We start from the raw sequence: 57,671 nt of genomic DNA, 5'->3' as shown, positions 1-57,671 counted from the left end.
GTAGTATTTATTTTATGCTACTTATTATCTGTATTAGGTCATCCAATTTATGGTTTAGCTGTTATTTTACTTGTATTAATTTATGCTCTAGCATCATAAATTTCTTTTTTACTTTTTTTATTTAATTTTCATTGTTCCATATATATGTAAGATATATTTTTTTAATTTAATTTATAATATTATTTTTTAGTTTATTATTTTAAAAATAATCATGATTTATATTTATAAAACTAATTTTTTTATTAATTTTGAAAAAAAAGTATTTTTAGATAAAATTAGTTTAATTCTTAAATATGATTTGATTTTTATTATAAATAAAAAAAGTTTTTTACTATTTAAAATTTAGTTTTTTTTAGAGTTTTGATTTTTCTAAGTATTTTAAAATTTAGTTTTTTTTAATTGTTTAGAATTAAAAATTTGTTTTAAAAATTTGTTTTAAAAATTTTTATAAATAAGAACTTTAAAGTTCTTCTTCACTTCGGCGTTTAGCATCTAATAATATACGTGTTACTTCTTTAGATCTAGCACCTTTGTCTAATTTCCAATTCTCAGAAGCATTATTGTCTAACCAATTTGCTAAGTCTTTTGGAAGAGAAATATTCATCCGTGATTTTTCAGATAGTTTCCAAATCCTATCTACTTCTTCTTTATTTGCCATTATATGATTATTTTTATTAAGATGTATATATTATTTACTAATGATTACTGTACCTATTTATATATTTTTATAAATATGATTTTCATTACAAATATATTACAAAATGTTTGTAATTATAATCAAATGTAATACATTATAAAATTATATATTTATATGTGTATATGTGTATGTACACACATACTACTTAATTATACAATTTTTTTATTACTAATCATATTAATTTAACTTAGTTATATTTATTTTAATATTAAATAAAGGTTATTAAAAGAATAATACTATTATTTAATTAATTTGTATAATATAAATAATATTATTTTATTTAATTATTAAATATAATCTATATTTATATTATTAAACTATTTTTAATTATTAAATTTAATTTTTATAAGTTAATAATTTGTTTTTTAATTTATTATTAATTTTTAATTATTTTTTATTTTATATTATTAATTTTAATATTAATACTCATTTTAAGTATATGTGTACACACATACACACATAACAAAGTATTTAAATAGATTATAATATATAATAATATAATTAGTATAATGTGTTGAAGTTTATATAGTAATGTTGAAATATTATTATAAATATTTTTAGTAGTTAACGAATATTTATAATTATATTTATTTTATTTCAAAATTTAATATTTGAAATTCTTCTACATATTTGATGATTAAAATTAATTTATGGTTTTTGAAAATGAGATCTAGAAGAAGGAGACGCCCAGAAAGATTAGTACTTGGGTTTATTATTTTGATTGTTGCTTTTGGTCTTGGGTCAACAATGGGTATTTCTATGGGATTTAATGATAACTCTACAAACATTGTGCAAAATAATACAACTCATGTTCCTATTGATGTAACACACAATATTAGTGCTTATGAAAATAATAGTAATAACGATAATAATGATAATCAGGTAAATGCATCAAATAATAGTGAAGGTGTAGTACAGTATACTGGTTCTAATTCTTCATCTTCAGATTATTCTAGTAATTATCAAACTACTGATGTAGATTCATCACAATATTATTAATTATTAGAACTATTTATTATATTGCAGTTGGTGTAATTATTACACCATAATTTTTTTATACTAGAATATACAAATAATTATTTAGTTTACTATTTTTCTATGCTCCGTTGGTGTAGTCCGGCCAATCATTCTGGCCTTTCGAGCCGGAGACTCGGGTTCGAATCCCGAACGGAGCACTAAATATTTTTTTATTTTTATTTAATTATTTATTTTGTTTTATTTTTTTAAATTTATTATTAGTTTAATATTAATTAAATTTTATTTTTCATTATTCTTTAAATTTTTATTCATATTTGTTAATTTTTAGTTTAATTCATTAAAAGTTTTTTTTAAATAAGTTTAATTAATTTCTAATAATTTATAATTCTTTATTTTAATTTTTAACTAAATTTTAATAATTTTAATTATTATTATTTATTGATATTTCTTATTTATAATTTAAAATCAATAAAACTCCTTAGAAGGATTTTATTTATCTTTTTATTTATAAAAACTTGATTTTTTTCTTAATTTATTCTTTATTTCTTTTTATTATTTTTTAAAGCATGTAAAAATTTTTATAATTTATTTTAATTACTTTATATATTTTAAATTTATTAAAATATTTATTTTTATTTATATAACTTAATTTTATTTGATTAAAATAGATTTTATTAATTATTCATCTTTTTTTCACTTTTTGCATAAAATTTAATAAGTTTTAATTTTTACTTAAAACTTATAACTAGCTTATTTTTACAAAAAATTTTATATATAATGTTGTTTAATGTTTAATTTGATAATAAAATTTTTATTAGTAAAAATAAGTTGTTATAACTTATAACTATAATTTTTATAATATAATTATTAGGTTTCATGAATTAATTTAAGTATATTAAAAATTTTTTTTATTTTTATGGGGATTATATTTAAAAATTTTATTTTTAGATATTTTAAGTTTATTAAATTTTTTAATATATGATTTTTATAGGGAGGAGTATTATTGAAGATTAAACATACATTTATATTTGTATTATTACTTTTAATAGTATCAGTAATTTTATGTTCTGTTTTTGCTTACAATGCTATTATTGAAAGTAATCAAAATACTAATACTTCTGTTCAATACTCAACTACTAATAGTGCTCCTCAAGGTAAATTAGTTCCTGTTATTACTGTTACAATGAAACCAAGTGTTGATACCGGATTACCTTACAAAAATTATACTAGATCTTGGGTTAATTATTGCCCTTTCTGTCATAAATATGGAACTTTAACTGATACTCCTAAAGACACTTCTAGAACTAATACTGTACCTGAAGGTGAAATTACCTGTGATCAATCTAAAGGAGGTTGTGATGCAGATTTTGATGGAGTTACTGGTAAAGATAAACTTTGGAGGAATGTTTATTTAATTCCTGTAGAAAATAGTCAAATATTTGGTACTGGAAATGCTAAATATACTTTATTAGATAGTTATGACATTGATTCTAAATCTATTATTAGAACAAATCAATTACTTCAATTTAATCCTAATAATGGTAATATTGTAGGTACTTCATATTATAAAAATTCTACAAATTAGTTATTAAGATTTTTTATCTTATTTTATATGGTTTTTTGTGGATTTTTTGGTTTAATTATTTAATCTTACTGGAATTTGTTTTTTCTGGGTATTTTTTAGTTTATCATAATAGCAATTTGTTTTATAGACATTTAAGTATTTTATTTTGTGGTTAAGTATTTATATTGTATTTAAAAATTTAGTTGATGTTACAAAATAAATCATATTCAAGAGTTAAGTATGTATTGAAAATTTCTTTTTAGTTTAATTGATTCTTATGTAATATGTATTTTTTATAATTTTATTGAGTTTTGTTTCTTAATTGTATTATATAATGTGTTTTACTATTTTTTATTGAATTATGTTTCTTGTATTAATAGAATGTGTTTTACTATTTGTATTTCTTAATTGTATTAATGATGTGTTTTAATATTTATCTAAATTTAGTTAATATGAACTTATAGTTTTTTTTTTTAAAAAAGTTTTTAATTGATTTATATTTACTTATATATAGAATTTAATTTACCTTTAAAATATTATTCAAATTTTACTTTAAAATTTATCTGTTTATTATAATAGATTATAATTTAATGCTATTTTTATAATTTATATTTTTAAAATAAATTACTTAATTTAATATTTTATATTAATTCGATTTTGTCATATATATGTAAATGGTATTTTTTTTAGTAAATACATGTTTTTTTAAAAAAAAGATTTTAAAATTTTATAATTTTTATCTAAATATAGTAAATAATTAAAAAGAATAAAATATAATATTAAATTGGTAAATATTACTTTTAATTTAGATATTAAAATATTTTTAATTGATGATGATTATGTTTAAAAAACCAGATTATGTTAATCTTATTGATGGTGGAATATGTGCTGTAAATGATGTAAAAGCTGCAGGAACTAAAAAAGGAAAATATGGAGTATCTATTATTGTATCTCCAAATAGTAATGCATCTGCAGTATTTACTACAAATAAAGTTGTAGCAGCTCCTATTATTCATACTAAAGAAGTTATTAAAGATGGTAAATTATCTGCTGTAATTGTAAATAGTGGTAATGCAAATTGTTTTACTGGAGAACAAGGAATTAAAGATTGTGATGAAATTGTATCTAAAGCAAGTAAATTACTAAATATTCCAAGTTCTGAAATTGCATCATCTTCTACTGGAGTTATTGGTAGAAAAATGCCTATGGATATTATTGAACCATTAATTGAAGAGGTATCTGAAAATTTAGATCATTCTTCAGAAGCTTCTTTTGAAGCTGCAAAAGGAATTATGACTACTGACACAGTACCTAAAGAATTTGCTGTTGAAGTTGATATTGAAGGTAAACCTGTTAAAATTGGCGGTATTTGTAAAGGTACTGGTATGATTGCACCTAATATGGGTACTATGTTATGTTTTTTAGTTACTGATGCAATAATTGCTCCAGAATCTATTAAACTTGCATTAAAAAATGCAGTTGATTTAAGTTTTAATATGATTGTAGTTGATGGTGATGAAAGTACTAATGATACAGCTATTTTAATGGCTAATGGACAATCTGGTGTAAATGTTGCTGATGGTGGAAAAATTAATGAAAAATTCCAAAATGCTTTAAATTATTTATGTGTTAATCTTGCTCAGAAAATGGTTCGTGATGGGGAAGGTGCAAGTAAATTTTTAGAAGTTAATGTTCATGGTGCAACATCTCCTGAAGATGCTAAATTAGCTGCAAAATCTGTTGCAAGTTCAATGTTATTTAAAGCTGCAGTATTTGGTGAAGATCCTAATTGGGGAAGAATAGTTTCTGCAGTAGGTTATTCTGGTTGTGATATGAATCCAGATATAATTTCTATTGCAATTGGAAATGAAAGTTTATTTAATAATCCAGATTCAAGTAAATCAACTTATCTTGTTAAAAATGGGGAGATATTAGCATTTGATGGAACTAAATATCTTGATATGGCTGAAAAATTTATGGCAAATGAAGATATTATTGTTGACATAAATCTTAATTTATCTGATGGTGAAGCAACTGCATGGGGTTGTGATTTAACCTATGATTATGTTAAAATTAATGGAGAATATACTACTTAAATAATTTTCTATTAATTTATGTTTTAAAATTTATATTTTGTTTTTTTTTTAGAGTTTTTTATATTTGTTTTTTCTTTTTTTTCTTTTTTTAGGGTATTTTCATGATTGTATAATTTACTCTTTTTAGTGTATATTTAAACAGCTTTATCAAAGTTTAAGTTATTAAATTATTAAATTATGTTTAAATTTTAGTTTTTCTTAAGATTTTTCTATCTTAAAATCAACTTTCTTAGATTTGATTTTAAATTATTAACTATTGTTTAATTTTTATAAGAAATAATATTTAACATATTTTTCAAGTAAAATGGGTTTTTATAGTCAAAATTAAATTTTTTATTAATATATATGTATATATATTTAAAAAAATTTACATATCTTTATATATAAATTATATTTAACAATTTTATATTATAATACTTCAATTAATTTGTATTTGTATTGGATTTTTATAATATGGGATTGTGGAGGTAATAATATTAAAAAAATTAATAGGAATTTAATACTATTAATTTTATGTTTAATATTAGTGATGATTTCTATAAGTACAGTTAGTGCAATAGATAATAATTCTTCAAATAGTAATTCTAGTACTACTATTAATTTGTATAATTCTGTAAATGATTCAACTTCAAATAATCAAAATTATTTAGAAAGTTCTAAATCTAAATCTTTTTCAGATTTACAAAATTTAATAGATTCTAATAAAAATGGTACTATTGATTTAGATTCTGATTATTCATTTTCAGATGGCGATAATAAATATGGAATATCTATTATTAATAAAACAATTACTATTAATGGTAATAATCATATAATCAATGCAAAAAATAATAATATCATTTTTAATTTATCTTCATCAACACTTAAATTAAATAATATTAATTTTGTAGGTGGTTATTCTACTGAAGATACTCGTACTACTGGGCTTATAGATTCTACTAAGTCAAATATAACTTGTATCAATTCAAGATTTTCAAATATTGAAGGTAGAGTATTTAGTGTAAAATATTCTAATTTAACAATTAAGAAATCTAAATTTACAAATATTCATCCTGATGATAAATATGATGCTTATTTTAATGGTTTAATAAGTTCATCATTTCATTCAAATGTCTCTGTTAGTGATTCTAACTTTGATAATATTTATGGTGGGGGATTTTCTGGATCATTTATAAGTTTCATAGATAATTCATTTAAAATTAATAATTGTAATTTTACAAAATGTAGTTCATCAGGTAGTGGTGGAGTTTTATATTTTGCTTTAGATAATGCAAATGTCTCAAATTGTAACTTTATTAATTGTAGTTCTAGTAGTTCTGGTGGATCTATTTTTTCAAATAAAGCTAATGTGATTATTAATAATTCTAAATTTGATAATAATTATATAAGCTCTGATAAAAAATATTTCGCTGGAAAAGGTGGTGCTTGTCATTTTCAAGATTCTAATGTAACTATTATAAACTCTAAGTTTAATAATAATTCTGCTAATGTTGGAGGATCAATACTTTTTCAAAAGTATCAATATAAAATTTGTAATATAAATATTATAAATTCAAGTTTTATTAATGATAAAGCAATTTATGGTGGATCTTTAGCTTCACTTGATGATTGTTATGCAAATATAATTAATTCTAAATTTATAAATGAACATTCTATATTTGGTGGAGCTATATCTTATGCTACTGGTAATTTGACTATAAATAATAGTGAATTTAATAAATGTAGTGCTTCTAAATTTGGTGGTGCAATAGTTAGTAATTCAAATATGACAATAGCAAATTCCAAATTTAAAAATAATAATGCACTTTTAGGTAAAGATATTGCAGAATTTAATTCATCTTCTTTAAATGTTAAAAATCCAACTTTTAATAATTATTACTTTGAAAATTTAGTACATAATATTAAAAATACTTATGTAAATACTTCTATGAATGATAGTTCTATATCTTTCTGTTCAGAGTATGTTATATATCCACCTGTTAATGGATCTGAATATTTTGTATATGATACTGATATTCTTTATAATAAAGTAAATGATAAATCAGTTAATGAATATCTCAAGATTTTAATATATCAATTCTATTATAAATCTAATTATAATAGTACTGAACTTCAATATGCAATTTGGACATTTACTGATACTAAATTTTGGGATTTAAATAATCTTAACCTTACTGATAATGTTAAATATATGGTTTCTAAAACTATTGATTTGTATAATAGTGGATTTAGAGTTCCAGATTATGGTGCTACTGATATACTTGATAATGGTTCTGTAAGAATTTATCAATTTAATGCTTTATTTAATCAAGGTATACAAAATTTATTAAATTTTAAAGTATTTTATAATGATACAATATTACCAAATATCACAGTACATAAAGAAACTTTAAATAAAACTGTTATTTTAGGTAATCAAACAAGTTTTAATATTATTGTAAAAAATACTGGAAATTTAATGTTAAATGATGTGATTGTATTTGAAGATAAATATGATGGTTTAATTTATAATAATTGGGAATCTGTAAAAGGTGTATGGAAATTTATTAATGGAAATAAACCTTCATGGGTATTAAAAAATTTAGGTGTTAATCAAACTGCAATTATTAAAGTTACATTCAATACAACAAAAGTTGGAAACTTTACTAATATTGTAGTTGTTAAATCTAATGAAACTAATAATAAAACAACTAATAACACTACTAATGTAATTCCTCCAGAAAATAACACTCCTAAAAATAATACTCCAAATAATCCACACACACCTGACAATACAAGTTCTTTTAATGATGCAACTGTTAAAAAATTAGTTACTACTCCTATTACAGGAAATCCTATTACAATAGTTTTATTAGCATTATCTTCATTGGCTTTAATTCCTATTAAACGTAAAAAATAGTATTAATAGTATTTATAAGATTTAATTAAAAATTTTTATTTTTTTTATTTTTTTATATAAATAGAAATGTTATTTCTAGTTTTTTTAAATCGTTTAAACTTAATATATGTTTATACAAGTTTAAATCCACACTCTGAGCAAAAATTATCATCTTTATTATGTATTTTTGATCCACAGTTTGGACAGAAGTTTCTATTTGCTATAATTGGTTTTTGATTATTATTAGTATTATTATTGCTTATTCCAAGAATTTCATTTTTTTTATTTAAATATTCAGTTTCAGTGATTATTCCTTTTTCTTTAAGTTCATAGTATTCTTCTAATTCTTTTGCTTTATCTGTATTTGTAGGAGCATAATTTCCATAAGCATGTTTGTTTATATACTCTCTAAAATCTTTTATTAACATTCCTTTCATTTCTGCATAATCTATGGACTGTCTTAAAGGATGGTTTTGATTTAAAAATTTGAAATAAACATTTTCTAGGGATTGAATTATTTCTTGCGCTTTAAAATCATTTAATAATATTGCTTCAAACTTATCAGACTTTAAATAATTATCAGAATCCATTTCACTAATTTGATTCCAATTATAAGTATTTTTAGGTAATTTACCTTCTTCTAAGTTTATAATTTGAATAGTTATATTATTATCATTTGCATTAATATTTACATTCCTTGATAATTCATCATGTGCAGGTATTATTTTATTTACTGTTTCTTGTTTAACACCATTAGTTCCTGCAAGTCCAAAAACACCAAATAATCCTGTTGCAACTATTTTTGTTCCAGTTCCATGCTTATTTTTTATAACAGTAGTAGGTACTGTTTGTTCTGGTATATGTTTGTAAACATTAAACACAATTTTTCTCTTATTTAAAATATTAAAAAACATTTCCTTTGCATCAGTATAAACCATTTGTTTAAATTGATCTTCAGGCATATTCTTAAGATTATTAAGTTTTATAGCAAGTTCAATGTATTTTTCTGTTATAGATAAATCTAGGGGTGTTTGATATATAAGATGTTCCATTATCAAATTAAATGTAATATTTCGTTTTTCATCAACACGTTTAATATTATACTCCTGTTCTAGTAATTTTTTAAAATCTGAGAAATAGCCTTGAGGATTTAAATTTTTATTAATAAATTTCTCTGTATTTTTATATTCTTTTTTTAGTATTTCTTCAGAGTATATTAAATTAGGTAATTCTCTTCCACATGTATTACATCTTATATTCTTAGCATCACTATATGTTTTACAATGAGGACATATTTTACAATTCATAATTTTCCCCCTTATTTAAAATATTTATAATACTATTTAATATTATATTTCTTATAGAATTTTAAATTTTATATTATTTTAATTTTAAAACTAATTTTAATTTTTTTTAAATCTTTTAATGCTTTTTAATTTAATAAGTAATTATTATTTGATGGAAACTATTATATACTATATTAGAGAAATAATTTAATGTTAAATAAAATATTCTATTTTTGAATATCTATTATTTTTTTAAATCATGTTAATTAAATTAAAGATTAACTTTAATTGATTATCGGGGTATAAATTAATCTTTTGATTTTTTATACTGTTTTTTTATTAATAAATTATAATTTAGGTGAAAAACATGGCAAAAGTTAGAGGAACCAATAAAAGAACCAGACCTAAATCTGGTTATAAAAAACCTGGAAGTAAACATGGTAGAGGAGCTAAACAAACCTGGAAAAAACGATAGTTTAGTTTTTATCTAATTTTTACTTTTTTTATTTCATTTTAATAATATAATTTTTAATTGTTCTAAGTTTATTTTTTGTTTATTTTATTTGTTTTTGCTGTTTTTTTATTGTTTTTGAGTTTGTTTTTTGTTTATTTTATTTGTTTTTGCTGTTTTTTTTATTGTTTTTGAGTTTGTTTTTTGTTTATTTTATTTGTTTTTGCTGTTTTTTTTATTGTTTTTGAGTTTGTTTTGCTGTTTTTTTTATTGTTTAAATTTATTTTATCTAGTTTATTGTTTTTGTTTTTTTAATTATTTAATCCAAAAATTTATTATTTTATATTATAAATATATTTTAATAATTTTTAGATTTTTAAAGATGATTTATATGAAAGATTTAAAATCAATTTGTAAAATTGCAGTTGTACAAGCAACACCAATAATGTTTGATAAAGATAAATGTCTTGAAAAAGTCATTTCTATTATTGAAGAATGTGCAAGTAATGGTGCAGAATTTGTAGTATTTCCAGAACTATTTATTCCAGGTTATCCTTATGGTATGAATTTTGGTTTTACTATTGGAAATAGGGATAATGAATCTCGTAAAGATTGGAAAAATTATTATGATAATTCAATTATTTTTGATGGTATTGAAATGAATAAAATAGTTTACACTGCTGTTAAAAATCATGTTTATGTGAGTATTGGTTATTCTGAAAGAGATTCAAAAACTTCTACATTGTATAATTCTAATATGATGATTTCACCAGAAGGAGAAACTTTTAATCATCGTAAATTAAAACCGACTGGTTCAGAACGTCTTATTTGGGGTGATGCAAATAAAGAATATTTCCCTGTAATGGATACACCATGGGGACCAGTAGGTAATTTAATTTGTTGGGAAAGTTATATGCCTCTTGCACGTTTTGCATTATATGAAAAAGGTATTTCAATATATATTTCTCCAAATACTAATGATAATCAAGAATGGCAAAATACAATAAGACATATTGCTATTGAAGGACATTGTTACTTTATAAATTGTAATATGGTATTTAAAAAATCAGATTATCCAGAGTCAACAGATGATGAAATATTATCTAAATTAGATGATACTGTATGTAAAGGTGGAACTTGTATAATAGATCCTTATGGTCATGAAGTTTCAGAAACATTATGGGATAAAGAAGGTATTATCTATGCTGATCTTTATATGAATAAAATTATTGAAAGTAGAATGGAATTTGATGTTTGTGGTCATTATTCAAGACAAGATGTTTTTGATTTTAAATTTAATGATGATTGATTTCTAATTTATAAATATTCTTAAATATTAAATTCTAAGCAAGTTATAAAATTTATAATAATAATTTTATTATTTTAAATTTACTATTTTTTTTTAAAAAAACCATTAAAAAGATTAATTATTTATTATTAAATAAATAAATATTTTAATAATAGTAATTTTATGATTACTTTTATAATTATTTTAGATTTGTTGAAACCCTTAAGATTTTAATTATATCATTATTTAATAATTTTTTTAAATTTAATGTTTAAAGATTTTCAACAATTTTTTTTATAAATTTATGGAGATTGAGAGTTATGGGAAAAACATACGTTTTTGGACATAAAAGTCCAGATACTGATTCAATTACATCAAGTTTAGTAATGGCTAATTTTGAAAAAGAATTAGGAAATAATGATGTTGTTGCTTGTAGACTTGGTAATTTAAATAAAGAAACTGAATATGTATTAAATTATTTTAATATTGATGCACCAGAACTTATTGAAAAAGTTGAAGATAATGCAGATGTTATACTAGTTGATCATAATAGTCCAAAAGAATCTGTTGATAATTTAGAAAATGCAAATATTAAAAAAGTTGTAGATCATCATAAACTTGCATTAGAAACTTCTTATCCTTTATTTTATAGGGCAGAACCTGTTGGTTGTACTGAAACAATCTTATTAAAACTTTATGAAGAAAACATCATTGAAGTTACTAAAGATATTGCAGCATTGATGTTATCTGCTATTATATCAGATACTTTACTTCTTAAATCACCAACTACTACTGATGATGATAAAGAAGCAGTTAAAAAACTTGCTAAAATTGCAGATGTTGATTATGAGACTTATGGTTTAGATATGTTAAAAGCAGGTACTGATTTATCTGATTTTTCAATTGAAGAAATATTAAGTTTAGATGCTAAACAACTTGATTTTAAAGATGTTAAATCTATTGTAAATCAAGTTAACACTGCTGATATTAGTGAAGTTATGAAAATGCAAGATGAATTAGAAGAAGGAATTAAAAAAATCATTGAAGATGAAGATTTAGATTTATTTATGCTTTTAATCACTGATATTATAAATAGTAATTCTCAAGTAATTGCTCTTGGTAAAGATGCAAGTCTTGTAGAAAAAGCTTATGGTGTTAAATTAGAAAATAATACTGCTTTACTTAAAGGAGTAGTATCTCGTAAAAAACAAGTTGTACCAATTATGACTGAAAATGCATAAATTTATTTTTTGAATTTATTTCATTTTTATTAAATATTTTTTTAATTTTTATATTTTTTATTATTTTTAGCTATTTTAATTCTTTTTTTAATTATTATGATTATTTTACTTATTTTTTAGTCAACTTTTAATTTTAATTTTAGATGTAAATTTTATTTATTTTAGAAATATATTATTAATTATGGAATTAATTGACATTATGTTAAAAAGAAGAAGTATAAGAAAATATACTGATGAAAATATTTCTGATGATAAAATTGAAAAAATCATTGAAGCAGGTCTTCTTGCTCCAACAAGTAGAAATAGAAAACCTTGTGAATTTGTTGTAATTAAAAATAAAGAAGTACTTGAAGAATTATCTCATACTAAAGCTTCTGGTTCAAAGATGTTAGCAAATGCTAATGTTGCAATTGCCGTTTTTGCTGATAGTACTAAAGCAGATACTTGGATTGAGGATGCTTCAATTGCACTTACTTATATGGATTTAATGGCAGTTAGTCTTGGAATTGGTACTTGTTGGACTCAAATGCATTTAAGATTCTCTAAAGATGATATAAGTAGTGAAAAAATTGCACGTAATATTCTTTCAATGGATGATAATTATAGGATTGTAGGTATTCTTTCTTTAGGAATTCCTAATGAGGTTAAAAAACCACATAATCTCAATAATCTTAGTAAAGATAAAGTTAAATATATTTTATAAATTCTATTTTTTTTAATTTTAAATTTATTTTTTGATACTTTATGATAAAATAAGTTTTTTTACTCTTTATTATTTTAATTGGTAATAAATGTCAATCATGTTTGTTTTAGATAGTTTATGATAAAATAAGTTTTTTTACTCTTTATTATTTTAATTAGTAATAGATATTAAATCAAAGTTATTTAGATATTTTATAATAAAAATATACTTTTTTTTAATTATTTTACTATTTTAATAAATAATAAATATTAAATTAAATAAATTCTATAATAATTGTAATTTTATAGGAGGATTTTTAAACTTGATATTTGCAGCTATTTTAGCAGGTGGAAATGGTACAAGAATGGGTAATACTGAAAAACCTAAACAATTTTTACAATTAGGTTCTAAACCTATTATAATCCATACTATTGAGAAATTTTATATTAATAATGTTTTTGAAAAAGTTATTGTTTTAACTCCAAAAGAATGGATTAATCACACTAATAATCTTATTAAAAAATATATTCCTGATGCTGATAATATTGTTGTTATAGAAGGTGGAACTTTAAGAAATGATACTATTATGTCTGCTATAAATTATATTGAAGAAAATTATGATTTATCTGATGATGATATTATTTTAACTCATGATTCTGTAAGGCCATTTGTAACATATAGGATTATTGAAGAAAATATTAAAGCTGCAAAAGAATATGGTGCATGTGATACTGTAATTCCTGCAACAGATACTATTGTTGAAAGTAGGAATAATGGTTTTGTATCAAATATTCCAAGAAGAGATATCTTATATCAAGGTCAAACTCCACAATCTTTTAAGATTTTAAAACTTAAAGAACTATATAATAAATTAACAGATTCTGAAAAAGAAATATTAACTGATGCTTGTAAAATATTCTTACTTAAAAATGAGAAAATCTCATTAGTAAAAGGCGATTTAACAAATATGAAAATTACTTATGCTTATGATTTAAGAATTGCTAATGCTATTTTAAAAGAATCTTAATTATTATATGTTTTTTAGGTGTTATATGGTATATTTAATTGGTATTTAGTTATTGTTGGTTTTTAAGTTAGTATTTGGTGTATTTAAGTAGTAATTTATTTATAAATAATATATTGTATTTAAATAATAATTTCTTGTTTAAGGTGTTTTTATGATTAATACTGTGTGTAGATTAGTATCTCCTAGATTATTTGAGGAAGTATATGTAGATGTAGATACACAAGATAAGGTTATTGTTAGACCTAAGTATCTATCTATTTGTCATGCTGATCAAAGATATTATCAGGGAAAACGTTCTTCACAAACTTTATCTAAAAAATTACCTATGGCTCTTATTCATGAATCAATAGGTGAAGTTGTAAAAGACTTTACAAACACTTTTAAACCTGGTGATATGGTTGTAATGATACCAAATACTCCTTATGAACATGATGATTTAATTGCTGAAAATTATTTAGAATCATCAAAATTCCGTTCTAGTGATTTAGATGGATTTATGGAAGATTATGTTATAATTGATAGTAATCGTCTTATTAAACTTCCAGAAGATATTAATCTTCATGTTGCTTCTTTTACAGAATTTGTTTCAGTAAGTGTTCATGCTATAAAAAGATTTAATTTAATTGGAAATTCAAGAAGAGACATTATAGGTGTTTGGGGTGATGGTAATCTTGGTTATATCACTGCTTTAATCTTAAAGTTTATAATGCCTAAATCAAAAATTTATGTTTTTGGTGTTCATAGGGATAAATTAAATTTATTTTCTTTTGTTGATGGTGCTTATTTAGTTGATGATATTCCATATGATTTAAAAGTTAATCATGCTATTGAATGTGTTGGTGGCTTAGGTTCACAGGATGCTATTAATCAAATTATTGATTTAATAGAACCTGAAGGTACAATCTGTCTTTTAGGAGTTAGTGAATATAAGGTCCCTATTAATACAAGGGATATTTTATCAAAAGGTTTACATATATTTGGTGTTAGTAGAAGTGGTCGTGAAGACTTTTTAGATGTGTTTAAATTATATAAAAAATACCCAAAAATATTAACTTATCTTGAAAATCTTGTTGGTGATGTAATTACTGTTAATTCTTTAAATGATGTTGATGAAGCATTTAATAAAGATATTAATTTACGTTTTGGTAAAACCATAATGTTTTGGAATAAATAGTTTAATATTTTTTATTTTTATTTTTTATCTAATTTTGTCTATTTTTTTAAATATATTTTTATATATTGAATTTTAAAATTATAAATATATGAATTTATTATTATAGAATTCTTAAAGAGAATTCTTTATTATTTTACTTTTTATTTTTAGTGATACTATGGAAAATGTTGATATTTTAGTGGAAGCATTACCTTATATTAAAAAATTCCACAATAAAAAAATTCTAATTAAATATGGTGGCCATGCAATGGTTGATGATGAATCTATGGCTTCCACAGCAAGAGATACAGTTTTATTAAAATATGTAGGTATGGACCCTATAGTAGTTCATGGAGGAGGACCTGAAATTTCTAGATCTATGGATAGATTAGGTAAAGAACCTAAATTTATTAAAGGTCTTCGTGTTACAGATGAAGAAACTATGGAAATTATTAAAATGGTTCTTGTTGGTAAAATTAGTACTAATATTGTTTCTCAAATTAATCTTCATGGTGGAAAAGGTATCGGTATTTCTGGAAAAGATTCAGAACTTATTCATGCTAAAAAAAGACCTATTCAATTTTTCACCGATGTAAATACTGGTGAAACTGAAAAAATTGATTTAGGATTAGTTGGTGAAGTTACTTGTGTAAATCATAGTCTTTTAGAAATGTTTACTAAGAATGGTTATATTCCAGTAATTGCACCTATTGGAATTTCTGATAATGGTTCTACATTAAATCTTAATGCAGATACTGCAGCAGGAGAGATAGCTCAAAGTGTTGGTGCAGAAAAACTTATTATTTTAACAGATGTTCCAGGTGTTTTACGTGATCCTAATGATGAAAATAGTTTAATTCATAGAATTCATGTAGATGAAGTTCCTGATTTAATTGATGAAGGTATTATTTCTGGAGGTATGATTCCTAAAATTGAAACATGTGTAGATGCAGTTAATAATGGAGTTAAATCTGCTCATATTCTTGATGGTAGAATACCTCATTCTATACTTCTTGAGATATTTACTGATGGTGGTATTGGAACTATGATTTATAAATAGATTTAGATTAATTCTAATTTATTTTTAATTAAAACTTAATTTTATCTTAATTTAATGTTTTCAAAAGGATTTTAAATAACTGTTTGTTGAAATTCTTGACATTTTTTATAAATAAACTTTCTTAAAATTGATTTTCAAATATTAATTAAGTTTAAATTTTTATAAAAAATAGTTTTCAACGGACTCTAAATAACTTTAAAATTTTATAAAATATGTCTAAAATCAAATTTATAGTGAGAAAATGATTAATATAACTACAATTCCAGGAGATGGAATAGGTAAAGAAGTAATGAATGCTGCATTATATGTATTAGATTACTTTGAATTAAACTTTGATTATACAGAAATGCCTGCTGGAAGAGAATGTTTTGAAGATAATGGATCAACAATTCCAGAGGATACAATAAAACAATCTAAAAAATCAGATGCAACTTTATTTGGAGCAATTACATCTACTCCAGGACAAAAAAGTCCAATTGTAACTTTAAGAAAAGAATTAAATGTATATGGAAATTTAAGACCAATTAAATCTTTTGAAGGAGTAAATTGTCTTTATGATGATGTTGACTTTTTAATAGTACGTGAAAATACTGAAGGTTTATATTCACAAGATGAAACTGTTATTGAAGAAGATGAGAGGGTAATTGCAAATAAAATAATTACAAAAAAAGCATCAGAAAGAATCTGTGAACTTGCATTTGAAGAAGCAATAAAAGATAATAGAAAAAGTGTTGTAGCTTCACATAAAGCAAATGTTCTTAAAAAAACAGATGGCTTATTTAGAGATACTTTCTATGAAGTAGCTAAAAAATATCCAAATATAGAAACTAATGATTATTATGTAGATGCAACTTCAATGTTTATTGTTCAAAATCCACAAATGTTTGATGTTATTGTTGCAGGAAATCTTTATGGAGATATTTTATCTGATGAAGCTGCTGGACTTGTAGGTGGACTTGGACTTGCACCAAGTGGAAATATTGGTGATGATAATGGATTATTTGAACCAGTACATGGTTCAGCACCTGATATTGCAGGGAAAAACATATCAAATCCAATAGCAATGTTACTTTCTACAAGTATGATGTTAAAATATCTTAAATATGATTATGAAGCTAAACTTCTTGAAAAAGCATGTCGTGAAGTTTTAAGAAAAAGAAATATTAGAACTCCTGATTTAGGTGGAAATAATAAAACATATGAAATGGCTGATGCTATTGTATGTAATTTAAGAGAATTAGAAAAATAATTAAAATATTTATCCTAAATTAAATAGATTAATATTATTAATTAAATTTCGAGTTTTTTAAGGTTTGAATTATTTAATGGATTTAAATTTTTGAGTTTTTTGAGGTTTGAATTATTTGGTGGATTTGAGTTTTAGATTATTTAATAGATTTAAGTTTATATTATAATTAAATTTAATTTTTAAATTAAAATAATAATTAATAAAAGATATATGGAAATAATAGATGGGAGGAGTTTAAATACTTAACATAACTACATTTTTAGATGCAAATAGTAAACGTCTATCAAAAGATGTATTTTATTGTCCTGAACGTAATACTAAATATTCATCTGGAGAAATATTATCAATCATATCTGAAATTGGAAGAATATTAAAATCTAATGGTATTAATAAAGGAGATAGAATTTTAATATACTTAAAAAATTGTCCAGAATATTTATTTACAATATTAGCAGGATGGAGAATAGGTGCAGTTGTAATACCAACTAATAGGATTTTTACTAAACATGAATTAAAATATATGGTTGATAATGCAGATGCAAAACTTATAGTTACTGATGATGATGCTAAAGAAGTAATTGACCATTTAGGAATTGATTCTTATATACCTAAACCAGAAGAAATTGAATCATACAGAGAAAAAGAAGTTTTACCTGCTGAAACAACAGATTGGGATGATTTATGTCAACTTCAATATACTTCAGGTACAACAGGTAAACCTAAAGGATCTATGCTTACTCATGGTAATTGGTTTAGTGCAATACATAATGAAGCAGATGTTCTTTCATTAAAACAAAGTGATGTTGCATTGATAATATATCCTATGGCTCATGTAGGTCTTTCATGGGCAATTTCTGCTCTTAGTTGTGGAGCATTATATATAATGATGGAACAGTATAATATTGATGATTATAGGAAGTTATGTGATGAAGAAAGAGTAACAGTACTTGCTGGAATGCCTCCTGTAATTCATACATTAACAACTCACCCTGAATATGCTAAACAATTTAATTCAGTACGTGAAATTATATCTGGTGGAGGACCATTACATAAAAAAATATGGAAACAATTCCAACATATTTATGGAATACCTGTTATTAATGCATATGGATTAAGTGAAACTATTGTAATTGGAACTGGTACAGTAATTAGACCAGAAGATTATTATAGTGCAGATAGATTTGAAAGTGTAGGACATCCTGTTTGTTTTTCAGAAGTTAAAATTGTAGATCCTGATAATGCAGATAAAGAAATGGAAAAATATGAACAAGGAGAAATTGCTTTACGTGGACCTGCAGTTGCAAGTGGTTATTGGAAAATGCCAGAAGCTACAAAAAATGCATTTCGTGATGATGGATGGTTTTTAACTGGGGATATTGGTTATATAGATCAAGATAACAGACTATTTATTACAGATCGTAAAAAAGATATGATTGTAATGAGTGGATGGAAAATATATCCTACTGAAGTTGAAGAAATATTAATTAAACATCCAGCAGTTGAGGATATTGCTGTTTTCTCAATAGATGATTGTCATAGAGGAGAACTTCCAGTTGCAGCAGTAATATGGAAAAAAGATGTTTATGATGATGATAAAGAAGAGGAATTAAAAGCAGATCTTGATAAATATGCACGTAGTGAACTTGCAAGATATAAAGTTCCACGTAAATATTTCACAACAAGTACTCTTCCAAGGGTAAATGGATGGAAATTACTTAGAAGAGAATTAAAAGAGGAATATAATATTTATGCAAATACTGATTAAATTATATTCTTTTTAATTTATTTTTTAAATTATATTTCTTTTTTAGTAAATTATATTATTTCAATACCTTAATAATATTTTAATACTTTTTTTATATTTTTTTTCAATACCTTTTTTTAGTAAATTATATTTATTTAATATTATTTTTTAGTAATGATTATTTATTTTAATACCTTTTTTAGTAATCATAACTTTTTTTTAAATATATGGTTTATATAACTATTTTTTTATTGAATTAAGTTTTCAAAAATATTATATAGAAATTACATAAGAATGTATATTAATAATAAAACTTTGTTGAAATCCTATTTATAAGTTTTATTTAAGTAAATTAAATAAAGCACCGTTTTTCTATAAAGTAATTAATTATATTTTTCTAGAATTAAAGAATGTTCTTATTAAATAAACAGAGGGAAGTTTTATTATGAGTGCTTTTGATAGAGTAAAATCAGGTATTCCTAAATTAGATGAAACATTAGATAATATTCGTCTAGGTGATAATGTAGTATGGCAAGTTTCTAATTTAGATGAATTTAAATATTTCGCTGAACCATTTGTAAAACAAGGTTTAGAAGATAATAGAAACATGATTTATATTAATTTTGGTCAGCATGAACCACTTATTAATTTAAGTGAGGATGAGCTAGAAAAATTAGAAGAAGAAAGGGAAAATGAATTTAATGAATTTTCAATGATTGAACATAATGGTATTAAAGTATATAGAGTAAATCCAAATGATCTTTTTGAATCTTTTACTTTAGAAGTTCATAATATTATTACAAAAGAAGGTAAAAATGCATTTTATGTATTTGACTGTTTATCTGACCTTCAATCTGTATGGTCTACTGATTTAATGATGGGAAATTTTTTTAAAGTAACTTGTCCTTATTTATTTTCATTAGATACTATTGCATATTTCCCTATTATTAGAGGAAAACATTCTTTTGAAGCAATTGCTAAAATTCGTGAAACTACACAACTATTTTTAGATATTTATTCTGATAAAACTAATGTTTATATACACCCATTAAAAGTATGGAATAGATATTCACAGAAAATGTTTTTAGGACATAAGTATGAACCTAAAACTAAAAATTTAAAAGCATTAACTGATGGTATGGAAGTAAGTAACTTTTATAAAATTGTTAATAAAGCATCTGCATATCATAATAAACAAAATACAGATAGTTGGGAACGTTTTTTTCAATTAGCATTATTACAATATGAAAATGGTGAAGATATAACTGATAAATGTGATGAAATGTGTAATATGCTAATGACTAAAGAAAAAGATATGGCAGAAAAAGTTAAAAAGTATTTTAGTGCAAAAGATTACTTTACAATTTATGATCGCCTTATTGGTAGTGGTATGATTGGTGGTAAAAGTTGTGGTATGTTACTTGCTCGTAAAATCATTGAAAAAGATAGACCAGATATTTATTCACAATTTGAACCTGATGATTCCTTTTTTATAGGTTCAGACATGTTTTATACTTATATTGTTTCTAATAATTTGTGGGATATTCGTGTTGAACAAAGGACAAAAGATGGATATTATAAATCTGGTAAAAAATTAGAAAAAGGACTAAGGGAAGGAACTTTTCCAGAAGAAATTAAAGAAGAATTTAGAAGAATACTTGAATATTTTGGTCAAAGCCCAATTATTGTAAGATCAAGTAGTCTTTTAGAAGATGGTTTTGGTAATGCATTTGCAGGAAAATATGAATCTATATTCTGTGTAAATAGAGGTACTCTTGAAGAACGTTTAGAAGCATTTGAAGATGCAGTTAAAAGGGTTTATGCAAGTACAATGAATATATCTGCACTTGATTATAGACGTATCAATGGTTTAGATAATAAAGATGAACAAATGGCTTTACTTGTTCAAAGGGTTTCAGGTTCATATTATGGAGATTATTTTTTCCCAACTGCTGCAGGTGTAGGATTTTCATATAGTCTTTATACACCACTTCCTGATATGAATCATGATACTGGAATGTTAAGACTTGTAATGGGTCTTGGTACAAAAGCAGTAGATAGAACTTTAAGAGATTATCCTAGAATTGTTAATTTAGATAAACCAAATGCAATTATTGAACCTGATGTAATTGAAAGACATAAACACTCACAACATTATCTTGATTTACTTGATTTAAAAAATGTTAAAATTGCAGAAACACCTGTTTTAGAAGGTTTAAAAATTATACCTCCTTATGCAAAAAGAGTTTTAATAGAACATGATAACGATGCAGAACGTAAATTTAGAGAAAGAGGTCAAGATAGGGAAGTGGTTTTTGTAAATTGTAAAGGTTTAACTCAAAATGATAAATTTACAAAAACAATGAAAGAATTACTTGAAACTTTGGATTCTGCATATAATTATCATGTAGATATTGAGTATACAATTAATGTAGGTGAAAATAATTCTTATGTAATTAATTTATTACAATGTAGACCACTTCAAGTATCAACATCAAATGAGAATATTGAAATCCCAGAAGGAAAAGATGAAGTATATTTCCATATTATTAATTCATCAATGGGTAGATCAAGAAAAGATATAATAGATACTTTAGTTTATGTAAATCCAAAATTATACTATGAATATCCATATGCTAAAAAAAGTTCAATTGCAACAATAATTGGAAAAATTAACACTTATTGTAAGAATAATAATAAAAATGCAATGTTAATAGTTCCTGGAAGGCTTGGTACTTCTTCACCAGAACTTGGAATTCCAGTTACATTTGCAGATATAAGTTATTTTTCAGCAATTCTTGAAGAATCATATAGTGAAGTTGGATATATTCCAGAGCTTTCCTTTGGTAGTCACATGTTCCAAGACCTTGTAGAATCAGATATATATTATGGATCATTATTTGAGGATGAAACAAGAATTGAATATAATAAAGATTTATTTGAAGGATATACAAATAAATTACCAGAAATAGATTCAGAACTTAGTGATGAAATTTATGATATGGTTCAAGTAATTGAATTTTATCAAGGAAAAATACTTCAATTTTATCATGATATGGAAAATGATGAAAGTATTTGTATTTTAGATGAAGATACACGTAATACTGAAGTAATTAATAATAAATAATTACTTCATTATAATTTTATTATAAGTTTATTGAGTTTAGAAAATAAGTTTTTAATTTATAAAAAATTAAAATTATGGGTTTAATCTTTTAATTGCTTGAACTGGACAATTTTCAAAGCATAAACCACAGTGTAGGCAATGTTCTTTTCTAATATATGAATGTTCTTTTTTGATAATTGCTTGTTGTGGACAATTTTTGATACATAAACCACAATTTATACATTCTTCGCTTATGTAAAATCCTTTTTCAGTAATTTCACCTTTTCCAATAGTAAAATGTTCTCTTAAAATTGGTTTTTGTGTTAAATCAAAGAATTCAATTTCTCCATCAGTAATTTTAAATGGTTCTAAAATATAATGTGCATTTCCTGGATAAACATTATTCATATATGAATTTTCTTCAAACATAAGGTCAATCCATTTTTTCTGGTTTTCTAATTTTTTAGTAGTTCCTGTAATTCTTACTGATTTATTATCTTTAAAATTAAGATAACTAATTTGTGGATGATTCATTATTTCTCTATAAACATCTTTTCCACGTGCTGTTAAAAAATAAACTGTTTCTTCATCAATATGCATTATATCAATGACTCTACTTTGAGGATTTCCTTCAGAATCAACAGTGCTTAATACACCATCTATAACATTTCTCATTTGTTTTAAACATTCTTTTTTACTAGACATGATTTTCCCTTTTATATATTGTTTATATAAATTAAATATGGTATTCTATGTATTATTTTTTTTAAAACTTTTTATTTTGATTTTTAAATTAAAATAAATTTTATCTTTAAATTTTGTGATATTTGAAAGATATTAACTTATGCTATTTTAAAAACAATTTTTCCTTGTGCTTTATTTGTTTCCATTAATTTATGTGCTTTTTTTATATCTTCTAAAGAAGTATAAACTTTTGAAATTTTTGTTTTAATATGGTTATCTATTATCATATTAAAAATATTATCAATTATTTCTTGATTTGGATAATTACTAAAGAAGGAAGTAAGACATTTTCCATTAGGGATATATTTAATTGGATCAAATTGATTTATATATTCAATACCTCCTAGGATTCCTGTAACACAGCAGATTCCATGTTTTTTTAATACTTTCATAGAATCTTCCATAGTCTCTGGTCCAATTAGTTCTAATATTTTATCTACTCCATTAGGACATATTTTATCTATTTCTTTTTTAAGGTTTTCATCATCAATAATTCCGTAATCTGCACCATTTTCAAGTAAATTTTTTATATTTTCTTTTTTTCTACTTGTTGCTATTACAGTACTTCTTTTTGCTTTTGCTAATTTACAAGCTGCAAGACCTACTGTACTTGTTCCTCCACGAATAAGTATTGTTTCATTTTCTTTTAAATTTAATGATTCAAATAATGATCCATATGCTGTAAAATAGGTTTCTGGAATTGAAGCAATTTCTTCAATACTTAAATTGTTTTTAATTTTTTCATTTACTTTAAAAACATTTTTTTCAGGTAATAATGTATATTCTTCATAGCTACCATTAAATGATCTTCCCATTCCACCCATTAAACCTATAACTAAATCTCCTTTATTGAATTTACTATTGTTTTCATCAATAATTTCTCCAACACATTCAATTCCTGGGACTATTGGTAAATTAATATAATCTTCATCTGCTTCATATTCACGTAATATAATTTCAGATCTATTAATTCCAAATGATTTTACTTTAACTAAAACCCAATTAGGTTTAATTTTAGGAATTTCTATTTCACTAACTTTTAAATCTTCAGCTTTACATGTTTCATTAATCACAACTGCTTTCATGTTATCATCTTTAAATCTTTTTCCAACATTGAGGATCAGGAGAATAAAAATCATTGGTATATCCATAACTTACAGATGGGCAACCTCTACAAAATTTAAGTAGTTCACATTTAGAACATTTTTCAAATTTTTCATATTGTCTATAATAATTCATTTTATCTCCAAAGAAGATTTTAGTCATAGAATCTTTTAATGCATTACCTATATAACTATCCATTCTACGACAAGCATATACATCACCATTTGGAAGTATTGTCATATGTGAGTTTCCACAATTACAACCATCGTATATTACATCATCGTCTAAATCCTTAGGAATTTTAAATAATCCTTTCTCATAAAGATAAAGTGTCCATAAATGGTCTTTTAAATTAAAATTAGTATGTTTGTCTTTATATTCTTCGAATTTATTCCAACATTTATCTAATAATTGGTGATATTCTTCTGGACTTATTTGTGAAATCTTTTCATAGCTTGTTGGACAATATCTTGCAAAAGAGAATAAATCTACATCATATTTTACTACAGTATCAATAATTTTAGGAATTTCATCAATATTTGTTTTAGATACTGTAGTCATAATATTTGCATGAATTCTATTATCTTTAAGACATTTTATTTTTTCCATTGTTGTATCAAATGAACCTTCTTTTCTAAAATAATCATGAGTTTCTTTTAATCCATCAATTGAAAGTTGATAGAATTCACATCCATAAGAATGTAATTTTTTACAAGTTTCATTATTTAAATGGAATGGATTTCCAAGTATTCCAAATCTTATTTTATTATCCTTTAATAATTTTAATATTTTCCAGAAGTCTGGATGTAAAATGGGATCTCCACCAGTAATTGAAAAATAAGGTATTCTATTTACATCTTTACACATTTTTAAACAATTATTTATTGTTTTTTTAACATCTTCATAAGGCATTGTTAAAATAGGTTTATTATTTTCTTCTGAGAATATATAACAATGTTTACATCTTTGGTCACAATCATCTGTAATATGAAATTGAAATGCAAAAAAATTAGTCATTTTATAGGTTTCTCCGTAAAATAAAATCTTTAAAAAAAGTTTAATTGATAGTAATACTATCAATTATTAAATAAAAACAATATTGATTATTTTTAGTTTAATTTTTCACTACCACATGCAGTTGTTACTTCACTACCACATGCTGTGTTGATTTCTGATCCGCATGCTGTTGCGGTTACTTCGCTGCCGCATGCAGTATTTATTTCACTTCCACAAGCAGTTGAAATGGTAGATTTAATATAGTTTCCAGCTATTTTACTATTAAAAAAATTTTCATTTTTATTCCATGAATTTAATTTATACATTTTATTGTCTCCTATTTTAAAAAATATTTTCTTTTTAATATTAAAAAGTTTAATATCTCTATATATTACTCTTTAATTTTTCTGTTTATAAATTAGGAAGTTACTATTAAGTAACCTTTATTTTATTTAATATTTAATTGTTATAAGTTACTAAAAAGTTACTTATTACTTTAATAAATTTAAATAGATAATTATTATAGTATAAGAAAATAAGGTTTTTATTATGGTGAATAATAAAGGTATAAATCAATGTCCTGTAGAATTAACTATGAATTTAATAAATAAAAAGTGGGTAATTCAGTTAATTAGGGACATGTTTTTTGGAAAATCTCATTTTAATGAATTTAAAGAGGATAAACCAAAATTATCTAATAAAGTTCTTTCTAGTTGTCTTAAAGATATGGAGAAAAATGGTTTAATTAAAAGATTTGTTAATCCTAATGATTCATTAGATATTGAATACCGTCTTACAGATAATGGAAAAGCTTTAAATAAAGTTATTTATGAGCTTGCTATGTATACTCTTAATACAAATAAAGATTATGATGAAAAAACAAGGGAATTTCTTAAAAAATTATTTAAAGAAAAGTTAAATATTGAATAATTTCTTTTTTTACATCTTTTAAACATTAATAATCTTAATTTTTATAAAATTTGATTAATGTATTAAATTATTTTTTTATATCATTTTAAATTTAGATATTTAATTAAATTCATGATTAAAAAAGTATTTTAAAATTTTATTAGTGGGGTATGTTGAAGTTCTATTTTTTAAACAGTACTTAAAAATTAAATTTAAAAAAATTAGAATAATTTTAAGAAAAATCTGTTAAAAAGTTTAACTTCATTAAATATTAAATCTTTTTAAAATCTGTTAAAAAATTTAATTTCACTAAATATTAAATCTTTTTATATTATAATTAATTTATATTTAATTTCATAAAATTTTAATTTTATATTATTTTATATTTCTGTTCTTATTTTTTTTTAATTGTTTATAAATTTTATTAAATTTTTATAAAAATAATAAATACTATAAGTTATTAATTATATATAATTTTATAGTATCTTTATTGAATAATTTAGATATTAAACTTTAAAAGAGGAATCTTATTAAAATGAATTATAAAAAGATAATTTTTATTGTTGTTATTTGTATTATAATTTTATCTGGATATTTGATTATTAATGAATTTATTTTTAATAATAATGTTACTAACAATACTAATCTTAAATATACTGTTACTGTAGATAATTCAAGTTTTACAGTACCATCTACTTATAAGGTTGTTAATAAGTCATCAAATTTTGCTATTTTAACAACTAATAATCAATCTTCAAATTCAAGTAATTGTTATCATTTATTGATTCAAAGAATCAATCAAACTCAAAAAGAGGAGTTTTCTAATAATGTTACTACTGATGAATATTCTTATTCTGTTAGTAAAGTGAATAATACATATCTTGTTAATAGATCTTATCTTGATGGTATTATTGAATATATTGAATTCTGTCAAAATGGTGATAAATTATATATTTTAGAGTTATGTGTTAATAGTACATATTATAATTCTAATCCAACAAATCGTACAGTTTCAGAACAATTAAATGAAATTGTTAATGATAGTGGATATAAACCTATTTAATCTTTATATCCATTTTTTGATTTTTAGATATTTTTTAATATTTAATGCTTTTTTATGAATTTAAACTTTTTTTTAATTTAAAATTTAAGTTTTTTTATAGATTATCTTTTTATATGTGAGTTTATCTTAATTTTTATTGGTTTTTAATCTATTTTTTCATTGTATGTTGGTTGTTTTAGTTTTTTATTTGGTTTCTAAGCTATTTTTTTCTTGAATATCTTTTATTTAATTTTATTATATTAAGAATTGTTTTATATTAATTTATTTTTTAGTAAACTTTTATAATATTTTGTTCGTATATAGTCGAAACATTTTTATACCATATATAACAATATTATATTAATTAAATATAGAAATATGTAGAGGAATTATATAATTATTATAAACAATATAATTATAATTAAAGGTGGTTATAATGGTAGAAACAATTGAAGATTTAATCAATGCATTAAAAACTGAAGATGATTTAGATAGAGAAGCTGCTCTTGGAGAACTTGAAATTAGAAGTGAAGAATCTTTAGATGCATTAATCGAAGCATTAAACAATAGAAATAAAAATATTAGGAGATATTCTGCACAAGCTTTAGGTTATATTGGAAATGAAAAAGCTATACAACCATTAATTAATACTTTAGAAGATAAAAATAAATTTGTAAGAAGAGAAGCATCTACTGCTTTAGTTCATATTGGTGAACCAGCATTTGATTCTTTAATTGAAATTTTAGATCATGAAGATTGGAGAGTTAGAGGTGCAGCTGCTTGGGCTTTAGGAAGTATGAAAAAACCAGAAGCACTTGATGCATTAAATGCTTTATTAGATGATGAAAGTGGTTTTGTTAAAGCAGGTGCAAAAAACGCAATAGCAAATATTGAAAAAGGAAACTAATTTTAACTTAGTTTTCTTTATTAATTTCTGTTTATAAGATTATTTTACTATTTTTTATATTTCTAGTTTAAATTTTATTAAAATTACTTAATATTTTTATATTAAAATTTTTAATTTTCATTATATTTTCTAAGATTTTGAATATTATATATTTTTTTGTACATTTTTTTATTTTTATTATAATTTTTCTATTAATTTTAAATGGAATTTGAAAGAATATATAAAAATTTTAATTAATAGGAAGCTATTTTCCGCCAATTTTATATATTATAAAAGTAAATATTATTATGGTTACTTTTTCTATTGATTAAGTAAAATTTTATATCAATCTAAAATTTCTTTAAAATAATTTTTTGTAAATAAAGATTGAACTTATATTATTTAATTTAAATTTATAAGTCCTGTTTATTTGTTTTGATTTTAATTAATAATGAATTAAAATAAAATTTATTAATTATTAAAAATAAATATTAAAATACTATTTATTAAAGCAAATATTTATCATTATTATTTATTAAAAACTTAGGAGATATAAAATGAAAATAGGAATTTTAAACTTACAAGGTGCAGTTAGCGAACATTATGATATTACAAAAAAAGCAATAGAAAATTTAGGTATAAATGCAGAATGTGAAAATGTACGTTATGCTGATGATGTAGCATCTTGTGATGGAATTATTATTTCTGGAGGAGAAAGTACAGTTATTGGTAAAATCATTTTTGAAAGAGGTATAGATAAAATAATTAAAGAAAATAATATACCTGTTTTTGGTACCTGTGCTGGAATGGTTTTACTTGCTAAAAAAATTGATTTTAATCAACCATTACTTGGATTAATGGACATAGTTGTAAAAAGAAATGCTTTCGGATCTCAAAAAAATTCATTTGAATCAAATATTAAATTCCTTGGAGAAGATTTTAATGGAGTTTTTATTAGAGCTCCAGCAATCTCAAGTTATGATAAAACAAAAGATGATATAAAGGTATTAGCAACTCTTGATGATCAGGTTATAGCTATTAAACAAGGACATAATATTGCCTGCAGTTTTCATCCAGAGTTAACTGATGATACTAGGATTCATGAATACTTTTTAAAGGAGGTTTTACAGTGTGTGGAATAGCAGGAATTGTATATAAAGATGGAAAATTGCATAATATTGGTAATGATATGACCAACATGTTAAATGCACTTCAACATAGAGGACCTGATTCAGCAGGTTTTGCATTATATGGTGGTTTAGGTCTTAAAGATGATGAATATATTTTAAACATTCAACTTGAAAAAAACAGTAAAAAATTATTAAGAACAGTTAAAGATGAAATTAATATGGTTTCACCTATTAAAGCAGATAAATTAATGTCTACTACTGAGAACTCATGTTTATATCAATGTAAAATTCAATTAGATGAATTTAAAATGTTAAAACCTCTTATACAAGATGTTGATTCTATTAATGATAAAGTAGTTGTTATTAATGGGGAACATGGCTTTCAGATGATTAAAGATGTAGGTTCTGTTCTTGAAATTGCAGATAATTATGATACTCGTTCTATAATGGGAACTCATGCAATTGGACATACTAGATTCTCTACAGAAAGTGGAGTAGATTTATATCATGCTCATCCATTCCAAACATATATTTTAAGGGATGTTTCTTTAGTACATAATGGACAAATTACTAATTATTGGAAAGTTAGAGATACTTTAGAAAGGAAAGGTCATATTTTTGAAACAAATAATGATACTGAATGTTTAGTTCATTATATTGCAGATAAAATTTCTACTGGTTACACATTAGAAGAAGCTTTAGAACAATCTGTAGAAGATATGGATGGACCATTTTCTTATATTGTAGCAACTCCTAATGGTATTGGTATTGCTAAAGATAAATTAGGTTTAAGACCTGGAGTAATGGCAGAAAATGATGATATATTTGCAATAGCTTCAGAAGAAGTTTCACTTGGACAAGTAATTGATACTAGTGAAGTTGAGCAAATTTATCCTGGTGAAGTTAGAGTATTTGAGATTTAATTATTATATTTGGTATTTAGTTAATAAAACAGTTATTAATTAAAATAAGTTAAAATTTTATAAAGGTGATTTAATGGCTAATGAAATTGAAATTGATGCATCCTCACTTACTCCTCGTGAATTAAATTCAAAAATTAAAGAATATGCAAAAGAATTTGATAAAATTATTATTAAAAATCCTGGAGCAGATCATTATCTTGTTGCAGGTCTTGTTGAAGATACTAGTATTGTTATTGAAGGTTCTGCAGGTTATTTTGCTGGAACTATGCTTGATAAAGGTAATATAACAATTAATGGTAACGCAGGATGGTTTGTAGGAGATAATATGACTAGTGGTGAAATCATAGTAAATGGTTCTGCAGGTGATGGTGCAGGACAAGGTATCTATGGTGGAACACTTGTAGTTAAAAAAGGTGTAGGTTCAAGAACTGGAGAAATCATGAAAGGAGGAACTGTAATTATTGGTGGTGACTCTGGATTCATGTCTGGTATATTTATGATGGGTGGTCGTATGATTATCCTAGGTAATTTAGGTGCTGATGCAGCAGAATCTATTATTCGTGGTGAAATCTTTGTTTTAGGTGATGTTCAAAGTTTAGGTAAAAATGCTATAATCATTAATATTACTGATGAAGATAAAAAAGAATTAAAAGAAATTCTTGAACATTATGGCTTTGAATTAAAAGATGAAGATTATGATAAATTTACAAAAATTATACCAGAAAGTGCAAGACCAATTTATGGTAAAAATTAAGGGAGGAGAGTAAAGTGCCATATAAAGTAAAAAGAAGTCCAGTACTTTGTAAAAGAAGTTTTAATAGGCCAGGATGCTGTTGGTATATGTGTGATGACAGAGACGAAAAAATATGTCATAAATGTTTCTCCTGTGTAAATAACTGTCCTCATAATGTTTATGAAGTAGTTGATGGTGAACCTTATGCAGTATATCCTGAAAGATGTGTTGGTTGTAGAATCTGTATGGAAATGTGTCCAAATAAAGCTATTGAAGTTGAAGCTATTCCTGAAGATTATAGGGAATCATGGAAATATCCTGATATGATGGAGATTGTTAGGAAATCTGATTCTGGAAAATATCAAATTAGGAGTACTGGTGCATTAAGGAAAATACCAACATTTGATGATTTAGTAATTACTCCTGCACAAGTATCAAGACCACCTTTAGATAAATATCGTGAACCTTGTGGAACTGATGTTGTTCTTGGTAGTAGATTTGCTGAAAACCCATTAAAAATTGATACTCCTATTATGATTGGAGCAATGTCTTTTGGTGCATTAAGTAAAGAAGCTAAAATGGCATTAGCTATAGGTTCTTCTCTTGCTGGTACTGCAACTAATACTGGTGAAGGTGGAATGCTTCATGAGGAAAGAGATCTTGCAGATAAACTTATTGCACAATATGCATCTGGAAGATTTGGAATTTCTGCAGATACCTTAAATAAAGGTGATGCAATTGAAATTAAAATTGGTCAAGGAGCAAAATCTGGTATGGGTGGACACCTTTTAGGTGAAAAAGTTACTGCAGATGTAGCTAAAATTAGGATGATACCAGAAGGATCTGATGCATTATCTCCTGCAAGACATATGGATATTGTAGGTCCAGAAGATCTTGCAATGAAAATCTCACAATTAAGAGAAATCACTGACTGGAAAGTACCTATTATGGTTAAATTTGCTTCAGGTAAAGTTGCTAGTGATGTAAAAATTGCAGCAAAAGCTGGTGCTGATGTAGTTGTAGTAGATGGTATGCAAGGTGGTACTGGTGCTGGTCCTGATGTTATTATGGAACATTCTGGTATTCCTACCCTTGCTTCTGTTGTAGAAGCAGATAAAGCTTTAAGAGAAATCAATCTTAGAGAAGATGTTGACCTTGTTATTGCAGGAGGTATTAGATCTGGTGCAGATGTTGCTAAAGCTATGGCTTTAGGTGCAGATGCTGTATATATTGCTACTGCTGCTCTTATTGCAATTGGTTGTAGAGTATGTCAACAATGTCATACAAGTACTTGTAAAAAAGGTATTGCAACTCAAAATCTTGAGTTAAGACATAGATTAAATGTTAAACAAGCTGGAAAACAAGTAGCTAATTATATTAAAGCTATGACAGATGAAGCTTGTATGTTAGTACAACAAGCAGGAAACACACATCTTTCAAAATTAGAAAAAGAAAATTTAAGAGCATTAACCCTTGAAGCTTCTGCATTAAGTGGAGTTCCAATGGCAGGTAATGAATGGATGCATTAATTGCTCTTATTAGCTATTAAATTAGTTTTTATAACTAATTTAATTTTTTTAAATTTATAACTTCATTTTTTTAAGTATTTATCTCTTTTTTTAGTTTTTATTTTAGTTTTGTTTAATTTTATTTAAATTTTGTTTTTGGTTTTTAAATATGTTGTTTTTTGAAGAAGTTTATTTTTAAGATTTTTTAATTTTAAATAGATTTTAGAGGATATTAAATTTTTAAATAAAATTAATTTTTAATAGAATCAATTTTTTAATAAGTTCTAATTTAATTCTTCAATTTCATGAGCAATACAAAGTTTACATAATGCAGTTGGATTTTTAATATTATTATGTTTTACAGGACAATAGTAAATACCTTCTTTTAATATGATTTTTTGATTTGCAGGGAATGGAGTATTAATTGGATGTATAGGTTCTTCTAAAATAAATGTTGTATATATTGATATTATAGTATACATAAGTGGTGTTTTATTACTTTCTGAATCTATTTCTTTCATTTGCTCATTATATTGTTTTTCTAGTATATTTAATGAATTTAAAAACTTAGTTTTATTAATATTTTCTGGATAATTTTTATTATCATTTTTTATTCTTTCAAGTCTTCCTAAAAAATATTTTATTGTAACTTTAAGATATTCTTCACGATATGATTTTTGAATATATTCTCCTTCTTTTCTTAGGTATGTTGATGCAATCATCTCATCATATAATCTCATTTTTCTTGCATATTGTTTAATGATTTTTAATACATCATTTTTACTTATATCATTTTTAAGCTCTCTTAATTCATTAAATATAGACATGGTTTTTCACTTAATTTATTATTAATTAATTATTATTCTTTTTAAAATTTAATGTTTTTTCTGTTTTATATATTATTATTCTAAATTTCAATTTTTTATAAACAATATTTAAATTTAATAAAAATCATAATTTATTATAATTAATATTTAAGTTATAAATTAAGGATTATTTATTATGATTACAATTACTAAAAATGAGCGAAATGTTTTAGATTTAGTTAAAAAACTTAATGGATCATATGAGGATGGTATTCCTCAAAATTTACTTAAAATCGAGCTTAAAATACATGAATATCAATTATATGAAATTTTAAACAGTCTTAAAAATAAAAAACTTGTTGATTTCGAAGATAATCGTGTTAAATTACTTGATACTGATGAAAAAATAAACACTGTAAATTCTAAACAAGATGTTATTGATGCAGAATTAAATCAGATAGAACAAGATTCTATTGAACTTATTAAAAATATTGTTGTAGATGGTATTGTTCCTAAATATGAATTAGAAGGAAATCTTTTATATGGGAATTTGAATTTATCTGACTTTAGAATGTATCATGTTATTATCTCTTTAACAAATAAAGGTATTATTAAACCTATTCTTAAATATGGTGAACAATATTATAGACTTTTATTATCTGATTAATATTATTAAATTTAGTTGATTTGATGTTTTTTTTAATTTTTACTTTTTTTAAATTATTTTTTGTTAATTTGATGTTTTTTTTTAGTTTTTATTTATTTTATTAATTTTTTTTGTTAATTTGATGTTTTATTTAATTTTTACTTTTTTTTTAAATTATTTTAGTTTTTTAAGAAGTTTATTATTATATTTTTAGCTTCATTAAAGTTTCTTTTAATTAGAACATTGTGTTTTGTATTAGGAAAAGAATAAATTTTTGAATTTGGTATTTTTTCAAGTTCTTTAATATTATTATATGAAATAATTTCTTCATCTTCTCCATAAAGAATTAATGTTTTGTTTTTAATTTCATCTAATTTATTATAAATATTAAAATTTTTACATGTTTCTAATGTTTTTATTATTGCAGATTGATTTTTATTTTTACTTTGGATTATTTTAATTTCATCTAATTTGTTTTTATTTTCTTTAATTATATCGTCTGGTAAAACATATTTTATCATGGTATCATAGAAACATTCAAAACTTTCGTTTATTGAGTTAAGCATTATTTTAAAGTTTCTATTTGTATAGTTATCTGCTCTTGGTAATGTAGATATAAGTACTAATTTTGATACAAGTTCTGGATTTTCAACTGCAATTTTAAGGGAGATTTGTCCTCCAAGTGAAAAGCCAATTAAATGGAATTTATTAATATTTAATTTTTTAAGAAGTTTTATAACATCGTCTTTAATTAAATTCATAGTATATTTTTCGTTACCTTCTTCTGTTTTTCCATGTCCTCTTAAATCCATGCTTATTACTTTATAATATCTCTCTAAATATTTAGTTAAATGTTTCCAATAATTTAAATCATCTGAAAGTCCATGAATCAATACAATAGGAAAACCATTTCCTGAGATTTTATAGTTCATTTTAATTGAATTAATATTAATAGTTGTCATAGTATTACTTTTTTATTTTAATATAATTTAATTTATTGATTTAATTAAATTTATTATCATTTATTATATAATAAATTTGATTATTATCTATGTAATTTTTATATAATAATTTTTTAGCTATTTTAATTTAAAAATAAGATTTATTATATCTTTTATCTTTTTATTGGTTTTCATAAAATATATATAATACGAATTTTAAAATTAAACATAGAAAATTGTTTATATTTTTTGGTGTAAATAATTTTATTTAAAAAAATTTAGGAGTTCTGTGGATGATGAGAATTAGTATGTCTTTACCTAAAAAATTATTAGAAGATTTTGATGATGTTTTAAAAAGTAGAGGATATCAATCTCGTTCTAAAGGTATTAGAGATGCTCTTCAAGATTATATTCTTCGTTACCAATGGATGAATGAAATGGAAGGGGAACGGATTGGTGTAATTACTATAATCTATGATCATCATTATACTGGAGTTATGGAGAACTTAGCAGATATTCAACATGCTTACAGAGAAACTATTACTGCTAGTATGCATGTTCATATGACTGAAAAATATTGTATGGAAGTTATCATTGTTAATGGTGATGTAAATCTTATACGTGAAATCACTGAAAAGATGATGAAACTTAAAGGTGTAGAACACGTTAAACTTACTAGTACTGCTAATAGTAAGAATTTTAGTCATAAACATGAGCATAATCATGTACATTTTGAAGGTTAATACTTAAGTTTTTTTAACTATTTTAAAAGATTTAAACTTAAGTTTATTCTTTTAAAATGTCTATTTGCTTTGTTTGTTCTATTTTTTATTTATTTAAGGATTTTTAGTGTTTTTTAGTTTAAACTCCTTTTTCGTGTTTTTTTTTTATTTTTTTATTTGTTTAAACCGCTTTGTGTTTTTTATTAGTTTTTAATATTTTTTTTTAGCTTTTGTTTTATTATTTTATTTATTAAAATTTTTAATTAATAAATTTTTTAATTAATATTTGTATTTTTTAATTCTTTTAAATTATTTACTTAGAAATGAATTTTTTATTTTAAAAAATTATTTTATTTATTTCTATTTTTAAATATTTTCATGATTTTCTATTATTAAATAATAAACTTTTATAATTATTCTTTTTTATTAATATAATTTAATTATATTTAAAATGAGGTAATTATATGACTTGTGAATTAATTTTAGTAAATGAGAATAATTTAATTATGGCAGCAGATAAAACAACTGTATTAAATAATGAAAGAATATTTGATGATGTAAATAAGATATTTGATTTTTCAGGAAAATACACTATGGCAGTTATGGTTTATGGTAATCCTGATTTTATGAGTATTCCTATGGAAGATTTTTTATCAAATTTTAAGGAAGAAATTTCATATAATCGATATGATAAGCTTGAAGATTTAGGATATTCTATTATTGATTATATTGAAGAAGAATATTTAGACTATGAGGTTGATATTAAATTAATTAAATATGAGTTTTTAAGATTATTTGATAATTTTATTCGTGATATTTTAAGTGAAAATAAAGAAAAAGATTGTTTAGAATCTTTTGAAGAGTTTTTAGACAATTTTGATACAGATAAATATATTAATGTTCTTGAGAATATTAAAAATAAAAATGAATTTAATTCTTTAGATGACTTTTTTAATAAATTAACTTCATTATTTTCTAGTTCTGATGATTATATTAAAGATCTTCTATATAAATTATTTATTCAGATGTTAATTCTTAAAAAAACAGGTATTGTTATTGGTGGTTATGATAAATTAAATAAGAATCCTTCATTTATTAATTTTGAACTTATTACTTTACTTGATGGTGAAGTTATTAAAAGTGATTTTAAAAGGATAGATTATAATGGAGATAATTTAATTCTTGCTTTTTCCCAAACAAAGGAAATCATGTCTTTTTTATCTGGTATACATCCTAAGTTTCAATATACTTTTTTATCTGGTTTTGAATCATATTATGATGATTATTTAGATAAATTAAATATTATTAAAGATGATGTTTCTAATAATATGTCTAATTTTAATAAGCTTAATATTAATAAAAATGAATTTAATGATTTAAAATTAGTTATGAAAGGATTTAGTAAATCTTATGATTATCTTAAAAAAGAAATAGAATCAATTAAAAATGATAATAAAAATTTTTATTTAGAAAAACTTTCAGATTTATCTTCTAAAGATTTAGGATTTTTAGCTAAATTTTTAATTGCTATTACAAATGTAAAATATTGTTTAAATAATGGTTACAATATATCTGATTTATCATTTAATATTGCTTTATTAAAAGATGATAAATTTATGTGGTTTTATGATTAATTTAATTTAGATTATATTAGAATTTTTAATTTATATTAAAACTATATTTAATTTAAACAATATTTTTCTTTTTTGATATTTTTTTTAAAAAAAATTTTTAGATTAAATAAGTAAAATATTTTTATAATAATAGCCTAAATTTATTTATGGCAAAAGTTAGTATATTAGGTTCAACTGGAACAATTGGTAAAAATGTTGCATTCACATTAGCAAGATTAGATTTTATTGATGAAATTGTAATGTTTAGTAGACCATCAAGTTTAAGTAAAGCTGAAGGTGAAGTACTTGATATGTATGATGCTTTAGCTGCAGAGAATATTTTATGTAAATTTATTCCTTCTTGTAACTTTGAGGATATTGCAGGATCTGATATTGTATTAATAACTTCTGGTATTCCAAGAAAAAAAGGTATGGATAGATTAGATTTAGCAATACCAAATGCTAAAATTGTTAGGGATTATTCTAAGCAAATTGCTATTCATGCTCCAGATTCTATTATTTTAGTTGTAACTAACCCTGTTGATGTAATGACAACAGTTGCATTAAAATATTCTGGTTTTGACAAAAGTAAAGTTATTGGACTTGGAAACCATTTAGATTCTTTAAGATTAAAAATGTTTTTATCTAACTACTTTAATATTAATAGTAGTGAAGTTCATACAAGGGTTATTGGAGAACATGGTAATCATATGGTTCCTCTTTTAAGTTCAACTACTATTGGTGGTATTCCTTTAGATTATTTCATTGGGCCTGTTAATTTAGATGTTGATGTTCTTATAAATAAACTTAAAAGTGCAGGAAATTCAATTATATCTAAAAAAGGTGCAACAGAGTATGGTCCTTCATTTGCAATTACTGATTTAATTAAAAATATTATTACTAATAGTCGTAGAATTCTAACAGTTACTACATATTTAGATGGTGAAGTTGAAGGTGTTCATGATATATCATTAGGTGTACCTGCAGTTTTATCAAAAAAAGGTATTAAAATGATTGTACCTATTCATATGACAGATATTGAAAAAGAAGAATTTTATGATGCTGCAAATGTTATTAAAGAATGTACTGATAAAGTTATGCATTATTTAGAAGATTAATATTATCTTCTTTAGATAATATTTAATTGATTTTCCTGTTTTTTATTAATTTTATTATTTAGTTTAAAATTTTAAATGAAAATATTTTGTAATTTATTATGATTTAAATTAAAAACTATTTTAAATATTTTTTATCTATTTTTTGTTATCTTGTTTTATGTGTTTTTTAGCTATTTTGTTTTTCTTAATTTTTAGTTTATCTTATTTTGTTTTATGTGTTTTTTAGCTATTTTGTTTTTCTTAATTTTTAGTTTATCTTATTTTGTTTTATGTGTTTTTTAGCTATTTTTTTTTAAAAATAATTTACTATATCTTTTTAATTAAATAATAATTTATATTAATAAATTATATTATTATATAATAATAATTTTTAGAAGGGATTTAATGAATTCTACATCAAGTTGTTTAAATGAATGGAATGCTATTATTGAAGCATTTGGACAAAGAAAAGAAGTGATTTTAATAAGAAGATATAAAACTAAAAAAGAAGGTTTTTTATTATATCCTACTGTTAATTATGCTCATCAAAAAAATTTTATTGAAGTTTTTAAAGATGATGAGAAAGATTTTGTTTATGAAAATTTATACCCTAAAAAGTTAAATGAAAAATCTGAGGTTAAATACTATGCAAAAGTAGATTGTATTATTCAAAAACCAACAGATACTATTGAAAATTATGAAAAATATCATATATGGACTAGTAATCATATTAAAGATTATGTACATAAAGAAACAAGTTATATTTGGTTATTAAGAGTATATAAACTTCAAGAACCATTAATGCTTAAAAGAGGTGGTGGAAGAATTTATTCAAAAGCTGAAAAAGAGGTTTCATTAGAAAATATGACTCCAGTATTTAATGATGATGAATTTAATAAAATTAAAGAAGATATTTTAAATATATAATTTTTTAAAATTATTATTTATTTTAATATTATAATCATTTATTTTAAATTAAAAATTCAGAATTATTGTTTAAACAATATTTTTTTTAAAATTTATTATTATTTTTTTGAGTAAATGTTTAAACAATATTTTTTTTTTAAAATCTATTTTTTTAGTAAATTTATGTAAATTGATTTATAAGTATAAAAAATAGAATAACAAATCTAAATTTTGATTATTTAAAAGTTTAATTGCTTATTTAAAAATTAAATATTTTTTATTATTAAAAATTAAAAAAAGGTAAAAGATTAAAATTTATATTTTATTCTTTTACATATATACTAGCATTTTCATTAAATGGATTTATACGAACAGCTAATTTTAACATATATGGATAATTTTTATAAGTGTATTCAAGATATCTTATCCATTCATATATTAATTTACTGTAAACTCTACTTATATCATAAGATAGGTGTGTATAATCAGATTCAGGTAGATTTTCAAATGTTTTTCTATAACTTAATTCGTCTGTTAAATGCATCATAGCAAGAAGCAATTCTGAAAAATTATCTGTTTGATGTAATGTTGGATTTTCAATTAAATCAAATAGATAAGGTCTTCTTTCATTTAAGTATTCTTTTAATTCTATAAAGAATTTAGTGCGATCTTCAGATGATAATTTAAAATTAAATGATATTGGATTTTCATCTAATTCATTTAATACATTTTCATAATCTTTTTCTTTCCAAGTTTCAATGGATTTAAGTTCTTTAGTTATATTAACTTCTCCATTTGCATAATAAAACATAGATATTAAACCATTTCCAATTCCTGAAAAGAATGATCCCATAAGAATGTCTATTTTTTCTTGTAAAGTTTTTTGTTCATGATTATCCATTACTTTATCTATAACAAGAGTTACAATTAGTATATCAATTGGTATAAATCCTAAATGTAACATTACATAATGGAATATATCATGAAAATCTCCAAATATAATATAATCTATACCATATATTATAAATATTAAGATAATTAGTATTATCCCAAATTTTACTTCCCATTTTAATTTTCTCATATTTCCCACTAAATAAATTTATTAAATAATTTTTTAAACTTAAAAATAAAGTTTAAATTAGATATTTAATTCAAAAAAATTCCTATATTATTTTTTATAGATTATCCATTTAAAAAAATATAAAACTTAATTTTTATTCTTTTAAAAATAAATTTAATATTTTTTGAATTATATTTCCAATATTATATTAATATTAATATTAAATATTTTTTACTTATTATAATAAGATTTAATCAATTCTTTTCTTATTATTAAAAATTAGAATCTTTCTTAAAAAGATTATATTTATTATTTTTTCTTAATTTTTATTATTTTTAAATCGTTTAAACCTTTATTATTTTTAGATTTAACTTTCTTTGTTGATTTAAAATGTTAAATGTTCTTTAAATTTTTATAAAAAATAGTTTTTAACAGATTTTTATTTTTAAATATTATTATTAATGTTTTTAGTATTTAATGTTGTTTAAATCTTTATATTTATAATTTAAGAATTATAATTAAAATAGTTTTATATAAAACAAGTTTTAAATGTGTATTTATTTTTTTAAAAAAAGAATTACTTTGTTGAAAAATCATATTAAAAATTTAAATTAAATCTTTTAATATATTTCAACAAAGTTAAACAATTTAAAGTTCTTGATATTTAAATTGTTTATATTTGATATTGTTTTGCTGGGTTTCCTGAGAAGTCTGCTATTGTTGCTTCTCCTGTGAAGGTAAATACTTCAAATACTGGGTTATCTGCTGTTGAATATAATGATTTTACAAGTTCATTTGAGTCTAATACTTTTTGTTTGAGATTTATATCATCTACAAATTCTACTTCTCCTTTTACTCTTAACCATTGATATTCAGGGGTTGCTGCAGTTAATTCGAATTTTGGATCAGCAACTAATTCTTTGTACATTGGTTTTGTATTTGCTGTGCAGAAGTATGGTTTATTGTTTTCTTCAAAGTAGTAAAGTATTGGTCTTACTTTTGCTTCTTGGTCTAATCCTTTAGTTGCTAAGTATACAAGTGGGTTTTCTTCTAAAAATTTAATTACATCATTCATAATAATTCACATCCATATAATTTTATTTTTTAATTTTTTTATTTAAACAAGTTATATTTAGTTTTAAACTAAAATATCTGTTTAATTTTTAAATAAATTTTAATTTGTATTTAATAATATGATTTATCATATATAAATAGGTTTTGTAACTTTTTAGTTACTTATTTATTTTTATATTCATAATCACATTTTATTATCATGTATTTTAATCTTAAATACATGTTTTGTATTTTATAATTTGATTAACTATTTATAAAAGCTTTTTGTAACTAAAAAGTAATGTAGTTACTGTATAGTAACTTTAAATAAATTTTAATTTAATATTTAATTCAACTTATACCTTGAAATATTTAGTTTAATTTTTATTGTGTACTTTTTTTATGGTTTAAATTAAGTCATTTATCTTTAGTATGTTTGTTTTTATGGTTTAAATTAAATCTGCTATATCTTTTAATGATTGATTTAAATCATTATCAATTGATATACCTCTACTTATTGCTTCTGGAATATTTGCTTGATTTAAGTTCATTCTTATTAATGTTGAATTTGGATAATTGTAGCAGTATTGTTCAAATGGGAATCTAATAATTGTGGGAGTATTGTATCCTACACCTAATTCTAAAAATACAGTATTTTCATTTACTGAATTTTTTAGAAAGTTTATATATTTATCATAGTTTTTATAGTTTGGTTCTTCAACAAATCGATTATCACATCTAAGGTTTTGAATTAAAAAGTCTCCACATTTAGGACAATATGGTATATCATCACTATTTATTGTATAATCATCTACTTTATTATTAATCATTCTTTTAATGTATTTTTCATTATAATAAACATTATTAGAACATGGTTTTATACATTGAAATTGTGAGTATTGTCCTTGTGGTTCAAATATTTTTTCTTGTTTAAATCCTGCTTTTTCAAGTTGATAATCAACATTAGTTGATATGATATAATAATTTTTGTCTTTAAGTATCTTGTATAAATTGGTATATGGTTCTAATGCTGGTGTTTCATATCTTACTTCGTTTATATGGTGGGACCAGAATCCCCAATATTTACATGCATTATCCTCATTTAAATAAACCCAGTATATACCCATAACTTCTGTTAAATTATTATAACCTAATTTTTTATACTGTGGATAATGTTTTTTAAAAAATTCTTCATTTGTATAGTTTAATCCACCTGCTGCAGATAATCCAGATCCAACACCTACAACAATATTATCTGCATTTGAAATTTTTTCATATGCTTCTTTAATTTTTTTAGAATAATTATTAAACATTTTAACCTCTTTATTTAATCTTCTAATAATTTTTTATAAATTTCTAATTGTTCTTCTTCAAATACATCAAAAATTACCATTTCAATACTTGTGTCTTGATTATTATTTAAATAACTATTTACTGCAGAATATGCTGCTTTTGCAGCATCCTCTTTTGGATAATTAAATACTCCTGTTGAAATATTTGGAAATGCAATTGTTTTTAAATGATATTTATCTGCAAGCTTAAGAGAATTTATATATGATGATTTCAATAATTCTTCTTGATTTTTATTTGGTTTAGTTTTTTGAATTAATGCAGGACCAACAGTATGAATAACATATTTAGCAGGTAAATTATATCCTTTAGTTATCTTTGCTTGTCCAACTTTTTCATCATGTCCTTGTTTAAGCATAATTTTATTACAATCATATCTTAACTGTATTCCTGCTGCAGAGTGAATTACATTATCAATACAATTATGTAATGGTATAAAGCAACCAAGAAGTTTGGAATTAGCTGCATTTACTATTGCATCTACTTTTAATGTAGTTATATCTCCATGAAATATTCCTATTTTCGGATTTTTAGCTATTGGTTTAATATCACTTGCTGAAACTAATTTTTTTGAATTTGTTTCATAACTTAATAATTCATCTTGTTTTTCTAAAAATTCTTTAGATATTGGTCCAGGTAGACGAATGTTCATTAAAGATCGTAATAATATTCGTTTACTTTCATAATCCTTTGGAATATTGATTTTTTCATTGCTTTCTTCTATTAATTCTTTAAGTAAGTAATCTACTATTTCATCTTTATTCATATTATACCTCCTTACTTTTTGTTTTAATACATATTCTAATTGTATATTTAATTAATAAATAAATTTTGTAATAATTTAGTAACTAGGTTACTAAATAGTAACTATAATAAGTTTTTATTAAAAATATTAAAAATTAAATTTAATTATTATGTGAAAATTTTATTAATTTTAATTTATAATATTTATTTAAGTGATATTATGGGTAAACAAAAAGTACAATTTAGATGTCCTATTGATAAAGTAGTTGGTTTATTTAATAAAAAATGGACAATACAAATTATAAGAGATATGTTTTTTGGTAAAAAACAGTTTTCAGAATTTAAGGAAGATAAACCTAATTTAAGTAATAAAGTTCTTTCACAAAGATTAAAAGAACTTGAAGAAAGTAATATTATTGAAAAAAAGATTATTGAAACACATCCTGTAAAAACAGAATATTATTTAACTGATTATGGTCGTAGTTTAAATAGGGTAATTTATGAAATTGCAATGTTTAGTTTAAATAGTGGATTTGAAGAGTATTCTGATAAAGATAAAAGAGAAGAGATTCGTACTTTATTTAAAGATACCCTTAATATTTCAGATTAATTTCTAAATAAATTTTTTAAAAACTATTTTTCTTTTTTTAAGATTTTAATTTTATTATTATTTAATTTATATCTTATACTTAGTAGATTATTCTTAAAATTAGAATTTATTTTTTGTTTTTTGTTTTTAGTTGATGATTTTTAAGATTAGGATTTTTTTTGTTTTGTTTTTAGTTGATGATTTTTAAAATCCTGTTTTATTCATTATAGAAATTTTTAATAAAATCTGTTTGTAGTATACTATTTTTACTTATTTCTTCTAATTTTAAAAATAATTTCCAAGGCATTGAAAGAAGCATATAATCATTTGGAATTAAAGCTTTAATTTTAGATCGTCCTGCAAAATCGATTGGTCCAAGAATTGGTGATGGATTATTTTTATCTCTTTCTTTAAAAGTAAAAGCACCAATAGCTTGACAAGCAGATGCTTGTGGAGTTAAAATATAAGTATTATCTGTTCTAAAAGAGTTATTTAATTGTATTAATACTGTTAATTCTATTGGATTAACTGTAAATATCACTGAATCTGGAATTTCTCCATTTTCTATTTTTTCTAATGGCTTAAAAACAGCATATTTATTATCATCATAAATTGGTCTTTTGCTTATTGATTTATATGCTGTATCATAATCATAGTAAATACGCTCACCATTTATAAACATTTTTTGCATTGGTTTTGGGATATGTTCTATTTTTTTAAGATATTTATCTTTATCTTTAGCACTTTCAAGACCTAATGATAAGAAACATGCTTGAAATTCTTTATCTTCTTCATTTTCAAATCCAGTACCCCAACCTAAACCTGCATTAACTCCACCACAACTTATATTTTCACGACTAAAACAGGTTATTTTCCTTTTTGCAATGCTTTGTCCTACAAGTGACATTACACAAGCACCTCTTCCAGGTTTAAGTGTATATGCATCTTCTGGTTTTTCATCTGTTTTGATAAGTAAAATTGGGTTAAATCTTGCAGATAATTCTTTTGTTATATTACTCTCCATTTTACCACCTAATGATATATTATTTTATATACTATATTATAGATGATTTAAGTATTTTGAATTGAGTCTAATAATATATTCATTCTGTAAATTATAGTAATAGAAGGTTTAAGTATTTTGAATTGAGTATAAATATTTATTTTGTACCATAAATTCTATCACCCGCATCTCCAAGACCTGGAAGAATATATCCATTTTCATTAAGGTTTTTATCTACTGTTCCACAGAATATTTTAACATCTGGATGTTTTTCTTCAATTGTTTTAATTCCTTCTGGTGCTGCAACAATACATAAAAGTTTAATTTTACTTACTCCATCTTTTTTAAGCATATCAATTGTAGCAGATGAACTTCCACCAGTTGCAAGCATAGGATCTATAATTAAAACTTCTCTATTTTCGATTCCTTTTGGCATTTTATAATAATATTTAATTGGTTTTAATGTTTTTTCGTCACGATAAAGACCAATATGTCCTACTTTTGCATTTGGAATTACATTGATAATCCCTTCTAACATACCCATACCTGCTCTTAAAATAGGTACAATTGCGTAATTATCCTCATTTAACATCCCAGTTTTTAACTTTTCTAGTGGTGTTTGTATTGTAACTTCTTCAAGTTTTGCATCACGCATAGCTTCATATGCTAAAAGTGTTGAAATTTCTGTAATTAATTCACGAAATTCTTTTGTACCTGTATTTACATCTCTTAAGATAGCTAATTTATGAGTTATTAAGGGATGATTTAAAACATTTTCATTCATTAAATATCTCCTATCTTTAAATTAAACTTTATTGGTTTATTTCTTGTGTTGAAATTTTTAAATTTTAATTTTAATAGATAATCAAAATTTAAATAAAACATGTCTTCAACATAATCAGATTATTTACAATCTTATTATTTTAATATATATTTAAAATAAATTTTAATTTTTATGTTTTATAATTAATTAGAATCTTATAATAGGTTTTAAATATAATCATGATAAAATAAGATAAACTTGATATTTATTTTATATGAATTTAAATTATCTTAATTTATAATTTTAATAAATATCTTTTTTTTATTTATAAATTCAAGTTTAGAAAAACATCATTTTTTCTTTTAAAATCAAAATCGATTGTTTTATTGTTTCTCTTTCTTTAAATTATTTGTTAAAATTAGAACTAATCTTAATTATGTACTTCATAATATATAAATTTTTTATCTAGTACTTAAACGAAATTTATATATGATTTAATTTACTACTAATTAATTATATACAATTTAATTATTTAATTTTCATTTTCATTTAATTTATAAATATTTATAGGTGATAATATGGATGAATTATTTGAGAAAATGGTAAATGAAGCAGTTTCTGCTCAAAGGGCAGATGTTGATGTTATTAAGGAAAAAAGAGGTACTAAGTTTAAAATTGCTGATGCTAAGCCATATTTAGATGCAGCAACTAGTATGAAACCAATAGGTAGTCAATCTCAAGCAGTTTTTGATTTACATACAAATTCTGTTCAAACACATTTTGATGCTCTTAATAGTTTAACTGATACTGTTAGACCAGAAGATGATCCAATGGTTGAACACTATCAAACACCACCTGTACTTGAAATTCTTAAAGAGGAAGATTCAAAATTTAATGAAAGTGTTGAAAAATTTGCTAAGGCAATTGCTGATAATGAGGCATTAATTTCTCGTGAAGCAATTAGACATTATGGTGGATTTTATGGTCCTACTTGTGTTGTTGATTTTGCAATGATTCCTGGAAGTACAAGTAATGTTGTAAATCAAATTCTTCTTAAAACAGATATTCCATTAGCACATAAACAAGCTATTTTAGCTGCTAAATCTTGGGGTATGAACACTTCTTATGGAGTTGGAGATGCATTTTCACAAGCTCTTGAAAATGGTGCAAGTGCTGCTGAGGCTACTAAACTTGAAATTTCTCAATTACAAGATATTTATCTTGATCCAATTGAAGCTCAAGGTAAACTTATGGATGATGCTGGAGAATCTTCATTTGATTGTAGAAAATATATGAAAACCTATAAAAAACAAATGACTCCTTATGTAAAAGCAGCAATGGATAATGAAGTTCATTATGGAAATATTTTAACTGTACCTGCATATTGTGTAGGAGATATTGCTCATCATATATCACAATCTACATTTAATATGTGTAAAGATGATGTTGTAATGGCAATTATTGAAGCTACAACAGATGTAATTGAATCTAGTTTAAAATCTAATATTACTAATTTTAAATCTCCATTTGATATTTTAAGTTTAACTACTGGTGCTTCAGCATGTGCTACTGAATATATATTAGAACTTGATGGATTTAATGCTGTAATGATTGTTGATCTTCTTACAAAACGTTTCCATAATTTTGTTCAATTAAATCCAACAAGAGGAGCAGCTGCAGAACTACATAATTCTGACTTTATGGATATGATATATAGAGGTTATACATATCTTGATAAAGCTAGAAAAGCAAAATGTTCTGATTCTGGTATTTTGGAACCTATGGTAAGTTCTTATCCTGTAGATTTAAAACCAATACTTGATAATGAAGTAATAATGAATCCACAAAGATATACTTATCCATCTTGTGCTATATCTGTAAGATTCTCATCATTAATGCGTCTTGCAGATTATCCTTGTTTACTTACTTCAGAACCCATGACTGCAACTCTAATGACAAATATTATTGCACTTAATAAGGATAAAGCAAATTCACCAGTTAAAGCTTGTAAAAATTGTGCTGTTGCTTCTCTTATTGACTTTAGACATCAATATTGTCAATGGAAAAATGCTATATAAAAAGTTTAAAATCTAGTTTTTCTAGGTTTTTAACTTTTTTAGGTTAAAATTGTTACTTTGTCTTTACTTTTTTAACTTTTTTAGGTTAAAATTGTTAGTTTCAATAAAAAATTTATAATATATTATACAATTTATAATTAATTTAATTTTATTTTATAAATTTTAAAATAATTATTTATTTTTATAATTTAAAATTTAAATTGAATTTGTAGGTGGTAATATGAAAGGGAATATGTCAAATAAATTTTTAGCAGAGTTAATTGGAACATTCTTCCTTGTTTTTATTGGTACTGGATCTGCAGTTCAAGCAACTTTACTTGCTAATGGTCATGTAGGGACCTTAGGTGGTTTTGCTGAATGGTTTGCTATTTCATTAGCATTTGGTCTTACTGTAATGGCGGGTGTTTATTCACTTGGTAAAATATCTGGTGCTAATTTTAATCCTGCAGTAACTATTGGTTTACTTGTTTCTGGAAATCTTTCATTAAGAGATTCTATAGGATATATTTTTGCACAAGTAATTGGTGCAGTTTTAGGAAGTTTATTTGTTTTTATATGTATTGGACCAAGTTCTGCAACTATTGCAGCTTTAGGTGCAACTGCTCCTGCTAAAGGTGTAAGTGTAATTTCTGCAATTATTGCTGAACTTATTGGTACTTATTTGCTTGTATTAGTTGTTATGGGTACTGCTGTAGATAAAAAAGCAGATCCAAGAGCTGCTGGTTTAGCAATTGGTACTGCTGTTGCATTAGCAATCTTTGTTCTTGGACCTATTACTGGTGGATCTATTAATCCAGCAAGAACATTTGGTCCTTATTTAATTGATTATCTTGTTGGTGGAGGAAATCTTTGGGGTTACTTTTATATTTATATTATTGGTCCAATTGTTGGAGGTATTTTAGCTGCTTTAACTTATGTTGGACTTGCTAGTAATAACCCTAACTGTAAAATATAATTTTTGAAGAAATTTACTCTTCAATTAATTATATTTTTATTTATTTTTGATTTTTTAGCTATTTTTTTAATAATTGTTCTTTTTTAGTTATTTATTTTATTAAGTTTTGATATTTTTATTTATAAAAAAAGTTTTTTAAATTTTTATGATATTTTTTAATTTTAGATAATATATTTTAAGTTTTTTGAATTTTTCGCTCTATTTTGTTTTTAATTTTAAAATAAATAGTTTTTAAGTCATTTTTAAATTTTTATGATATTTTATTTTTAATTTTAAAATAAATAGTTTTTAAGTCATTTTTAAATTTTTATGATATTTTATTTTTAATTTTAAAATAAATAGTTTTTAAGTCATTTTTAAATTTTTATGATATTTTATTTTTAATTTTAAAATAAATAGTTTTTAAAAAGTTAAAGTTTTAAATAAATTAAGTTTTTAACAGATTCTTATTTTATAAAAAGATTTAAATTGTATTTAGAATTAATTTTATAATAGTTTAAATTAATGTGTGATTTTATGAAATGGAAAATTGGTGATGTTGAAATAGATAATCAACTTGTTTTAGCTCCTATGTCTGGTGAATGTGATTCATCTTTTAGGCGTATTGTTAAATCTATGGGTTGTGGGCTTATTGAAACTCAAATGATATCAACTAATGCAATTAAATATGGTAATAATAGAACTAATGAATTATTATATATGACAGATTATGAAAGACCTATTTCAGTACAACTTTTTGGACCAGATTCTGATTCATTTAAAATTGCATCAAAATATGTATATGATTATATAAAACCTGAAATTATTGATATTAATATGGGATGTCCAGTTAAAAAAGTAGCAATAAATTCTAAATCTGGTAGTGCATTACTTAAAGATCCTGAAAGAGCATATGATATAGTAAAAACTGTTGTTAATACTGTTGATATTCCAGTAACTGTAAAAATTAGAAGTGGTTGGGATAATAATAGTATTAATGCAGTTGAAATTGGAAAGATAGTTGAAGATGCAGGAGCATATGGAATTACAGTTCATCCACGTACTAAAACTCAAGGATATTCTGGAAAAGCAGATTGGTCTATAATTAAAGAAGTTAAAGAAGAATTATCAATACCTGTTATAGGTAATGGTGATATTAGATCATGTTATGATGCTAAACGAATGATTGATGAAACTGCTTGTGATGCTGTAATGATTGGTAGAGGAGTACTTGGAAATCCTTGGTTAATTAAAGAATGTGTTAATTATCTTGAAGATGGAACTGAACCTCAAAAGGTATCTATTGAAGAAAAGATTAGAATAATTAAAAAGCATACAGAACTATTTCTCAAAGATAAAGATGAAAATTTAGCTATTCGTAGAATGAGGAATCCTATTTCACATTATATTAAATATTTCCCAAAAAATCATGATATCTTAGAAAAATTATTTAAAATTAATACAAAAGAAGCTTTGTTTAATTTATTAGATGATTATTATAAAGATTTAAAATTATAAAATATAAAAATTAATTTATATTTTGTTTTTTTTTAAATTATAATGGTTTTAATCTATTGTTTCAAGTAAGAAGCTTACTGGACGAAAACCATCATTACATGATATCATAGCAGATTTTTTATTTTTCATCCAACCATCATAAAAATCTTCAGCTCCATAACTAAGTGCCATAACAAATGGATAAACACTATTCCAAGCACTTATACAAAAATTTTCTGGTTTTTTTAAGTTATTAACTATAAATACATCTTTTTCATTCATATCACAAGGATGTTCTATTGGATTTTCATACTTTGCAATAAGATCGTCATAAGATGCTTTTCTAATAACTGTTATTTTTACTTTTTTCATAATTATAAATATATTATTAATTTTAAAATAAATTTTTTGAAATTAATATTATGTTGATTTTATTGAAATTTTATTAATTTTTTTGGCTTTGTTGAAATTCTTAAAATTTTTATAAATAAACTTTCTTAGTATTGATTTTCAAGTATTAACTAATTTTAAATTTTTATAAAAATTAGTTTTCAAAAGACTTGATTTTGTAAGGAAATTTCTTTAAATTTAAATTTCGATATCTATATTATTATAAAAAATAGTTTTCAATATATATTAAAATTTTATCTAAATTTTAAATGATTTTTTGTAATTTTTTTATTAATTTTCTTTATTAATTAAAAATATTTCATTTTATTTAAATTAAAAAATGTACATATTTTAATATAAAATATTTAATATTATTTTAAAAATTTATTACAATGTTATAAATAGTATAATTTTATCTGTTTAAAAAAATTTTATTTTTTATTTAATTTTAAATTTTTTATTTAAATTTTTTTATTATTAATTAAAAAATATTTATTAAATTCATTATTTATTATATATTTTTTAATTTTCATATTTTTATTTCAATATAATTCTGTATAATTTAATAGATAGATATTTATATATATGTATGTATATATATTATAAAGGTGAAAATTATGGCTTTATTAGATAAATTAGCAGGACATGCAAGTGTAGATATGGATGCAGATTATGTGTCTGAATTTTTCTTTGATGATGAAAATATTATTCAATCTTTCCAGTTCTTAAGGGATCAAATTGTTCTTACAAATTATGGGATATATGATGTAGATGTTCAAGGGTTAAGTGGAAAAAAAGTTGAAGTTAAATTTTTCCCTAAAAAAACTATTAAAACAATTTCCTTTGAAACTGCAGGTACTCTTGATTTTGATGTAGATGTTAAAATTGGTGTAAGTGGTAATACTACTGTTACTGCAGATGGTGGAGCTGCATATAGTGCACCATTATCATTTAAAGTACCATCTTCACAAGCAGAAGAAGCAAAACAAGTTGTTCATTTAGTTAAAAAACATTATTTATTTGATTAATTTTTTTAACTATTTTATTTTTTTAGAGTATTGTTAAAATCTTTTTAATTTTTAGAATAAACTTTGTATATAATGTATTTTTAATTAATTATGATTCAATAATGAATTTTCATAGTAGTGTGCCTACAAGTATTCTTGTTCAATCAAATATATGGGCAATTTATAGAAATGTTAATAATTATAATAATTTAAAAGGATGGGCTAAATCCGCTGTTGATGATTATAATAGTGGATTACGTGTAAATAATACTGGTGCTGTGCAATGGACTAATAAAACTCATTACAGGGTATTTGATTTTTTAGGTTTTGAAAATACTAATCGTTCCCGTGGTGATTTATGGGGATTTAAGGTAACTGAGTTTGATGTTCCAGAACCAAGTAATAACACTACTAATACAACAAATAATACTGATGTTACTAATGATACAGGTAATAATACTGATATAAGTAACGATATTAGTACAAATAATACTAATACAAATGATAATGTAAGTGTTATAGAGTTAAATGATAATGGTTCTAATGATTTTAATGTTGCTGCTGTTAATTTAAAAGATACTGGTAATCCATTGTATGTTTTAATTGTAGTTTTAGATATACTTGGTATTGTTCCATTTAGTAGATTTAGAAAATAGTTTAGAAGATTTTAATATCTTCTTTTTTTATTTATGGGGATTCTGGTTTTTATAAAAATTCAGATTCCTAAAATTTTATATAATATTATTTCAACAAATCTTTTTTTATTTAAAATGTTTTTTTTAATTTTGTATTACTTTTTTTATTAAAAACCTTTAATTTTATTCTATTTATTATGTAAGTGATTTTATTTTATTATTTTATTATTTATTTTCTTACATTACTTTTAAATAAGTTTTTAATATAATTATTTTAATTAAATTTTTTATAAGTGTTTTTTAAGTTTTTTTTTAATTTTTTAATTTATTTAAGAATGGGTTTATTATAATATTTATATATTTTTATTTAGTTTATTTAGGAAACAGTTTTATTATATAATATTTATATAATATATTTAATATAATTAGTATTTAATATATTAAATTTTATTTTAATTATTGTAATTTATGTGATAATATGGTACTTCCAAAACAATTTAAAGAAGAATATCCTGATAATATTCGAATTTATCATTATGTTGAAGAATTAGTTGCAAGTTATAGGAATTATTTGAAGAATTTATTAAAAAATAATAATATTTCTTTAGCAGAAGCACCTTTTTTAATAAGAATTAGGTTTTCAGATAATACTACTCAAAATGATTTAACTAAATTATTTAATGTGAGTAAAGGGTATACTGCTAAATTACTCAGAAAATTTGAAGATGATGGTTGGATTGTAAGGATGGAAAATCCTATGAACCATAGGCAAAAAATTGTTAAACTTACATCTGATGGAATTAAAAAAACAGATGAATTGATTTCTTTTATGGATGCTTGGGAAAATAAAATTACAGTAGATTTAACATCTGATGAGCTTAAAATATTAAAAAAATTGTTATTTAAGATAGTTTTAGAAACTGAAAACTTTTGATTTTTATTTATTTTCTTAATAAATTTTTAAAATGCTTTAGATTTAAATAATTGTCATTAATTTTTCTTTATTTTTTAATTATAATTTATTTGTTTTTTAGTATTGTTTTAATCCTCAAATTTTCTAAAATAAAATTCTTTAAATAGATTTTTAAGTATTAACAATGTTTAAATTTTTATAAAAAATAGATTTACGCAGTTCTAAAGTTTTATATAAAATTTAAATGATTTTTATAAACTAATTTTTTATAATAATATTTTATATTTATTAGATGATAATTTACTTACTTTTTATATTTTTATAATATATTGAATTTACTATTTCATTAATAAATAGTTTCATTAGGAAACATTTATATATGATAACATATATATTATGAAACAAGAAAATTAGTGTAGTGATTAATTATGGATTATGTAACATTAAATAATGGTGTAAAAATGCCAATTTTAGGTTTTGGTGTATATCAAATACCTAAAGAAGAGACAAAACAAGCTGTACTTGATGCAATAAATGTAGGTTATAGATCTATTGATACTGCTCAAAGTTATTTTAATGAAGAAGAAGTTGGTGAAGCAATAGAAGAATCTAATGTACCACGTGAAGATTTATTTATTACAACTAAAGTTTGGATAGATAATTATGGTTATGATAATTGTAAAAAATCAATATATGAATCATTAAATAAATTAAATCTTGATTATATTGATTTAGTATTACTTCATCAACCATTTGCAGATTATTATGGAGCATATAAAGCATTAGAAGACTTATATAAAGAAGGTAAAATTAGAGCTATTGGTGTAAGTAATTTTTATCCTGATAGAATTACAGATATCTGTCTATTTGGACGCAATATTAAACCTTCAATTAATCAAGTAGAAGTTAATCCATTTAATGCTCAATTTGATGCTCAAAAAAATATGGAAGATTTAGGAGTTCAAATTTCAGCATGGGCTCCATTTGGTGAAGGTAGAAATAATATGTTTACAAATGAAACTCTTGTAAATATTGGTAAAAAATATAATAAATCTGCAGCACAGGTTATTTTAAGATGGTTAATACAAAGAAAAGTAGTTGTTTTATGTAAATCAACACATCTTCAAAGAATTAAAGAGAATTTCGATGTATTTGATTTTGAATTATCTGATGAAGATATGAATGTAATAAAAAAATTGAATAAAGAAGATAGTTTATTCTTTAATCATCAAGATCCAGAAATGGTAAAATGGTTTGATAAGATGGTTGAAGTAAGGAGAAACTAATATAATTATTTTTCGAATAGAAAAAATTTAAATTTAATTTATTATTTTATATTTTTTAAGGGTATTATTATGAAAGTTCTATTAGTTAATGGTAGTCCCCATAAAAAAGGGGCAACTTATATTGCTTTAGATAAAATTAGAAAAACTTTAGTTCAAAATGGTGTTGATGGTGAAATATATCATATAGGAAATAAAGATATTCATGGTTGTATTGCTTGTCATGGGTGTTCAAGGAAAGGACATTGTGTTTTTGATGATGAAGTTAATAGTTTTGTTAAAAAAGCAGAATCTTTTGATGGATATGTTTTTGGAGGACCTGTTTATTATGGATCTATTAACCCAACATTAACTAATTTTATGACAAGGGTATTTTATTCTTCATTTTTCGGTGGTAAAAGAATATTTAGACTTAAACCTGCAGCAGCAGTTGCTAGTGCTAGAAGAACAGGTACAATGACTTCTTTAGATACATTAAATAGATTTTTCACATGGGGAGAAATGCCTATAATTTCATCAACATATTGGAATGAAATTTATGGCAATAATGCTAAAGAAGCACTTGAAGATAAAGAAGGTCTTCAGACTATGGAAAATTTAGGGCAAAATATGGCTTGGTTTTTAAAGATTAAAGAATTAAGTATAAAAGAAGGTATTGAATTACCTATATCAAAACGTGTAGAACATACAAATTTTATTAGATAATAATTTTTGATATTGTTTAGATATGGATTGTAATTTTTTTTAGTAAAAGTATATATTCTGTTGAAATAATATTTTATTTAAGAATTTAATTTTTCTCTTTAACAAATATAAGATTTAAATGGAAGTTCTAAGTTATATTTAAAATATTATGGAAGTGTAATAATGATTAAAGATGAACATGGTGGAGATTTTGGAATTGGAAAATTTAATAAAGATTTTGATGAATTTTTTTCTGGTAAATCTTATTTAAATATTTTATCAAGTGGTAAAACTGATTTATTTTTAGCAAATGTTACTTTTGAACCAAAATGTAGAAATAATTGGCATATTCATCATGCAGAAAAAGGTGGAGGTCAAATATTAATTTGTGTTAGTGGTGAAGGTTGGTATCAAGAAGAAGGAAAAGAAGCACAGAGTCTTAAATCTGGTGATATTATAGAAATTCCTCCAGAAATTAAACATTGGCATGGCGCAAAAAAAGATTCATGGTTTTCACATATTGCAGTAGAAGTTCCTGGTGAAAAAACATCTAATGAGTGGTGTGAACCTGTATCTGATGAATATTATGATAATTTATAATATTCTTTTAAATTTTAATAATATTACTTAAATAATTATTTTTAAATTTATGGATAGTTTAAATTTAATTTTTTGTAATTTAAAAATAATAGATTTAGAAAGTTATAGTTTAGAATAAATAATTTAATAAAGTTAAAATTCTTTTATTTAAATAAACTTTTATTAAATTAATTTAATTTTTAATATTTCAATAAATCTTAATAATTTTATTAAAAAATAATTTCTATTTATTTTGTTATATTTGCTAGTTTAAATTTTATTACTTTTTTTAAATCTTTTAAATTCATTTCTATTTGTGATCCTATTTTTCCACCACTAAAAAATATTGTATCATATTTTTCTGCAGATTTATCAATAATTATAGGAAATTCATGTTTCATTCCTATTGGAGAACATCCTCCATGTTCATATCCAGTTAAAGGTAGTAATTCTTTTGATTTTAACATTTTAATTTTTTTCTCATTAACTACTTTTGCAGCTAATTTTAAATCTAATTCTTTACTTACTGGAACTAAAAAAACATAATAATTTTCATTATTACTTACTGTGACTAATGTTTTAAAAGCAGAGTCAGGATTTTCACCTAAAGCATTAATTACATCAACACCACTAATTGCATTTGTATTAGAGTAATCATGACTTTTATATGGGATTTTTCTTTGTTCTAATAATCTCATAACATTGGTCTTTTCTTCGTGTTTTTTCAATTATATCCCTTCTTAATTATATATTTTGAATTTTAATTTAATATTTTATTTTAAAATGCTTATATTAATATTATTTGATGATTTTTTTATTTTTTGGTTTTTTTTGAATTTCATTAATTGGGTATCTTTTCTTAAATTAATCTAAAGTATTATATATTGTTTAAATATTATAAATCATAGGATTTTAAAAGAACTGTTTATTTATAACTTAAGTTTATATATGATGAAAAATAATTATTATATATGCAACATATGTTGCATTTTTAATATTATATTTTTTAATTTAAATTATATGATAAGATTATGTTTATTGTAGGAGACTTTAGAGAATAAATTTATATGATAATATTTGATTAGTTAGAAGATTTTAGAGAATAAATTTAAGTGAGGATATTATGATTAATGTAGAAGACTTTAAAAAATACTCAGATATACTTAAAAATTACTTAAATATGGATTATAATCCTGTAGCAGTAAAATTATTTAAAAAAGAAGAAAATGCTATGGAATATTTTGATAAAACTGATAAAAAAATTATGCATTGTCAATCAATACTTAATGCTAGTAAAGGTGAATCATTTTATGGAACTAAAAATGAAATTGGTTGTAAAATGGGAAAATGTGTCTTAGGTCTTAATTCATTACCTGAAGAATTTACTGAAGGTGTAATTTTTGATAAAAATAATACTTGCTCTACTTTAAGTAGTGGAAGATATTATGCTGAACAAGTACCTAAAATGCCTTATGAAATTGAAGCCATTGGATATACTCCACTTGAAGATGCTAAATTTATTCCAGATGTGATTGTTATTGTAGCAAAACCAAAAACTATCTTTGATTTAATAAGAGCAAATACTTATTTATCTGGAGAAAGAATTACTTCTTCTGTTGGAGGAACACAATCATTTTGTGGGGATATAGTTGTTAACACTTTCTTAACTAAAACTCCAAATATATCTTTTGGTTGTATGGGTTCACATTTAGCTACTGATTTTGCACCTACTGAAGTTGTTATAGGATTTCCATCAGAAACATTTGATAATATTGTTGAATCTGTTGTTAGGACTAATAATCTTCATAAGAATTAGTTTTTAGGTGTTTGATTTGGTTGTTAAGTTTAATAATTTTCATTAGAATTAGTTTTTAGGTGTTTGATTTGGTTGTTAAGTTTAATA

52 protein-coding genes and 1 tRNA gene (1 of these 53 running past the window's edge) are annotated in these 57,671 nt (G+C 22.9%); 38 read left to right on the top strand and 15 right to left on the bottom strand.

The features are described from left to right. A protein-coding gene (locus tag T523_RS00955) for a hypothetical protein (protein ID WP_042707013.1) crosses the window boundary here: on the top strand, positions 1–99 show its 3' end. 1,110 nt of this gene lie to the left of the window's left edge; 99 of the gene's 1,209 nt are visible here — the last part of the coding sequence; its start codon lies beyond the left edge, outside the window; the stop codon is at positions 97–99. Between the two features lie 361 nt (positions 100–460). Here T523_RS00955 and T523_RS00950 read toward each other — a convergent pair whose 3' ends face one another. After that, on the bottom strand, positions 461–658 hold the full coding sequence (locus T523_RS00950) for a hypothetical protein (RefSeq protein WP_042707012.1): 198 nt from the start codon (positions 656–658) through the stop codon (positions 461–463). Between the two features lie 702 nt (positions 659–1,360). Between T523_RS00950 and T523_RS00945 the strand changes: the two genes are divergently transcribed. The 5 genes from T523_RS00945 to T523_RS00925 all read left to right on the top strand — a co-directional run bounded on the left by T523_RS00945 (position 1,361) and on the right by T523_RS00925 (position 8,234). After that, a complete protein-coding gene (locus T523_RS00945) occupies positions 1,361–1,696 on the top strand; it encodes a hypothetical protein (RefSeq protein ID WP_042707011.1) in 336 nt (111 codons plus the stop codon). Between the two features lie 101 nt (positions 1,697–1,797). Then, positions 1,798–1,872: transfer RNA gene (locus T523_RS00940), tRNA-Glu, on the top strand. 806 nt (positions 1,873–2,678) lie between these two features. Further along, positions 2,679–3,260 (top strand): hypothetical protein, encoded by a 582-nt coding sequence (locus T523_RS00935; RefSeq protein ID WP_042707010.1) that lies wholly within the window; start codon positions 2,679–2,681, stop codon positions 3,258–3,260. Positions 3,261–4,078: 818 nt separating this feature from the next. Continuing rightward, entirely contained in the window at positions 4,079–5,335 is a 1,257-nt protein-coding gene (gene argJ / locus T523_RS00930) for a bifunctional ornithine acetyltransferase/N-acetylglutamate synthase (protein WP_042707008.1), read from the top strand. A 529-nt stretch (positions 5,336–5,864) separates the two neighbouring features. After that, on the top strand, positions 5,865–8,234 hold the full coding sequence (locus T523_RS00925) for a DUF11 domain-containing protein (protein ID WP_042707007.1): 2,370 nt from the start codon (positions 5,865–5,867) through the stop codon (positions 8,232–8,234). A 110-nt stretch (positions 8,235–8,344) separates the two neighbouring features. Here the strand turns inward: T523_RS00925 and T523_RS00920 are convergent, their stop codons facing one another. After that, entirely contained in the window at positions 8,345–9,520 is a 1,176-nt protein-coding gene (locus T523_RS00920) for a zinc ribbon domain-containing protein (protein ID WP_042707006.1), read from the bottom strand. A gap of 821 nt (positions 9,521–10,341) precedes the next feature. Here T523_RS00920 and T523_RS00915 point away from each other — a divergent pair. The 9 genes from T523_RS00915 (at position 10,342) to T523_RS00875 (ending at position 22,521) form a co-directional block, all read left to right on the top strand. Next, positions 10,342–11,259, top strand: coding sequence for a carbon-nitrogen hydrolase family protein (locus T523_RS00915; protein WP_042707005.1), 918 nt, complete (start codon positions 10,342–10,344; stop codon positions 11,257–11,259). A 299-nt stretch (positions 11,260–11,558) separates the two neighbouring features. After that, the gene (locus T523_RS00910; RefSeq protein ID WP_042707004.1) at positions 11,559–12,479 is read left to right on the top strand and encodes a manganese-dependent inorganic pyrophosphatase; all 921 of its coding nucleotides are present in this window, start codon (positions 11,559–11,561) and stop codon (positions 12,477–12,479) included. Between the two features lie 181 nt (positions 12,480–12,660). Further along, the gene (locus T523_RS00905; protein ID WP_042707003.1) at positions 12,661–13,182 is read left to right on the top strand and encodes a nitroreductase family protein; all 522 of its coding nucleotides are present in this window, start codon (positions 12,661–12,663) and stop codon (positions 13,180–13,182) included. A 301-nt stretch (positions 13,183–13,483) separates the two neighbouring features. Further along, complete coding sequence (locus T523_RS00900) at positions 13,484–14,188, top strand: IspD/TarI family cytidylyltransferase (protein WP_042707002.1); 705 nt, start codon at positions 13,484–13,486, stop codon at positions 14,186–14,188. Between the two features lie 151 nt (positions 14,189–14,339). Continuing rightward, positions 14,340–15,362 (top strand): alcohol dehydrogenase catalytic domain-containing protein, encoded by a 1,023-nt coding sequence (locus tag T523_RS00895; RefSeq protein WP_042707001.1) that lies wholly within the window; start codon positions 14,340–14,342, stop codon positions 15,360–15,362. A 157-nt stretch (positions 15,363–15,519) separates the two neighbouring features. Then, positions 15,520–16,401, top strand: coding sequence for an acetylglutamate kinase (argB, locus tag T523_RS00890; RefSeq protein WP_042707000.1), 882 nt, complete (start codon positions 15,520–15,522; stop codon positions 16,399–16,401). A gap of 241 nt (positions 16,402–16,642) precedes the next feature. After that, the gene (aksF, locus tag T523_RS00885) at positions 16,643–17,650 is read left to right on the top strand and encodes a homoisocitrate dehydrogenase (RefSeq protein WP_042706998.1); all 1,008 of its coding nucleotides are present in this window, start codon (positions 16,643–16,645) and stop codon (positions 17,648–17,650) included. A 238-nt stretch (positions 17,651–17,888) separates the two neighbouring features. Beyond that, positions 17,889–19,415 carry a class I adenylate-forming enzyme family protein gene (locus tag T523_RS00880; protein WP_042706997.1) on the top strand — a complete coding sequence of 509 codons (1,527 nt, stop codon included), beginning with the start codon at positions 17,889–17,891 and terminating at the stop codon, positions 19,413–19,415. Positions 19,416–19,839: 424 nt separating this feature from the next. Further along, complete coding sequence (locus tag T523_RS00875; protein ID WP_052334582.1) at positions 19,840–22,521, top strand: PEP/pyruvate-binding domain-containing protein; 2,682 nt, start codon at positions 19,840–19,842, stop codon at positions 22,519–22,521. Positions 22,522–22,593: 72 nt separating this feature from the next. On the opposite strand, the gene T523_RS00870 is transcribed toward T523_RS00875, so the two are convergent. From T523_RS00870 to acgM, 3 genes are all read right to left on the bottom strand, one after another. Beyond that, the gene (locus T523_RS00870; protein WP_042706996.1) at positions 22,594–23,205 is read right to left on the bottom strand and encodes a 4Fe-4S binding protein; all 612 of its coding nucleotides are present in this window, start codon (positions 23,203–23,205) and stop codon (positions 22,594–22,596) included. A gap of 137 nt (positions 23,206–23,342) precedes the next feature. Then, a complete protein-coding gene (locus tag T523_RS00865) occupies positions 23,343–24,395 on the bottom strand; it encodes a zinc-binding dehydrogenase (RefSeq protein ID WP_198016017.1) in 1,053 nt (350 codons plus the stop codon). Next, the gene (acgM, locus tag T523_RS00860) at positions 24,340–25,365 is read right to left on the bottom strand and encodes a radical SAM/SPASM domain protein, ACGX system (protein WP_042706994.1); all 1,026 of its coding nucleotides are present in this window, start codon (positions 25,363–25,365) and stop codon (positions 24,340–24,342) included. Before acgM ends, T523_RS00865 begins: the two co-directional genes overlap by 56 nt. A gap of 528 nt (positions 25,366–25,893) precedes the next feature. On the opposite strand from acgM, the gene T523_RS00850 reads away from it, so the two are divergent. From T523_RS00850 to T523_RS00820, 7 genes are all read left to right on the top strand, one after another. Then, positions 25,894–26,274, top strand: a complete 381-nt coding sequence (locus tag T523_RS00850) for a winged helix-turn-helix transcriptional regulator (protein ID WP_042706990.1) — start codon at positions 25,894–25,896, stop codon at positions 26,272–26,274. A 514-nt stretch (positions 26,275–26,788) separates the two neighbouring features. Continuing rightward, the gene (locus T523_RS00845) at positions 26,789–27,316 is read left to right on the top strand and encodes a hypothetical protein (protein ID WP_042706989.1); all 528 of its coding nucleotides are present in this window, start codon (positions 26,789–26,791) and stop codon (positions 27,314–27,316) included. 415 nt (positions 27,317–27,731) lie between these two features. Continuing rightward, complete coding sequence (locus tag T523_RS00840; RefSeq protein WP_042706987.1) at positions 27,732–28,202, top strand: HEAT repeat domain-containing protein; 471 nt, start codon at positions 27,732–27,734, stop codon at positions 28,200–28,202. A gap of 536 nt (positions 28,203–28,738) precedes the next feature. After that, positions 28,739–29,323 carry a pyridoxal 5'-phosphate synthase glutaminase subunit PdxT gene (pdxT, locus tag T523_RS00835; RefSeq protein ID WP_042706986.1) on the top strand — a complete coding sequence of 195 codons (585 nt, stop codon included), beginning with the start codon at positions 28,739–28,741 and terminating at the stop codon, positions 29,321–29,323. After that, on the top strand, positions 29,311–30,234 hold the full coding sequence (locus tag T523_RS00830) for a class II glutamine amidotransferase domain-containing protein (RefSeq protein ID WP_042706985.1): 924 nt from the start codon (positions 29,311–29,313) through the stop codon (positions 30,232–30,234). The genes pdxT and T523_RS00830 overlap by 13 nt, the downstream gene beginning before the upstream one ends. A gap of 73 nt (positions 30,235–30,307) precedes the next feature. Then, positions 30,308–30,988, top strand: a complete 681-nt coding sequence (locus tag T523_RS00825; protein ID WP_042706984.1) for a GltB/FmdC/FwdC-like GXGXG domain-containing protein — start codon at positions 30,308–30,310, stop codon at positions 30,986–30,988. Positions 30,989–31,002: 14 nt separating this feature from the next. Beyond that, positions 31,003–32,496 (top strand): glutamate synthase-related protein, encoded by a 1,494-nt coding sequence (locus T523_RS00820; protein ID WP_042706983.1) that lies wholly within the window; start codon positions 31,003–31,005, stop codon positions 32,494–32,496. 263 nt (positions 32,497–32,759) lie between these two features. On the opposite strand, the gene T523_RS00815 is transcribed toward T523_RS00820, so the two are convergent. Then, entirely contained in the window at positions 32,760–33,302 is a 543-nt protein-coding gene (locus T523_RS00815) for a DUF2115 domain-containing protein (protein WP_042706982.1), read from the bottom strand. Between the two features lie 175 nt (positions 33,303–33,477). Between T523_RS00815 and T523_RS00810 the strand changes: the two genes are divergently transcribed. Then, positions 33,478–33,948 (top strand): hypothetical protein, encoded by a 471-nt coding sequence (locus tag T523_RS00810; protein WP_042706981.1) that lies wholly within the window; start codon positions 33,478–33,480, stop codon positions 33,946–33,948. 158 nt (positions 33,949–34,106) lie between these two features. Here T523_RS00810 and T523_RS00805 read toward each other — a convergent pair whose 3' ends face one another. Beyond that, complete coding sequence (locus tag T523_RS00805; RefSeq protein ID WP_042706980.1) at positions 34,107–34,889, bottom strand: alpha/beta fold hydrolase; 783 nt, start codon at positions 34,887–34,889, stop codon at positions 34,107–34,109. Positions 34,890–35,161: 272 nt separating this feature from the next. Here T523_RS00805 and nikR point away from each other — a divergent pair, with 272 nt between their 5' ends. The 4 genes from nikR (at position 35,162) to T523_RS00785 (ending at position 39,227) form a co-directional block, all read left to right on the top strand. Continuing rightward, positions 35,162–35,611 carry a nickel-responsive transcriptional regulator NikR gene (nikR, locus tag T523_RS00800; protein ID WP_042706979.1) on the top strand — a complete coding sequence of 150 codons (450 nt, stop codon included), beginning with the start codon at positions 35,162–35,164 and terminating at the stop codon, positions 35,609–35,611. A gap of 443 nt (positions 35,612–36,054) precedes the next feature. Then, positions 36,055–37,224 (top strand): hypothetical protein, encoded by a 1,170-nt coding sequence (locus T523_RS00795; protein WP_042706978.1) that lies wholly within the window; start codon positions 36,055–36,057, stop codon positions 37,222–37,224. A gap of 146 nt (positions 37,225–37,370) precedes the next feature. After that, positions 37,371–38,321, top strand: a complete 951-nt coding sequence (locus tag T523_RS00790) for a malate dehydrogenase (RefSeq protein ID WP_042706977.1) — start codon at positions 37,371–37,373, stop codon at positions 38,319–38,321. A 384-nt stretch (positions 38,322–38,705) separates the two neighbouring features. Next, positions 38,706–39,227, top strand: coding sequence for a DUF1802 family protein (locus T523_RS00785; protein ID WP_042706976.1), 522 nt, complete (start codon positions 38,706–38,708; stop codon positions 39,225–39,227). 301 nt (positions 39,228–39,528) lie between these two features. Here T523_RS00785 and T523_RS00780 read toward each other — a convergent pair whose 3' ends face one another. From T523_RS00780 to T523_RS00765, 4 genes are all read right to left on the bottom strand, one after another. After that, positions 39,529–40,287: a hypothetical protein gene (locus T523_RS00780; RefSeq protein ID WP_042706974.1), complete on the bottom strand. Its 759-nt coding sequence runs from the start codon at positions 40,285–40,287 to the stop codon at positions 39,529–39,531. A gap of 652 nt (positions 40,288–40,939) precedes the next feature. Further along, complete coding sequence (locus tag T523_RS00775; protein ID WP_042706973.1) at positions 40,940–41,341, bottom strand: pyridoxamine 5'-phosphate oxidase family protein; 402 nt, start codon at positions 41,339–41,341, stop codon at positions 40,940–40,942. 427 nt (positions 41,342–41,768) lie between these two features. Further along, on the bottom strand, positions 41,769–42,632 hold the full coding sequence (locus T523_RS00770) for an SIR2 family NAD-dependent protein deacylase (protein ID WP_042706971.1): 864 nt from the start codon (positions 42,630–42,632) through the stop codon (positions 41,769–41,771). A 14-nt stretch (positions 42,633–42,646) separates the two neighbouring features. Further along, positions 42,647–43,435 (bottom strand): protein-ADP-ribose hydrolase, encoded by a 789-nt coding sequence (locus tag T523_RS00765; protein ID WP_042706970.1) that lies wholly within the window; start codon positions 43,433–43,435, stop codon positions 42,647–42,649. Positions 43,436–43,633: 198 nt separating this feature from the next. Here T523_RS00765 and T523_RS00760 point away from each other — a divergent pair, with 198 nt between their 5' ends. Next, on the top strand, positions 43,634–44,023 hold the full coding sequence (locus tag T523_RS00760) for a winged helix-turn-helix transcriptional regulator (protein WP_042706969.1): 390 nt from the start codon (positions 43,634–43,636) through the stop codon (positions 44,021–44,023). 196 nt (positions 44,024–44,219) lie between these two features. Here T523_RS00760 and T523_RS00755 read toward each other — a convergent pair whose 3' ends face one another. Together T523_RS00755 and upp are read right to left on the bottom strand one after the other, a co-directional pair. Then, on the bottom strand, positions 44,220–45,026 hold the full coding sequence (locus tag T523_RS00755; protein WP_042706967.1) for a DUF169 domain-containing protein: 807 nt from the start codon (positions 45,024–45,026) through the stop codon (positions 44,220–44,222). 136 nt (positions 45,027–45,162) lie between these two features. Beyond that, entirely contained in the window at positions 45,163–45,789 is a 627-nt protein-coding gene (gene upp / locus T523_RS00750) for a uracil phosphoribosyltransferase (RefSeq protein ID WP_042706966.1), read from the bottom strand. A gap of 557 nt (positions 45,790–46,346) precedes the next feature. Between upp and T523_RS00745 the strand changes: the two genes are divergently transcribed. The 3 genes from T523_RS00745 (at position 46,347) to dusB (ending at position 50,298) form a co-directional block, all read left to right on the top strand. Further along, a complete protein-coding gene (locus T523_RS00745; RefSeq protein ID WP_042706964.1) occupies positions 46,347–47,846 on the top strand; it encodes a DUF2193 domain-containing protein in 1,500 nt (499 codons plus the stop codon). A 220-nt stretch (positions 47,847–48,066) separates the two neighbouring features. After that, entirely contained in the window at positions 48,067–48,801 is a 735-nt protein-coding gene (locus tag T523_RS00740) for an MIP/aquaporin family protein (RefSeq protein WP_042706963.1), read from the top strand. A 516-nt stretch (positions 48,802–49,317) separates the two neighbouring features. Then, positions 49,318–50,298, top strand: a complete 981-nt coding sequence (dusB, locus tag T523_RS00735; protein ID WP_042706962.1) for a tRNA dihydrouridine synthase DusB — start codon at positions 49,318–49,320, stop codon at positions 50,296–50,298. 48 nt (positions 50,299–50,346) lie between these two features. Here dusB and T523_RS00730 read toward each other — a convergent pair whose 3' ends face one another. Then, complete coding sequence (locus tag T523_RS00730; RefSeq protein WP_042706961.1) at positions 50,347–50,649, bottom strand: TIGR04076 family protein; 303 nt, start codon at positions 50,647–50,649, stop codon at positions 50,347–50,349. A gap of 635 nt (positions 50,650–51,284) precedes the next feature. Here T523_RS00730 and T523_RS00725 point away from each other — a divergent pair. The 6 genes from T523_RS00725 (at position 51,285) to T523_RS00700 (ending at position 55,789) form a co-directional block, all read left to right on the top strand. Further along, complete coding sequence (locus tag T523_RS00725) at positions 51,285–51,695, top strand: PH domain-containing protein (protein ID WP_042706960.1); 411 nt, start codon at positions 51,285–51,287, stop codon at positions 51,693–51,695. Positions 51,696–51,796: 101 nt separating this feature from the next. Then, a complete protein-coding gene (locus T523_RS00720) occupies positions 51,797–52,330 on the top strand; it encodes a hypothetical protein (protein WP_042706959.1) in 534 nt (177 codons plus the stop codon). A 457-nt stretch (positions 52,331–52,787) separates the two neighbouring features. Then, a complete protein-coding gene (locus T523_RS00715) occupies positions 52,788–53,243 on the top strand; it encodes a MarR family winged helix-turn-helix transcriptional regulator (RefSeq protein ID WP_042706957.1) in 456 nt (151 codons plus the stop codon). 407 nt (positions 53,244–53,650) lie between these two features. Beyond that, positions 53,651–54,508 carry an aldo/keto reductase gene (locus tag T523_RS00710; protein ID WP_042706956.1) on the top strand — a complete coding sequence of 286 codons (858 nt, stop codon included), beginning with the start codon at positions 53,651–53,653 and terminating at the stop codon, positions 54,506–54,508. Between the two features lie 69 nt (positions 54,509–54,577). Further along, the gene (locus T523_RS00705; RefSeq protein WP_042706955.1) at positions 54,578–55,210 is read left to right on the top strand and encodes a flavodoxin family protein; all 633 of its coding nucleotides are present in this window, start codon (positions 54,578–54,580) and stop codon (positions 55,208–55,210) included. A 162-nt stretch (positions 55,211–55,372) separates the two neighbouring features. Next, on the top strand, positions 55,373–55,789 hold the full coding sequence (locus tag T523_RS00700; protein ID WP_042706954.1) for a cupin domain-containing protein: 417 nt from the start codon (positions 55,373–55,375) through the stop codon (positions 55,787–55,789). Between the two features lie 227 nt (positions 55,790–56,016). Here T523_RS00700 and ybaK read toward each other — a convergent pair whose 3' ends face one another. Beyond that, on the bottom strand, positions 56,017–56,496 hold the full coding sequence (gene ybaK / locus T523_RS00695) for a Cys-tRNA(Pro) deacylase (protein ID WP_042706952.1): 480 nt from the start codon (positions 56,494–56,496) through the stop codon (positions 56,017–56,019). Between the two features lie 395 nt (positions 56,497–56,891). Between ybaK and T523_RS08700 the strand changes: the two genes are divergently transcribed. Next, positions 56,892–57,584 (top strand): DUF169 domain-containing protein, encoded by a 693-nt coding sequence (locus T523_RS08700; protein ID WP_052334581.1) that lies wholly within the window; start codon positions 56,892–56,894, stop codon positions 57,582–57,584. The last annotated feature ends 87 nt before the right edge of the window (positions 57,585–57,671 follow it).

This window comes from Methanobrevibacter wolinii SH (genome assembly GCF_000621965.1).
GTDB lineage: Archaea > Methanobacteriota > Methanobacteria > Methanobacteriales > Methanobacteriaceae > Methanarmilla > Methanarmilla wolinii.
This window is presented reverse-complemented; position numbering and strand designations above follow the sequence as displayed.

Coding starts and splice junctions, on each gene's coding strand:
- T523_RS00865 (WP_198016017.1), bottom strand. CDS start 24,395: ATGGATATACCAATGATTTTTATTCTCCTGATCCTCAATGTTGGAAAA.
- T523_RS00825 (WP_042706984.1), top strand. CDS start 30,308: ATGGCTAATGAAATTGAAATTGATGCATCCTCACTTACTCCTCGTGAA.
- T523_RS00850 (WP_042706990.1), top strand. CDS start 25,894: ATGGTGAATAATAAAGGTATAAATCAATGTCCTGTAGAATTAACTATG.
- T523_RS00740 (WP_042706963.1), top strand. CDS start 48,067: ATGAAAGGGAATATGTCAAATAAATTTTTAGCAGAGTTAATTGGAACA.
- T523_RS00905 (WP_042707003.1), top strand. CDS start 12,661: ATGGAATTAATTGACATTATGTTAAAAAGAAGAAGTATAAGAAAATAT.
- T523_RS00815 (WP_042706982.1), bottom strand. CDS start 33,302: ATGTCTATATTTAATGAATTAAGAGAGCTTAAAAATGATATAAGTAAA.
- T523_RS00760 (WP_042706969.1), top strand. CDS start 43,634: ATGGGTAAACAAAAAGTACAATTTAGATGTCCTATTGATAAAGTAGTT.
- T523_RS00755 (WP_042706967.1), bottom strand. CDS start 45,026: ATGGAGAGTAATATAACAAAAGAATTATCTGCAAGATTTAACCCAATT.
- T523_RS00950 (WP_042707012.1), bottom strand. CDS start 658: ATGGCAAATAAAGAAGAAGTAGATAGGATTTGGAAACTATCTGAAAAA.
- T523_RS00730 (WP_042706961.1), bottom strand. CDS start 50,649: ATGAAAAAAGTAAAAATAACAGTTATTAGAAAAGCATCTTATGACGAT.
- T523_RS00745 (WP_042706964.1), top strand. CDS start 46,347: ATGGATGAATTATTTGAGAAAATGGTAAATGAAGCAGTTTCTGCTCAA.
- T523_RS00785 (WP_042706976.1), top strand. CDS start 38,706: ATGAATTCTACATCAAGTTGTTTAAATGAATGGAATGCTATTATTGAA.
- T523_RS00840 (WP_042706987.1), top strand. CDS start 27,732: ATGGTAGAAACAATTGAAGATTTAATCAATGCATTAAAAACTGAAGAT.
- T523_RS00875 (WP_052334582.1), top strand. CDS start 19,840: ATGAGTGCTTTTGATAGAGTAAAATCAGGTATTCCTAAATTAGATGAA.
- T523_RS00870 (WP_042706996.1), bottom strand. CDS start 23,205: ATGTCTAGTAAAAAAGAATGTTTAAAACAAATGAGAAATGTTATAGAT.
- T523_RS00710 (WP_042706956.1), top strand. CDS start 53,651: ATGGATTATGTAACATTAAATAATGGTGTAAAAATGCCAATTTTAGGT.
- aksF (WP_042706998.1), top strand. CDS start 16,643: ATGATTAATATAACTACAATTCCAGGAGATGGAATAGGTAAAGAAGTA.
- pdxT (WP_042706986.1), top strand. CDS start 28,739: ATGAAAATAGGAATTTTAAACTTACAAGGTGCAGTTAGCGAACATTAT.
- T523_RS00920 (WP_042707006.1), bottom strand. CDS start 9,520: ATGAATTGTAAAATATGTCCTCATTGTAAAACATATAGTGATGCTAAG.
- T523_RS00915 (WP_042707005.1), top strand. CDS start 10,342: ATGAAAGATTTAAAATCAATTTGTAAAATTGCAGTTGTACAAGCAACA.
- nikR (WP_042706979.1), top strand. CDS start 35,162: ATGATGAGAATTAGTATGTCTTTACCTAAAAAATTATTAGAAGATTTT.
- T523_RS08700 (WP_052334581.1), top strand. CDS start 56,892: ATGATTAATGTAGAAGACTTTAAAAAATACTCAGATATACTTAAAAAT.
- T523_RS00720 (WP_042706959.1), top strand. CDS start 51,797: ATGAATTTTCATAGTAGTGTGCCTACAAGTATTCTTGTTCAATCAAAT.
- argJ (WP_042707008.1), top strand. CDS start 4,079: ATGTTTAAAAAACCAGATTATGTTAATCTTATTGATGGTGGAATATGT.
- acgM (WP_042706994.1), bottom strand. CDS start 25,365: ATGACTAATTTTTTTGCATTTCAATTTCATATTACAGATGATTGTGAC.
- T523_RS00845 (WP_042706989.1), top strand. CDS start 26,789: ATGAATTATAAAAAGATAATTTTTATTGTTGTTATTTGTATTATAATT.
- T523_RS00805 (WP_042706980.1), bottom strand. CDS start 34,889: ATGACAACTATTAATATTAATTCAATTAAAATGAACTATAAAATCTCA.
- T523_RS00705 (WP_042706955.1), top strand. CDS start 54,578: ATGAAAGTTCTATTAGTTAATGGTAGTCCCCATAAAAAAGGGGCAACT.
- T523_RS00790 (WP_042706977.1), top strand. CDS start 37,371: ATGGCAAAAGTTAGTATATTAGGTTCAACTGGAACAATTGGTAAAAAT.
- T523_RS00910 (WP_042707004.1), top strand. CDS start 11,559: ATGGGAAAAACATACGTTTTTGGACATAAAAGTCCAGATACTGATTCA.
- argB (WP_042707000.1), top strand. CDS start 15,520: ATGGAAAATGTTGATATTTTAGTGGAAGCATTACCTTATATTAAAAAA.
- T523_RS00895 (WP_042707001.1), top strand. CDS start 14,340: ATGATTAATACTGTGTGTAGATTAGTATCTCCTAGATTATTTGAGGAA.
- T523_RS00770 (WP_042706971.1), bottom strand. CDS start 42,632: ATGTTTAATAATTATTCTAAAAAAATTAAAGAAGCATATGAAAAAATT.
- dusB (WP_042706962.1), top strand. CDS start 49,318: ATGAAATGGAAAATTGGTGATGTTGAAATAGATAATCAACTTGTTTTA.
- T523_RS00795 (WP_042706978.1), top strand. CDS start 36,055: ATGACTTGTGAATTAATTTTAGTAAATGAGAATAATTTAATTATGGCA.
- T523_RS00765 (WP_042706970.1), bottom strand. CDS start 43,435: ATGAATAAAGATGAAATAGTAGATTACTTACTTAAAGAATTAATAGAA.
- T523_RS00725 (WP_042706960.1), top strand. CDS start 51,285: ATGGCTTTATTAGATAAATTAGCAGGACATGCAAGTGTAGATATGGAT.
- T523_RS00700 (WP_042706954.1), top strand. CDS start 55,373: ATGATTAAAGATGAACATGGTGGAGATTTTGGAATTGGAAAATTTAAT.
- T523_RS00775 (WP_042706973.1), bottom strand. CDS start 41,341: ATGAATGATGTAATTAAATTTTTAGAAGAAAACCCACTTGTATACTTA.
- T523_RS00945 (WP_042707011.1), top strand. CDS start 1,361: ATGAGATCTAGAAGAAGGAGACGCCCAGAAAGATTAGTACTTGGGTTT.
- T523_RS00780 (WP_042706974.1), bottom strand. CDS start 40,287: ATGAGAAAATTAAAATGGGAAGTAAAATTTGGGATAATACTAATTATC.
- T523_RS00810 (WP_042706981.1), top strand. CDS start 33,478: ATGATTACAATTACTAAAAATGAGCGAAATGTTTTAGATTTAGTTAAA.
- upp (WP_042706966.1), bottom strand. CDS start 45,789: ATGAATGAAAATGTTTTAAATCATCCCTTAATAACTCATAAATTAGCT.
- T523_RS00925 (WP_042707007.1), top strand. CDS start 5,865: ATGATTTCTATAAGTACAGTTAGTGCAATAGATAATAATTCTTCAAAT.
- T523_RS00715 (WP_042706957.1), top strand. CDS start 52,788: ATGGTACTTCCAAAACAATTTAAAGAAGAATATCCTGATAATATTCGA.